The following is a 57,671-nucleotide window of genomic DNA, read 5'->3' as shown; positions in this document are numbered from 1 at the left end:
TAGATCCCCATCCCCCTTTTCCCTTGATAAAGTCGATGTGTCCCATCAGTCCCCAAAAGACGACCTTGGGGTGAATGACGAACGGCTCTGTGATAATGATCCAAATCAGTTTTCTCAGGTCGTTTTTATCTTTGTATCGATTAAAGGCGATTTGTTCATAGAGTACGCTGAAGGAGGAAACCAAGAGCGATAGCAAGTACATCATCAACAATAGGGCTACGAAGTACACCGTACTGAAGTCTCCGATCACCAGCAGAATTGCCGTGTAGACAATACCCGCTGTCTCCAAGATCGGAGCTGATTTTTCGAAAACAGACCAAAACGGATAGGAAAGCATTCCTAATATTCCATATTTAGGATTGAGTCGCAAGGCTTGATGCAACTGCAAAGTTTCAATCGTGCCTCTCATCCATCGGTTGCGCTGACGCGAAAGAACGTCTTCGGTTTCGGGAACTTCTGTCCAACAAAGTGGATCTGGAACAAAGCCGACTTTATACGGGATCTTTTTCTCATCCATGAATCGCCTCATCCTCACGATCAGTTCCATATCCTCACCAACAGTCTTCGGAAAATACCCCCCTACCTCTCTGACAAGATCCTTTCTGAAAAATCCAAATGCCCCTGAAATCAACATCAATCCATTGATTCTAGACCAAGCCATACGACCCATGAGAAATGCCCGGAGATATTCGATCACCTGAAATTTACCCAATGTAGTCTCTGGAACCCTGTATTTCGTCACCGTTCCGTCTTGGACATCGCAGTTGTTGGCAATACCAATTACGCCACCGACCGCAATTACCTTTTTGTTGGTTTCTTCCATAAACGGTCGTACCATTCTGGAGATTGACTCACTCGAAAGGATACAGTCCACATCGATGCAAGCCAAAATTTCCAAGGAAGCAATATTTATTCCCGTGTTGAGCGCATCCGCCTTCCCGCCATTCTCCTTGTCGATCACGGTCAGACGGCGATAGGACATGTTTTTGGATCTATAAATCCCCCTCACCGCTTTGGTTTCAATCTCGGGATGATATGCATAGCTGGTTTTCTCCATCTTAAAAGACTCGATCAATTTCTGCAGTGTATCGTCCTTGGATCCATCATTGATGAGGATCACCTCAAACTTCCCATAGTGGAGAGAAAGCAAGCTCTGCACATTTTGTACGATATTCTGGCCTTCATTGTAAGCCGGAGCAAGGATAGAGACGCCGGGGGCAATGGGAGAAGTAACGATGTCGCCATAGTCAGCAAACCTGTTTTTACGGAGAAAGTCCCGCATCTCAAGAGCGCTCAACGCCATCAGTATCAAATAGATTGCAATCACTGAAAAGCTGAGAATGAGAAATATCAGCCCAAACACCTCCAGAATGGTATAAAACAGAAAACTATACATTTTGCAACATCGGGTCTAAAATGTGATTCCTAAGTTCTAGCATCTCAGGATTGGCATTGTTCAAAGTAACCTCTGCAAATTTATCCTTGTCAACACCATACAAGCTTTTTAGATAGCTATGCTTCTTTCGGAAAACAGTTTCTGCGCCGATCAAATCAACTAAAATATCCGCAGAACCCGAATCTCCAACCACAGCAGCAGCCTTCGCAGCAGCCAACGAAAGGGCTCGATTTGAAGACTTAAGGCAATCATTGATGAACGCAGTTTCCATATAAGCACCCAAGGCGGCGTAGGTTTCCAAGATCTCTTCCTTTTCCTCTTCCGAAACACCCCCCGCAATGCCTGCAAGTTTTTCGATCAAATCTACCCTTCCCAAGATCCTCACCAGCTTGATTCCGAAAATCCGAATACTTTGATTTTTGGAATCAAACAGAATTTCGAGTTTCAAGCCTTTCTGCGAGCCGACAAACCGAATGATTCTCAGATAGTTCATCTGCTGCCAAAGCGAAAGCGGATACGTCTGGTCTCTAAGGAAAATCAAATCTACTTTCTCAGATAGATTGAGCAGCGTCGCTACGGCCATGGAGCGAACATGAAAGTTCGTAGAATTGGTGAATTTTTTCACCTCAGGCAACGCTTCCACCAAGTCCATTTCGTTGATTTGCACCAAAGCCATCGTTGCACGGTCCCATTTTTTGTGATGCAGGGTTTTGATAGAGATCTTATCCAGCCCCAGTTTTTTGTAAAGCGCCTTAAGTTTTTCCTTAAAATCACCCTTCATTTTTTTATTCAGACCGATGATGTTGTCAATTAGGACGTGCTGATACATCGGTCTTGCAAGCAGGTTTTTTGGGAAAAAAGAATGGATTTCTTCTAGTTCCATCTCTTGGATTTCGTGTAGTTCTTTTTCAAAAAGCAATGAAGTCAATGGGGCAATGATTCGCTTTCCATATTCTTTTTGCAGGTTTTCTCTTTTGTTTTTCCCCGCCTTCATACTCAACATGCTGACTATCATGATCGAAGCCACCAGAAAGAAAAAGATGATCATGACAGTCACTACAAACAGCCGATAATCAGAAAGGAACTTCAACTTGAACTGCTTAGTCGGAGAATATGGGGTTTGGGATGCAAGAGACACGAAGTCCTCGGTTGGCTTCAGTTCCCCTCGCTTGATCGGGTAGTCTGCATCTCTGACCAGATCGACCAAATATTCTTGGGCAGCACTGGTTGAAACAACCTCTGACAAAACGATATAATCTAGTCTGTAGCTTACACCCTTGTTGATGAGTGTGTTTTCCAGCTCTTTTGCTTTGGTAAAATCAACGAAGTATCTGGATTCAAAGCCTGAAACAGTCTGGCTAAACTGAAAGAGCGAATCCACGTGCAAAGAGTCCGGAAGCTGCGCCTCAGGAATAAAAAACCGATAGCCAAGCCCGGTCACTTCTTTCTGCAAAATCAAGAAATCCCGAAACTCCACTGAATCCTCAGGAATAAAGTCTTCTTGTGCTTGAATCCACCCAGGCAAAAAAAGTAAAAGACCAACGATTGTCCAGCAAAAAATCCTAATCATTGCACTCTATTTGAGTATTCGCTTGACCCTGATAGCCAGCTCATTGGGATTAAATGGTTTGGGGATAAAATCCGCCACTCCCATATTAAAAGCTTCCAGTACCACCTGCTCTTCTTCACCAAGCGAACTCAGAACTATAATCGGAGTATTGGGCTGAGACTGCTTGGCGTGGTGGATGATTTCAATTCCACTACGAAATGGCATCATCACGTCAGTGATAATCAGATCAGGGTTAAGAGCATCAATCGCAAGAATCCCCTCGTTGCCGTCGCAGACTAGGTGCGTTTCATATCCGTCTTTTTTCAACCTAAATTGAACTAAACTGGAAATAAGCAAATCGTCCTCGATAATGAGAATTTTTTTCATAGAAGCGGCTTAACGCGAACTTAAAGATAGCATCAAAGTATAGATTGCAAACGCACGTAACCGTTCATAAAAGGCGCTTTCCACTACAATTGTATATAGTATGCACTAAAAAGCAGTTTGACTGCGATTCCTGACCATTGATCAAAAAAATAGTTTCTCAAAAATAATACATTCCCAACGGTGGGTCTCCTTTTAGTAGCTTGCTCATTGAAGAATAACCACTAATCGAATGAAAAGACAATTTCTGAAAGCAGGAATGGCCGGTTTGCTCATGACTGGTATTCTCGCGCAGACCGCATGGGCTCAAAGTGACCCAACCGGAAAGCGGAGAGTAACCGAAACCTACGCAATCACCAACGCCACGATTTTCGCATCTCCTGGACAGCAGGCAACCAAAGGCAGTGTGCTGTTCCGGGACGGCGTAATCCTTGGTATAGGAGCCAACGTCCAGCTCCCCAAGGAAGCACAACTTATCCCCGGAGACTCCCTCTATGTCTATCCCGGATTCATCGACGGAGCCGGTCTGACCGGAATCACCAAACCAAAGGACTTGGAGAGACCCAAGGATTTTGTATCATCAGCGCCATCGGATGAGATCGCCGGCATCACGCCCTGGCGGTCAGCGTCTGACCAATTTTCTATCAGCGGCAATCAGGTCGACGACTGGAGAAAGGCAGGATTCACCATTAGCCAAGTCTTGCCTGATGGGGGAATGATCCCAGGCAAGGCCTCCATTATGGTATTGGGCAACGACCGCTCGGTCAATGTGCTACTGGAAAACACCGCCCTGGCTGCAAACTTCAAAGGGTCACGGGGCATGTATCCCGCCACTGCAGTCGGCGTGATGGCCAAGTTCCGAGACGTCTATCAGAACACCACACTGGCACTCGATCACTCCAAGCTGTATGCGTCCACTGCAGGCGTATCCCGACCGGAAATGACTCCTACGCAGACCGGCATGGCCGCAGTAGTACAAAAACAAATCCCGGTCATCTTTACCGTCGAGTCAGATCTGGAAGCGAGAAGAGCCATCTCTCTTCAAAAAGAACTGGGCTTCAAGCTGATTCTCACCGGACTGGAAAACTATGAAACCGTAGTTGACTTGCTCAAAAGCACTGGAGTGCCGGTCTTAATCAAACTGCAAGTACCTGACGACAAGGCAATAAAAAGCCAAAAGGCCGACAGCGCTTCGGTGGCTACCAAGGCCCAATACGATCGGGTGAAGGAAGCCTACGAAAAAGCACTCGCCCAGGCATCTCTTTTGGAAAAAGCGGGAATCTCCTTTGGATTCTCTACCGCAGATACCAAACCGGGTGACGCCTTAAAAGCCGTTCAAGCCATGATCAAAAACGGACTGAGCGAAAAAGCAGCATTGGCTGCTTTGACCACAAATCCTGCTCAAATCCTTGGAATTAGCAGGGTGGCGGGCACAATCGAAAAGGGCAAGATGGCCAATTTCGTAATTAGCACTGACTCTATCTTCAAAGAATCTGCTCAGATCAAGCATGTCGTCGCCGACGGTTATGTATTTGATTACGAGATTAAGAAAAAGACTGCCAAGGAAAATGGCAAGTCCGATAACGGTGCGGTGAAAGTAGATGGCGTCTGGGAATATACTTCCGAAACTCCGGCTGGCTCCTCTGGCGGAGAGATTACTATTACCAAAGAGGGCGATGACTACTCCGGCACTATTTCCTATGACGATCCTTCCGGCGGAGGCAAAATAAGTACTCCCATCAAAAATGTGTCATTGAACGGTAAGACACTCACCTTTGAATTTGAAGTGAATGCAGGCGGAAATACCCTAACTGTCACCATTTCTGGAGAAATCTCCGGAAAGGAGATGGACGGAACCATGTCTGTCGCTCAGTTCGGTTCATTTCCGATGTCTGCCAAACTCACCACTCCAAGCCTAACCTTCTAAAAACATGAAAAAGCTCAAAATTATACTTGCTGCTTTGTTGGGAATGGGGTTGAATTATTCCCAAGCACAGACACCAAAAGGCAGCGTACTGATAAAAAACGCCACGGTACTCACCGTGACCAAGGGCAATCTGGAAAATTCAGATGTCCTGGTCCAGGACGGAATCATCAAGCAGGTAGGACAAAATCTGAAGGCACCATCTGGTGTTGAAACGATCGACGGCACCGGCAAATTTCTGATGCCCGGTATCATTGATGCTCACTCCCACGTCGCACTCGACGTCGTCAACGAAGCCTCCGCTCCTATCGTCGCCGAAGTCAGAATGAAAGACGTGGTCAATCCTTTTGAGATAGGACTCTACCGCGCTCTAGCCGGTGGTGTGACGATCTCACACGCCATGCACGGATCCGCCAACGTAGTTGGTGGACAAAATGCCACGCTAAAACATCGTTGGGGATCTACGGATCCTGCGGACATCATCATGCAGGACGCTCCGCGTACGATCAAGTTTGCTTTGGGAGAAAATCCTACCCGAGTACATGGTCGAGGCAACAACATCCAACCACGCACAAGAATGGGTGTGGAAGCTGTGCTAAGAAACGGATTTAGCGAAGCACTCCAATACAAAAAAGCTTGGGCAGGCTACAACAGTGCCAAAGGGCAAAAAGGCAACACTACCTCGCCGCCAGTTTACAACGACCGGCTGAAAACCCTTGCTGATATCCTAGACGGCAAGATCATCATCCACTGCCACTCGTATCGAGCAGATGAGATCTACATGCTGATCAACGTGGCCAAGGATTTTGGAATCACCAAACTGGTCTTCCAGCATACGAATGAAGGATTCAAAGTAGCTCCGGAAATCGCCGAATACACCATGGGCGCTTCTGTCTTTGCAGATTGGTGGGCATATAAGATGGAGGTATATTACTCTACTGCCTTCAACGCCGCTATCCTTCAGCGCAACGGCGTGATCACTTCGATCAACTCCGACTCGGCTGAATTGATCCGCCACCTCTACCATGAAGCTGCCAAGACGCAGCGCTATGGGGGGTTGACTGATGACGAAGCCTTGTCTATGATTACGATTAACCCAGCCAAACAATTGGGCATCGACGACAAAGTCGGTTCTATTGAAGTTGGCAAGCAGGCGGACTTGGTGATCTTCGAAGGGCATCCACTTTCTTCCTATGCGGTACCTCAGATGACCTTTGTGGATGGTGTGAAGTATTTTGACATTAAAGCCGACCAAGACGATCAGCGCCAGTTTGTCAGCGCGACCGAGATGGTCGAGCCAATATTCCTGCATGCAGAGGATGATCATCAGTGCCTTCAGGATGTAGATGCCTATTTTGAGGCTTTCCAGGGAGCTTTCTTCGAAGAAATACTTTAATCACCCCGAAAATTCAATCCTATCATGAACAGAATTTTAAAAACCTTTTGCGCCTCGCTCCTAGCCCTGCTACCAGTGGCAGTGATGGCACAGATCGACGGGGAATTTGTGAAGCCTCGCACAGGAAAATTTCTTTTACAAAATGCTACCGTGGTGACTGTCACCAAGGGAACCCTGACCAATGCCTCTGTCTTGGTTGAAAACGGAAAAATCTCCCAGGTCGGCACCGACATCAGTGCTGACGGCGCCGAAGTCATCGACTGCACTGGCAAGTTTATCTACCCGGGAATGATCGACGGCGGAACCCGCCTCGGCTTGGTTGAGGTCAGTTCCGTAGCCGAGACAGTCGACTATGCCGAAATCGGCGACGTCACACCAAACATGCAGGCGTTGACTACGGTCAATCCCAACGCGGAAGCCATCGGAGTCACCCGCGTTTCTGGTGTGACTACCGTATTGACGGTCCCTACCGGCGGACTTTTCCCCGGCACAGCAGCGCTGATCAACCTCAACGGGTACACACCCGATCAGATGTACGGCGGCTTCAAGGCCATCGTCATGAACTTCCCGAGTTCCGGGCGAAGAGGTAGATTTGATCGCAGGTCTGACGAAGATGTCAAAAAAGACTCCGAAAAAGCGATCAAAGAGGCAAACGAAGTCTGGGACAATGCCAAAAACTATCTAAGCTTGAAAAAGGCCGGCGCAGAACTCCAGTATTATCCTGAGATGGATCAGCTGTCTAAGGCGGTGTCTGGAGAACTTCCCCTGCTCATCGTTGTGGACGCCGCTTCTGATATCCAAAGTGCAATCAAATGGGTAGCAGACAAAGACATCAAGGTGATCTTCTCCGGTGTCGCCGAAGGATGGAGAGTGGCAGACGAGATCGCCAAAGCCGGAATCCCCGTGATCACCGGTCCGGTGCAGGAACTTCCAACTCGCCAGTCTGACCGCTATGACACTCCATATGCCAACGCCGGTAAGATGGCTAAAGCAGGGGTGAAAGTTGCCATTCGTACAGACGAAGAGGAAAACGTGCGCAACCTGCCTTTCCACGCTGCTTTTGCGGCAGCTTATGGTCTCGGCAAAGAGGAAGCGCTCAAAGCCATCACCATCAACCCTGCCGAGATCTTCGGTATCGCGGACCAGTACGGTTCGGTCGAAGCAGGGAAGCGCGCCAACTTGGTCATCTCGACCGGTGATCCCTTAGAAACCAAGTCGCAAATCATCCACGTCTTTATCGACGGGTACATGATTCCGATGTCCAACAGACACATCCGATTGTATCAGGAGTTCCTCGAACGATCTCCTGGTCTGAACGCCAATTAATTTAAAAAAAAGGCCATGAAAAAGATTTCGTGGCCTTTTTAGTTTGAAATTCAACGTTCGATATTTATGATTTCGAACGCTATAATTCGATTGTCTCCGATAACTTTTTCGCCCTGAAAATGGGGTGCTGAGCTTGTCGAGCATCCTACTTTCCAACCGCCTTAAAATGAAAAAACACCTACTCTCTCTCACCGCTGCTTCCCTCTTTTCGATCGGAGCATTTGCGCAGCAGGACGGCTTTCTCCCCTCTCAGTTTGCTGAGGAAAAAATCTTTGAGCAAAATTTCCTGAACTCCGACAAGTTCAGCCGATTCAAAGGCCACCTCTCCGAACTCACCAAAAACCCTCACATCGCTGGTACGCCGGAAAATGAGTTGGTCAAAGACTATATGGTCAAGATTATGTCTGATGCTGGAATGGAAGTAAAAGTCTGGCCTTACGATGTCTATCTGCCCAATCACCCCGGCAAATCGGAGCTTCAGATCATCTCTCCCGTTCAGATGACGCTTTCTCAAAAAGAAGGAGTAATCGACGAAGACCCTTTTTCTAACGACCCCAGACTCCATCTCGGTTTCAATGCCTTCTCCGGCAGCGGAGACGTGACCGCTGAGGTCGTGTATGTCAATTACGGCACACGAGAAGACTTCGAAAAACTTGCCGAAATGGGTGTAGATCTGAAAGGCAAAGTGGCCGTGGCTCGCTACGGCGGCAACTTCCGAGGCTACAAAGCCAAATATGCCGAGCAATACGGCATGGTTGGCTTGGTGGTCTATACGGATCCAAAGGACTCCGGCTATACCAAAGGCGAGGTGTATCCGAAAGGCCCCTATTTCAATGAAACCACCATCCAGCGAGGATCCATGCTGACCTTAGACTTCACCGGAGATCCATTGACTCCCGGCAGACCCGCACTTCCCCTAGACGGAAAGAAGAAGGTCAAGCGCGACGACCCTGCTGACGTGGCGTTCCACACGATCCCCGTGACCCCGATTGGCTACGGTTCTGCCAAAGAAATTCTTAGCCGAATGACAGGTTCGGAAGTTCCTGAGGCTTGGCAAGGCGGATTCGATTTCAAATACCGTGTCACTGGAGGCTCTGAGCTTAAAGTCCGCGTAATGGTGGACCAGAAGCCGGAATTTATTCGGGCAAACAATGTCGTTGGGACTTTTGTGGGCAAAGACCATCCCGATGAGTGGGTTATCCTTGGCTCGCACTACGATGCCTGGAGCTTTGGTGCGACCGACCCCAACTCGGGCACTGCGATGTTGCTGACCTTTGCGGAAGCATTGGGTGATCTTTACAAAAGTGGCCAAAAGCCTTCCAGGTCTATCCTCATCGGACATTGGGATGCCGAAGAGCAAGGCGTGATCGGTTCCACTGAATGGGTAGAACATCTGAAAAAAGAATTGGGAGCCAAAGCAATCTCTTACATGAACTTTGACGGTGGGGCTTCCGGCCGCAACTTCGGCGCTTCTGCTGCTCCGACATTGAAAAAGCTGATCATCGATGCCTCCAAAGAAGTGACCTATCCCGATTCTGCAAAGACTGTCTTTGAAATCTGGGCAGGGAAAAACGAAGAGCCAAGAATCGGCAACCTCGGTGGCGGATCGGATCACATCGCCTTCTACATGCACGCCGGCATTCCTTCTCTGAGCGGAGGCTCCGGCGGACCGACGGCCTACCACTCCAACTCTGATAATTTCCACTACTATTCTAAGTTTTCTGATCCAAGCTTCAAGATGGGCGGTGCTGTAGCCCAGGTTTTTGGATTGGTTGCGATCCGTCAGGCCAATGCCGCAGTAATCCCCTACGACGTGCCGAGGTATTCGCAGGATCTAAAGGGACACTTTGAACAGGCTGTGAAAAATGTGAAAGAGCTAGACCCCAATTTTGCAGGTTTTGATCAGGTCGAAGCGGCTTTGGCTACCCTGGCTGCAAGCTCCGAAAGCTATCAAAAGACGCTTCATCAGTCAATTTCCGAGGAAACCATCCATCCAAGCCATCTTAAGAAAATCAATGCTGGGCTGATCGGTTTGGAGAAAAGCTGGATCGATCCCAAAGGCATGTATTATGGTGAGTGGTACAAGTCCCTCTATGTCTGCAACGATCCTTTCTCGGGCTATGCCTCTTGGATCCTTCCCGGCATCCAATATGAGGTCGCCATCAGGAGCACCGCAAGACTCGAAGAGTGGGACAGCAGATATGCCAAGGCTATCTCAGATCTTAGCAAAAAGATTGATGCATTGACAAAGCTCCTTCAACCGAAGCGGTATTAAATCGGAGTGTTGTGCACCTCCGCCCCGTTTCGTCGCGAACGTCCCGATTTTTCATCGGAACTTGAAACAATCTGTTACTAGGTAGTGAGAATGTAGGACATCTTTCAAAAACCTGTGATTAAAGATAGTCACAGGTTTTTATGTTTTCAACCAAGTAAATGCAACTCTCTGTTTCCGGTAGGAGACCACCTTTGAGTTTTTTTCAGAACCTCGAAGGGTTAAACTGAAGTGTTGCTGAATCTTTTCAGCGTCAACGCGAAGATCCCGATTTTCTCTTCAAGACTGGAATCGATCTGTTCATTGGCAGTGGGAATCTATCCATTGCAAGAAAACCCAAAAATCAGTTCTTTGAAACCGTGAATCCTGCTATCTTGAGATTAGTCTGGACATTTTAGTAGCGATTGGAAAGTCCACGACAAGTTTTAGATTTAAATCAAGGCGCGGCTTTCTGCCTGCGGAAAAATTAGTGCTTTTTAAACCCACTCATCTAACTGGTCGTTCGCTCAGTTTTTCTAAATCTAGTAGGTAAATACACTTTATATCTCGATCAATAGAAAATTACAATGGCAAAACAGTTCCTTTTGACGCCCTTTTTTATTCTCTCGGTATTACAAATCGGCTATGCACAAACTATTGAAAAAATAAAAGACATCGTAATCTATGAGGATTCGATGTTTTATTCCGCTTTTCCTTCCGTAATCAAAAGGCCCAATAACGAATTATTCGTCGCTTTCCGCAGGGCACCCGATCGGAAAATGTTTGGTGAAAAAGGATCTGACCACACCGACCCGACTAGCCAATTGGTGATGGTACGCTCTAAGGATGGGGAAAATTGGACAAAAACTCCTGAGTTAATTTATGCCAATCCCCTCGGTGGCTCTCAGGATCCATGCCTAATCCAATTGAAAGATAAAACGATTCTATGCGCGAGTTATGGATGGGCATTTGTAAATCCAGCAGGCTTAGACAACCTCAAAACGCCCTACTTTCATGCAGGAGAAGGTGCCGTGTTTTTGGGGGGATATATCTTACGATCAATCAATGGAGGAAAGACCTGGTCAGCCCCTATTTATCCTCCCCATGTCGCGCAAGAAATTAATTTCAACGCGATTGGAGCTCCGGTTCCGGCATACAACCGCGGTGCGATGTATGAAGCAAAAAATGAAGATATCTATTGGATCGTTGCGGTCACTGACGCTCCCAAAAAGACCTCCAACCATTTGTTGATCTCTAAAGATAAAGGACTGACATGGGAGCAATCAGGAGTAGTAGCCACCGACGAAAAAATATCCTTTAATGAAGCATCTATCTATGTAACGCCCAAAGGGGATTTGGTTGGCTTCTTAAGAACAGCAGGCATAGACGATCAAGCTTTTATCTCTCGCTCTCAAGACGGAGGAAAGACTTTTAACTGGGAAAGTATGGGATTTCAGGGACATCCATTAAATGCATTGCAACTTCCCGATGGACGGGTATTGCTCACGTATGGCTATCGTCACAAACCGTTTGGGATACGAGCCCGAATTTTAAATGCTGAATGTACAGATTTTAAGACAGCACCCGAGTTTATATTGAGGGATGATGGTGGTACTTCAGATCTTGGTTATTCTTGGCCAGTGCAATTAACCAAAGATCGGGTGTTAGTCATCTATTATTTCAACCTCGCAAATGGTACACGCCATATTGCGGGTACTATTTTGGAAATCAAACCGACTAAGTGATGGATTGAGCGATAGTCAATTTATGTTGCGTGCGCTCGCAAAGGGTACGCAACCATCATTACGTAGCCAAAAAATTTATGCATTTACGAGAGATAAAAATCCCATTTAATCCTACAGCCTATTTTGCGGACAGGGCAACGGATGTCTGGATAGACTCGATGAAGCCATAGAAAGAACACGATGTTTCTATTTCGTTTCTACCAGAAAGTGCTTAAAACAACCACACACTAAACCGCGCTAATGAGATGAGTAAAGAAGAAATCGCTGTTTCATTTTCAAATGGGGAATTTGATAAAATCATCGAACATCTGTCAGACGAGGCAGATTGGGAGATTGTAGGAGACATTAAATTTATAGGCAAACCAGCGATAGTTGAAAACTGCACTCAGGTATCCGCGTATTTCAGATCGGTCAATACAACATTTACAACCTTGAATGTAATCGTCCAGGATAACAAAGTTGTCGTGAACGGAACGGGCAAATTTACCCGAGACAGCCAAGTTCTTTCTTTCGTTGCTGCCTGCGACCTGTACGAGTTTGACAACAATGGAAAAATCCTGAACATTACCTCTTACTGTATTCCGACGGAGGAAACCTGAATTCCCACGCACCAATGCCCCGATCTGAATCAGTAGCTTTGCGATGAAAACCCAAGTGACCACATGGAAAAAATACTTTTTTACTTCAACCGAATTCGAGAGCAATTGTGGTTTAGGCCATTTATACTTTGTTTGCTCTCAGTCGGGGGCGCACTGATAGCCCACCAAGCAGATAGGTTCGAGATAGCGAAGCATGTCCCTGAAATAGACGCCGAGTCACTAGGCAGCCTGTTGGACACGATTTCAGCAAGCATGTTGGTCATTGCAATATTTGCGGTAGCCTCGATGCTTTCAGCCTTTGCCTCAGCAAGCACTACGGCCACGCCTCGATCTTTCAAAATTGTGGTCACTGACGACGTCTCTCAGAATGCGCTTTCTATCTTCATCGGGGCATTTATCTTTAGCATTGTTGCGACAATAGCGCTTGACCACGGCTATTACGAAAAAGCAGGGAAATTCATTCTGTTTTTATTGACACTGATCTTATTCTCGACAGTCATCCTGACTTTTTTAAAATGGGTAAACAGAATCTCTCGACTTGGACGTATGGATCACACCATCAGCCAGATTGAAGCGGTCGTCAGCAAATCCCTATCCTCCTATATCAAACATCCGCATCACAAAGGCCAACCTGCAAAGGGCGAAAAGCCTGGCGAAATTGCCGTGCTTGCTACCGCTGTCGGCTACGTCCAATATTTGCAAATGGAGTCCTTGCAAACCCTCGCTGAGGAAAATGGCCTGACAATCAGAGTCACTTGTCTTCCCGGTAAGTTTGTCCATAAAAATTATACAGTCGCCTACATTTCACCAAACAATAATGTGGACTTGGCTCCCATTATGGAGAAGCTAAACGAAGCGATCACGATTGGGAACACGAGACTTTTTGACGACGATCCAAGGTTTGGGTTGATTGCTTTGTCTGAGATAGCTAGTCGGGCCCTATCTCCGGGAGTCAATGACCCTGGCACGGCGATTCAAATCATCGGAAGCCACGAACGACTGTTCTTTCTATGGAATCAAAAGCAAAGCCCTGCTGAAGGTAAGGTGGAATTTGATCGGATAGAGGTTCCCGATATCGTCATGGAGGATTTCTTCGACGACGCGTTCCGCCCGATAGCAAGAGACGGAGCCGACAATGTCGAGGTGATGCTAAGAATGCAGAAAGCCTTTGCCGCATTGGCCACCATCGACAAGCCCGAGCTAAAAGAATGGGCTATCAAAAATTCAAAACTCGCCTTCCAAAGAGCGGAACAAGCGATCACCTTCAAACCTGATCTAGAGCTATTGGAACGGAACTGCTTGTTCAAAAACCTAGGCCGATAGTCAGATCAACAACAGCTTTGGAATTCATTCCCGCCAACAGGATCGCTGGTTGCTCCCGGCGAGTTGCCTTAAGGTGTGGTCACAAAAGCTTTACCAACACCATTGCCCTACCCAATCTAGAAGTGCATGACTACTTCCCTACATCTTGGAATTCCATCTAGCCCTATTTAAGTCCATTGGCACATTTTTTTGTTCTAGGAGATGAAATCCCTCTATTTTCAGGATATGAATAGATACGCGATTTGGGTCACGGCCTTGCTGCTTTGCGCTTGTGTAAGTACCAAGAAGAAGGGTGGCATTACCCGGCAAGAAGTCAAGACCGCTCAGCGCTTGATAGGTCTGGAATTTGAGCGTCCTGCCATTGACACCATGCGTAGCTATTTGGAAAGAAATAGATCCGGTTACCTGAAAATGCGGGAATTTGAACTTCCCAACGAAACTGCGCCCGCTCTTTATTTCGACCCTTTTCCGGTTGATTTCACTTTCTCTGCAGAAAGTCCCGTGCAATCTTGGGCGATCCCTGATAACGTTGCCCTTCCGAGTGACCCCGAGTCTATCGCCTTTCTACCCATCTTGGACCTCGCTTCTCTAATCAAACACAGAAAGATCAGCGCCATTCAACTGACCGAACTCTATCTGGATCGCATCAGGGCCCATGACTCCAAGCTGATGTCCTTCATCACTGTGACGGAAGATTTAGCTTTGGCTCAGGCCAAAAAGGCCGATCAAGAAATTGCCAGCGGCCATTATCGCGGGCCATTGCATGGAATACCCTATGGCGTAAAAGATCTGGCGTCTGTCCCGGGATATCCCACGACTTGGGGTGCAGCTCCCTATCAAGACCAAGTCATTGATGAGACTGCTTCGGTAGTCAAAAAATTAGAAGAAGCAGGCGCTGTACTGCTGGGAAAACTCGTCTCCGGCAGCTTGGCCAGAGGAGACGTTTGGTTTGGTGGCAAGACAAAAAACCCCTGGGATCTCAGTCAAGGTGCAACCGGTTCATCCGCTGGATCTGGCTCGGCAACTTCCGCCGGACTGGTGGCTTTTGCCATCGGCACGGAGACTTTGGGGTCGATCATCTCTCCTTCGCATCGCTGTGGCGTCACCGGCTTGAGGCCGACTTTCGGAACAGTAAGCCGCCATGGCTTTATGACGCTGTCCTGGTCTATGGACAAAGTCGGACCGATCGGACGATCAGCTGTCGATTGCGCGGTCGTCTACGACTACATCCGGGGAAAAGACGGACTGGACAAAACAGTCAAGCCTTCGGGATTTGACTATTCCTCCAAAATCGGCATCGAGGGACTGAAGATCGGCTATTTCCAAAAACTCTTCGAACCGGATTCCGGCAACGTCTCCCCTGATCTCACCAAAACTATCGAGGAATTCAAGCAAATGGGAATCGAACTCCATCCGCTGGAGTTGCCCAAGGAATTTCCTTTTTCAGTTTTTGACATCATCCTCAGAGCCGAAGCTGGAGCGTTCTTTGACGAGCTGGTCAGAAGTGGCGGCGTGGATGAGATGGTCGAGCAGCATGGTGGATCCCGAGCCAACTCACTGAGACAGGCCCGTTTTATTCCCGCTGTAGAATACCTACAGGCCAATCGGCATCGCGCGGAGTTGATCGAGCAGTTTACCGCGATGATCCAGGAGTATGACGTAATCCTCTCCCCGACCTCCGGCTTCAATCAGTCGCTAATCACCAACCTCACCGGCCATCCGGCTCTGAGTTTGCCGACAGGATTCGATGAGAAAAACAGGCCTACCGGAATCACCTTGCTTGCCAACTATTTTGACGAAGCAAAGCTTCTGCAAGTGGCGGAGGCTTTTCAGCAGGCCTATTCCTATCATGGATTGGTACCGACCGGTGTCAAAGCAGGTCCGACTACTGAAGATCGAAGAGTCATGGAAGCGGTCGAAAACGACGGTCTAAACTAAACCACACTCTGCCACGCCCGCCAGAGTTGCTGCAGCTTGATCTCGATCTTGCTATCACGTCAACATATGCTGGCCAATGCGCTGCACCTGTTTCTCCGGGCGCTACCCTACTTCAGCTCCACCACAGTCACCCGATAAAATGCCTCACCGTCTAGTGTCATTCCGTCCACCCGCAAGTTGATACGATCCATGCCATAGGGCACTTTGATTCTTGCTTTATAGGCCCCACTACTCGTCCTAGCTGCGGGATCCCAATACACCGTGGGCTTTCTTTTCAAATATTGATCTGAGGGAGGATTTCTGGGAAATTCTGGAAAGCTCGAAAATCCTCGGACGTGAAAAATCTGAAATCCTTCGGAGTTAAATTTCCGATCGTTTTCTGCGCCGGTTCGCTCCCCATTTTTGGTCTCAATCATGATTACTCCTGCATACCCTGCCATCCCAAAAATGCTTTTGCTGATATTGTCCGAATAGACTTTGATCGACTTAAGCTGTGAGGGCTCATAAGAATCCAATATCTCCCCAAAGTCAAACGCACTCAAAAAGGGCATACTCCGTCCGTCTATGATCAACAGTGGAGTGCCGACCTTTTCTCCGTAAGTATAGTTCCCAAACTTTCCCCCTCTAAATCGCAGCTTACCCCAAATTTCAGGCATGGTCATCTTTTCAAGCTCCTCTGGCCCCACCTGCTGCGTAGGTTCGCCATAACCATAGTTTCGATCTGCCATCGTTTCCCGTTCCTTCGCTTCTTCTTTCACAAACTCTTCCAGCAAAATGTAATCGCCCGAGTTGTCCAAAAAACGTTCCCCAGGTACTGGCAGCGGTCTAACTTCGTAATCCAGCTTAGGAAAAGATCCCCGGAATCCCGGTCTTTGGAACTGCAGCAATTCTACACTGCCAAACGGTCGTAGCTTATCATCCAATGCGGCCACTGCTATTTGCGCTGTATCTTGGAAACTGAGCCCTGTGGCCCAAAATCTGCCCAAAGAATCTGAAAAGACGGTTCCAAAATCCTCAAGATCGCCTTTGACCACGGAGATATTAGTGGCGGCTGAAGCCTTCTTTTTGTCCGGAAAAAATCGTCCCTCAACCGAGATCCCATACTCAATCTGTTGCGACAAGTCGCTGTCGAAGGTCTCGGGTAGTGCCACATCGATCCAGTCAAGTGCGTGTTCCAAGCGGCTTTTATCATCCAAATCGGGCGAAATACTTCCTTCCAGGGCAGAGAAGACAATTTCCGCATCGACAGGATTCTCAAACTCATCGCTAAATGCCAGTTCCAAGTCCAGCATTCGGTAATTCAACGAATCCTGTACCTCGACGTGGTGGTGGATCGCAATCTCACCATATAGCGATTCCTCTTCTTTCGCCGGCAACGCAGGATAGAATCCCTCAGCAAGTATTGGAACCGAAAGCTGAAAAATATCAGTTTCGGGAAAATTCAGATTCCATCGGGTATAGGCACGCAATAGGTAATCTCCCGGAGCAATCGACTTGTCAAGTACCATTCCTCCGGAAATCTTCCCCTGCTCTATTTTAAATACCTCTTCCTTTACCTTTTGAAACTTAGAATCGATAAGATCGACATAGAGAACCCTGCTCAAACTATCTGAATTGCTGGCATTTTGATAGGTCATTTTGCCGCCAAACCACAGCGTCTCACCTGGATAAAAAAATGGTTTATTGGTCGTGAGCCACGCTTTTTCCCGCAGGGTATTCAACTTTTGATACCGAGACTGAAAGGTTACCAATTGCTCCGAAAACCCACCGGAGAAACTAGAATCCGGCACAAAGTCCAAAGGCAGCGAGCGGGCGAGCCGTTGCCTTCCTATATATCCGGACAAAATCAGCTGGGTAGGATTGATCAATGTGCCATTGCGATCCACATCAAAATAGCCCGTAGGAGCATCCATCCAGGAGATCGCGTGATAAATATTGGTGTAGTAGTCACTGGGCCAAGGCTTGTCCATGTGATGAATTTCGATCCTGCCCGGCAGATATATGCGGTAGACTCCATTGCCCTGCGGCTTGTTGTACAGGGCATTCACTGTCAGGAGCTCAATGGATTTGTTGAGCTCCTCGGTAAAATCATTGGTACGATTTCTCAGAGAAGACTCCGGCACTACATGGTAAAGTTCAAATCCCTGCGCGCCGCTATTTCTCAGCAAAAGCGACAAGGCAAGGAAGCGGATCGAATTGCTGTAGTCGAACTCTCTGGCGTTTTTCCATTGCACTTCGGCCAAGGAATCGACCGAATCCATTTCCTTGTAAAACGCCTGCCCGTAAAATCTCGACGCATTTCGTAGCATTCGAAAATCCTGCAGGTAAAAATCTGTTTCGTAGCCCAAAGCCTTGTTGACTATTTTCAACGGAAGCTGTGCGGTCGCTTTGGTATAGTTGAAACCTTTGGGTGGTTTTACGTTTTCAAAATCCAAAACCCAAGGATTGAGGATCTCGATGTCACGACCATAAGGATCATCGGGCACCGCTAAAAAAACCTCCTTAAACATTCTATATTTCCGCTCCCAGCTTTTGTCCCGCTTGGCTTTCAGCTGAACTTCCGAGAGATTGTCTTCTAAAAACTCCAGTTCGAACGCTTGAAAAACAGCCTCACGTCCCTTTCTCTGGATGATTTTGGAGACGGTCTTGTACCCAACAAAAGACGCGACCAGATCAAACTCTTCCGGGATTTTGCCTCGGATGATAAACTTCCCGTCGGCATCGGTTGCTCCGCCCAGCGTGGAGTTATTGATGAAAACGTTGGCAAACGGCAGAGGAAGTCCGGAGCCCTTTTCGGTCACTACACCGGTGATGGTCTGGGCAGTCGCCAAATGCGTAAGCAAAAAAAGAAACGCAATTAAAATTTTGCGCATTGAGGACAGTTTTGGGTTCTGGGTGGTATGGATCATTAAACTAATGAATTTCTCTAAACTTTCCCCGAAACTGAAAAACCAGATCGCGAATGTTCAAAAACATTTCTCAACTGTTCGATTTCAGAACAGGTGCTTACATGTGACCGCCTAGATTTCACACAAAAGCACTTTTCTCCACTTGGAACGTCTTTTGAGTTCTGGTACCCAAACCTCAATTTCAATGTTGACTTTCCTTCTTTGGTGCATTCTATTTATTCTTTGCTGGCCCATTGCCATCATCGCACTATTCCTCTACCCCATCGTTTGGCTTTTGCTGCTTCCCTTTCGATTGTTAGGCTTTGCCGTGGAGCTGAGTTTCGATCTGATCAGAAATATTTTTATGCTGCCGTTTCGGATTTTGGGGGTAAAATGAAAAAAGTATCTAGTATCAAGACGTTAGACATGGAGCTGCTCCCGTAGTTCCTGGCAAAGTTAGAAGGCAAAGCCTCGAAAGTCAGAGTGCCTCGTCTGACTTTCGAAGCATCGTAAATCGAAGTTCATAAATCGTGCTTTGCGCTAATATACCCCAACCGCCGCAGCTGCATCCATATTTCCAAAGCCATACTGGGAGTTCCTGCTGGGATACAGATCCGATGTTGTCCGTAATCTGTCCAAGACCTGAGTTCTCGTCCAACCGGGATTTGCTGCCCAAACCAAAGCGGCAATTCCAGACGCCGTCGAAGTCGCGACAGAAGAGCCGCCGACAGTCGAGGGGATATTACCGCTACTCGCCAAGGTGATTGGTTTGGTGTTTGTTCCGGATCTTTCCATCACCACCGTAAATTCCACTTTGGAGCCAGAGTGACACGTATCGCATCGCTGATAGCCACTCCCCTCTTTGACTCCCGTCACAGCCACCGTCTCAGCCATCGTAGCAGGGAAAATCACACCAAACCAATTGGTAAAGGAGGTCGAAGTGCCAGCAGCCGCAAAGATCAGTTTGCCGCGATTGTAGGCATAACGGATCGCATCAGCCACTTTTGAATTGGAGAAAACATCCCCGATAGACAGGCTGATGATCTTCACGTCAGACCTATTTCCCAGTAAAACCAAAGCTTCTGCCACCCCATTCTTTTCATCTGTAGTATTAAAAATCACATCGCTTGTACCTCGGACTGAGATCAAATTCGAGTTGTAAGCAACGCCGACAGCAGCGCCCGAGGTATTGCGCGGAGAAGCCACAATCCCGGACATCGCTGTTCCGTGACCACATTGGTCGTTGGGCCCGTCGTAGCTTTTCCACCACAGAAACCCGGTCTTGTACGTTCCAAATTTTTGGACTGTTCGTCCTGAAGATTGCCCTGAGTTAAAGGCAGTACCGAAGAGCGCTTGATCCGGAGACAACCCGGTGTCAATCACTCCCACCGTTATCCCCGCTCCGGTGCTCATAGTCCAAGCTTGACTGATGCCCATTTGGGGATAGTTCCAGGAAGCTTTGGCTCCCGGACTGACGATGGAATAGTCAGAAGCGGAAAGGTTTGATTGCGGGTCATTTTCGCATCCAGAGTCACTGGTGATCCTGCCGTAAGGATTATCACCGTTGAGTAAGTCATAATTGAATTGATATCCAATCGGTTCAAAATAGCGAACCTCTGGCATTTTTCGCAGGTTTAGCAGCACGCTAAACTCGGAGATTTTCACCTCCAGATAAGGTAGCGATTCGTGAATGGTCGCTTCCGGATCTTTCAGCCGAGCGGCAGAATTTCCGTTGGTCTCCAAGGTCTCCGAGATCATACTGAGAATCAGCGACGCGGACGCCTTCCAAGACTCGTCGGTCACATCGTCTAGCCCAATCCTCGCGTTGGCTTGAGATTGCCCGGCAGGTTGATATCCGATCGTCAGAATCGAATCCCCCTGCAACAGCGCGCTGTACAGTAGCAGGTCGCTCTGATCCATCCAGACAAAGTCGCCGGTTTCCTGAATTGATTTGAGAATGATTTTGTCAATCTCCGAGCTGGCAATGAGCTCAACACTAGCTTCATTTTGCTCCAAAAGGGAGCTTGTCGGTATCTCTTCCTGGGTACAGGAAAAAACGAAAAGAATTCCCAAGACAGGAATCAGGTTGAATTTTACTTTTAAAAACATGTCTAAAAAGAGTTAGATGAATTGATCATCAATAAGTTAACGCTTTATCGCTGGGCGGAAAAAAAAGATGCAAGGAAAAACTGTATTCCAGTGTGCTTCGGAGCCGTCCACCTTGTCCTAGCCTGATAAAAATCATAAAATCTACTAAAGACATTGGATAGCTTGCAGAGAGACAAAACTGATATTTAATCCATAAAATATGACACCGAACAACCAAGAATCCCCAGCAATCAGTCCGGAAGAGTGGGAAAAATCCTGGGAACAACACTGGAAAAAAGCCCAGATGAACTATGAGCTTCCCAGCGAAGTCGAAGCGGTTGTATCACCCGAGCGTGACTTTCTGCAGCATTCCAGATCTTATGAAAAAGAGATGGAGCGACTGGATAAAGTCAAGGCGGAGTTTGAGGGAGCGATCAAACAAATGCAACACATCGGCCCCGCCGTGACCATCTTCGGATCCGCGAGATTTAAACCCGGTGAGCCCTTTTACGAATCTTCGAGAGAAACCGGAAAAGCGTTTGCGGAAGCTGGATTCTCCGTGCTGACGGGCGGTGGCCCGGGCGCGATGGAGGCTGCAAACAAAGGAGCTTTCGAAGCAGGCGGAAAATCCTACGGGCTCAATATCATCCTTCCTCACGAGCAAGCACCTAATCCATTCGTGGACGACACGATCAATTTCGATTACTTTTTCGTGAGGAAAACCATGCTCGTAAAGTACAGCTGTGCTTACGTCGTAATGCCGGGCGGGTTGGGAACGCTGGATGAGCTCTTCGAAGCCGCCACCCTGATACAATGCAAAAAAATCGGTCGTTTCCCCTTGATCCTGGTCGGCAAGGAATTCTGGTCTGGTCTAAGAAACTACATCAGCTACCTTGCCGACAACGGGGTCTTTACCCCCGAGGAAATCGGCTTCTCCAAAATTGTGGATACGCCGGAAGAAGCGGTGGAATTGGTATTGAAAAGCCTACCAAAAGACATGAAACTGATCCTCGATCAAGAAAAGTCCCTGTTGAAACCTAGACAATCTTAAACCCAAAATTCGATGAAAATCAAACTTTTTGGTGCCGCCGGTGGCGAAGTCACCGGTTCGTGCTACCTGGTCAAAACTGAAAAATCTGCCATTCTGATTGATTGCGGGATGTTTCAGGGAAGCAGGGATTCCGAAGAAAAAAATCTTCTGCCCAAAGGCGCAAGACCCGGCGAGGTTCAAGCGGTTCTTTTGACCCATGGTCACCTAGACCACACGGGACGGGTTCCGCTCCTGATCAAGCACGGATTTTCCGGGCCAATCTATAGCACCGCCCAGACGCTCGAGCTGAGCCGAATCATTCTCGAAGATTCTGCCAGGCTGCAAGATGCCGATGCCGAGCGTCAAAACCGAAAACATTGGGTACCCGGCGAACCGCTGGTGGAACCACTCTATACACCGGAGCATGTGGAAGCGATGAAGGTATTGAATCACGCAGTGGCATTGGATGAACTCATCACGATCACCGAGGACATTTCGGCAAGGTGGATCGAAGCTGGACACATGCTCGGATCTGGCAGCATAGAGCTGATCGTGACAGAGGACGGCAAGAAAAAGGTCATTGCTTTCTCCGGAGATCTCGGCCCCTTGAATCTGCCATTGCTTCGGCCTTTTGAGCATTTTCAACAGGCGGACATGGTATTCATGGAGTCCACCTATGGCGACCGGGATCACAAGTCCTATGAGCAGACCTTGATTGATTTCTTTCAGATCGTAACAGAAATCAGCGAACAAGGCGGCAAAATCCTCATTCCGACATTTGCGATCGGTCGTGCTCAGACGCTAATGTATCACATGGCAGAACTCTATAATGAGGGAAAGGTCAAACCCTTCCCGATCTACCTTGACAGCCCTATGGCGATCAAAGCGACCGAAGTCTATCGAAATCACCAGGACATACTTGACGAGGAATTTCAGCTCTTAAAGAAAAAAGGTGCTTTCCCCGTCGATGAGCAGTATTTTATCCCAACTCCAAGTGCTGAAAACTCAAAAAGTCTAAACGAACTCAAAGGCCCTTGCATGATCTTGGCAGGTGCAGGGATGTGCAACGGCGGACGAATTCTCCACCACCTCCGACATGGACTCAGGGATCCCAACACACACGTGGTGATTGTCGGCTTTCAGGCACATGGATCTTTGGGAAGAAAACTTGTCGACAAACATCCCGTTGTACGGATATTCGGAGAGGAGATTCCCGTGAATGCAAAAGTGCATACGCTAAACGGATTCAGCGCGCATGCGGGGCAATCGGAATTGCTTGAATGGTTTTCCTATCTGGCTCCTTCCAAACCACGCGTTGCGCTGGTTCACGGGGAAGACCAGGCACGAAGCGCATTGGCCGTATTGATGGAGGAGAAATTCGGAATCCGACCGGAGATACCGGAAATCGGAGATGAAATTGAAATTTAAATTTGACAAAATGGATAAACAACTCACGACCAAGCATCAACTTGGGATTGATAAAAAGGTAAAACTCAAGATGGCTATTTCAGCCATTCTCTTCCTACTTGCATTTACAGTCAGCTATGCACAGGCAAATTGGCCGAAAGATGCTTTTGCGAAAAATGGCGCAAAAATCACCGTTTACCAGCCCCAGCCCGAAAGTCTGACAGGAAACGACATCGAGGGACGCGCTGCATTTTCTGTCGAAGAAACAACAGGAAGCGAATTGATTTTCGGAGTATTTTGGTATTCAGCGATCATCCATACTGATCGGGACACCAGAAAAGTCACTTTGGAAAGCATAAAAATCACAGACGTCAAGCTACCTGGCGTGGACGATCAAACTAAAATCACCAATTTGAAAACGTTATTGGAAACGGAAATTCCACTTTGGGGGATTGAGTCTACCATTGACGAAATCAATGCAACTATCGAGATCGAACAGCAGATCAATATGAGTGAGGGACTCAACAATGAAGCGCCGGAGATTTTCTATGCGGAAGAGCCTACCCTCCTTCTTCTTTTCGACGGGGAGCCAAAAACCCAACAGGATAAAGACCTGAAGATGGATCGGGTGATCAACACCCCCTTCCTGATCATTCAAGCCACTGAAAACAAAAACTATTACCTGTATGCAGGTCAAGGCTGGTATGTGTCTTCCAGTGTCAAAGAAGGCTATGAACTCACCAGCAAGCTTCCCAAGTCCATCACTGCGGTGGACAAGCAGATCAAAGAACAGCAAACTGAAAAGCCAAACAAGGAGGCAAAAGCTCCGAAAAAGGTTATTTCGAGCACCACTCCCGCAGAGATCATCCAATCGGATGGCAAGGCTGACTTTGCAAACGTCGATGGAACAGACTTGCTTTACATGTCCAACTCCGATGACAACATTTTCCGATACATCGCTGATCAAAAATACTACTTGCTCCTGTCCGGGAGATGGTATTTTTCCGCCAGTTTAGAAGGGCCTTGGAAGTATCTCCCTGCTGACACCCTTCCGGCGGAATTTGCAAAAATCCCCGAGACTTCACCAAAAGGCGGAGTGCTGGCTAGTGTACCTGGAACCAAGGCGAGCACAGACGCAATTCATGACGCTCAAGTTCCTCAGACCGCCAAGGTGGATAGAGCCAAAGCCAAGCTGGAAGTGACTTACGACGGCGAACCTAAATTTGAGCAAATTGAAGGAACCAAGCTGGATTTGGCGATGAATACGAAAACAACCGTACTGAAATCCGGCAAGAACTATTACGCAGTTGACAACGGAGTCTGGTTTGTCTCTGATGATGCCAAGGGCCCTTGGAAAGTCAGTGACGAGCGACCAAAGGATGTCGAAGACATCCCTGCCAGCTCCCCGGCTTACAACGTCAAATATGTGTACGTCTATGAAAGCACGCCGGAAGTAGTCTATGTAGGCTACACTCCAGGCTATATGGGAAGCTATGTCTATGGTCCGACGGTCGTCTATGGCACGGGATATTATTACAATCCATGGTACGGCCCCTACTACTATCCTCGTCCGGTGACATTTGGATTCAGCATGCACTACAATCCGTGGACGGGTTGGAGCATGGGCTTCAGCATGAGCTACGGTTTCTTCACCTTCGGATTCTACGGCGGTGGTGGTGGCTATTGGGGGCCTGGACATTACAGACCTCCGTATTATGGGCACCACGGCGGCTATGGCACCAATGTCTTCATCAACAATGGTGACATCAACATTGACCGCTCCAACAATATCTACAACAAGAGGAATGATGTCTCTACCCGGGACGTTCAGCGTGGCGATCGTGGAAATGGAACCGCATCTAATAGACCGACCGCCGGTCAAAGACCGGCCAACCAACCCGGTGTATCAACCAACGAGAGAAATCGCGCGAATACCACTCCAAGTGCGCGACCTTCCACTTCCCAGCAGCCCGCTAATCGCGGCAGTATGGCTGGCGCAGGTACGCGGGATGTGTATTCTGACCGAAATGGTAATGTTTACAACCGGGATGCCAGCGGCAACTGGAGCCAACGCCAGGGAAACTCTTGGCAGCAAACCAACAATCAGCCCTCGCAAATGAACCGTGACTATCAAAATCGCCAGCGAAGTGCCACCCAGAACAACAGCTTCCAGCAATCCAATCGCGGAGGAAATCTCGGCGGGTCTTATCGTGGAGGAGGTGGCGGCGCTCGCATGGGCGGAGGGGGACGCAGGAGGTAAAAGCTTCTTCCCACACCAGTCCATTTTTCTTAAAACCTCAAAGCCCAGTGTCATCCACCGACTCTGGGCTTTTTTGTTGTTTTCATCCTTTTGCCATACGCTAATTGATTTTTAGTGAAGATATGTCGGAAGCAGACAAGGTGGGCGATGTCCAAACTACTGTTTTCTCACCAGATAAACTCAAGTCTTTCAATACAATAGGATAATTTTTTTTAGCAGGATTTAGATTTATTGGAATTTCTCCAGCACAATACCAAGTTCAAAATTCAAAAATGACGTCATCAATAAACTACCACATCTTTTGTCGTCATTTTGCTTTCTTAGAAAATGAAAAATAAATGGAAAAAAAATGATTTTCGGAATTTCTAATAAAATGAACGGGTTGACTATAATTTTCTAAAATATCAACCTAGAAATTTCAGATTTTGCTTATAAAAGCGCTCTGCTTCCGTTTCTAGGCAATTTCCCAGGAAATCTCTTTCCCCAAATTTCAAAGATTAAACCTTGTCAATTGGGTTTTTAACATAAATTTCGATCAGGAAAACGGCTAGTCACCCTATTAGCCAGTCATACTAATTATCCATTATAGCCTATGAGAAATTTTACAAAAAAATTCTGTGGGGCAGTAGTTACACTGATGATTTTGGCCTCAATAGGAGCCAGCACAGTACATGCCCAAATCGCCATCTCCGGCACTGTAACTGACAAAGAAACCAAAGAGACTTTGGTTGGGGTAAACATCCTGGTGAAGGGAAAGGTGATCGGTACCATCACCGACCTTTCAGGAAATTTTACGCTGAATGTCAGTCAGGATCCCCCTTTCACACTGGTGTTCTCGATGGTTGGCTTCACCACCACTGAGGTAGAGGTTACCGGTGGTATTTCCAACTTCAAAGTGGAACTGGAGGAAAGCTCCATCATGGGACAGGAAGTCGTGATCTCGGCTTCGAGAGTTGAGGAAAGTATCATGAAGTCTCCGGTCTCGGTGGAAAAGATGGATATCATCGCTATCCGAGAAGTGCCGCAGGCTAGTTTCTTCGACGCGCTAAACAATCTCAAAGGTGTGGAGATGAGCACGCAGTCGCTAACGTTCAAATCTTTCAACACGCGTGGATTCAATTCCAACGGCAACGTACGTACGGTCCAGGTGATCGACGGAATGGATAATCAGGCGCCTGGATTGAACTTCTCGGTCGGAAACATTGCCGGTATTTCTGAGCTGGATCTAGAAAGCGTCGAACTGCTTCCCGGTGCGTCTTCAGCACTCTACGGACCGAATGCTATCAACGGAATTTTGCTGATGAACTCCAAGAATCCCTTTCAGTATCAGGGGCTATCCGCCAGCGTGAAAACCGGGATTATGAATGAAGACTCAAGAACTAGTCCAAACACAGGTTTCTACGACTTCAGCGCCAGATACGCAAAAGCAATCAATGACAAATTTGCTTTCAAAGTGAATCTAAGCTACCTCGCTGCTGATGATTGGCAGGCAAATGACTTCAGAGATCAATCTCTTCTCAATGGATCAACCATCGAGAGCGGCAACAGAATTAACAATCCGGCATACAATGGCGTCAATATCTACGGGGACGAAACCAACGTAAACATGTCCAGTGTTGCCAGTCAAATGGTAGCTGCGGGTGTTCTGCCTTCCGCAGCTTTGGGATTGGTGCCCAGCGAATTTGTTTCCAGAACGGGCTATGCAGAAAACGAGCTGGCAGACTACAATACCAAATCTCTGAAACTAAACGCAGCGCTTCATTATAGATTAAACGACCGTGTTGAGGCAATTTTGCAGGGAAACTATGGATTCGGAACTACTGTCTACACGGGAGCTGACCGGTATTCGATTGCCAACTTTAGTTTGGGTCAATACAAGGCAGAACTCAGAGGTTCAAACTGGTTTTTGAGAGCCTATACGACCCAGGAAAGATCCGGAGATGCATTTGCTGTCGGAATCGCTGCTCAGGGAATCAACGAAGAATGGAAAGCAAGCACGCAATGGTTTCCAGAGTATGTGGGGGCATTTGTTCAGGCCAAATTGCAAGGTGCCGACGATGCCACTGCTCATACTGCAGGTAGAGGATTTGCAGACCAAGGCCGTTTTATGCCTGGTACTGCAGAGTTTGAAGCGGCAAAAGCAAAAGTCACTTCCAAGCCAATTCCAGGAGATGCGACCGGCGTAGGAGCTCAGTTTGTGGACAAAACCAACCTGTACCACTTTGAGGGTTCCTATCAGTTCAAGGACATTACCTGGGCTGATTTCGTTGTGGGTGCTAACTATAGGATCTATGCCTTGAACTCTGAGAAGACGCTTTTTGCGACAGATGAAAATGGTGAAGAATTCAAAATCAACGAATACGGCGGCTATCTCCAGGGCTCCAAACTGCTTTTAAACGACAAGTTTAAATTAACGGCGTCTCTTCGGTATGACAAAAATGAAAATTTCGAAGGGCAATGGTCTCCAAGAGTCTCCGGAGTCTACTCAGTTGGGAATCATAATTTCAGAGCCTCCTATCAGACAGGCTTTAGAATTCCTACAACCCAGGACCAATACATCGATTTAAGGACACCTCAGGCGAGACTCTTGGGCGGTCTTCCCTTTTTCAGAGATCGGTATAACTTCAATTCAAATCCTGTCTATAGCCTTGCAACCGTCACCAATTTTGGAGCAGGCGTGCAGGCTGACACCCAACCAAGCTCACCGGTCTATCAGCAAAGCATTCAACAAGCGACTCAACTCGCCATCGCTCAAGCGACCATTATCGTGACTCAACAAGTCCAGGCGGGCCAAATCCCACCTGAGCAAGCGCCTGCTGCAATTGCAGCTTTGGCTCCTCAGTTGGTTCCTCAGATTGCAGCGCAGCTTGTGCCGGTGAATGCCTCTAACGCAAACCTGGATAAGTTGACTCCGTATGAATCCACCGACTTCAAGCCAGAAGTGGTCAAATCTTTTGAAGTGGGGTATAAAGGTCTGTTTGCTAATAGACTCCTGGTTGATGCCTATGCTTACTTCAACCGATTTGAAAACTTCAATGGAAGCCAAGTCTTGGTTCAGGACGGTAACGCAACTACGGGCGCACAGGGACCAAACCCTATCACCGGACTTAATCTAATCGGAGTAGGTCCAGGGGGGCGAAATGTTTATTCAGTTCCAGTAAACCGGGCTGAGATCATCAAATCTTGGGGCTGGGCTTTAGGCATGGACTACAAACTTCCAAAAGGATATTCTTTGGGAGGAAATGTCTCCTACAATACACTTTCTAATCTGGATGAACTTGCAGAGACAGGTTTCCAGCCATCATTCAACACTCCCGAGTACCGCTATGTCCTTAGCTTCGCTAACCGAGAAGTGTTTGACAACCTTGGATTTGGGATTTCCTACAGATGGCAGGGTGATTTTGTTTGGCAATCCTCCTTTGTAAGTCCAGCAGTATCATCTCAGCAACTCTCTGTGATGCCGTCATTTAGCACATTCGATGCGCAGGTGAGCTACAAGCTAAAAAGCATCAAGTCCATCCTGAAGATCGGAGGATCCAATCTGTTCAGTTCAAGCGGATACCGTCAGGCTTGGGGTAACCCGACTGTCGGAACGATGTACTATGTGAGCTTGACATTTGACGAATTTCTCAATTAAACGACCCGGAATCAGCCGATCAAAGCCATCTCGAAAGGGATGGCTTTTTTCATTTCTGAAAGTTTTATGCTGGGTAAGATCCTGGAAATTTTGCGATTATCCGGTTGTCTTGCCTCCAGGTTTGCTGGACTTTACGTTTCTTCCCTTCTGATTTCCTGTTGAAAAATTGAAAATCCTTGAAGGTCTATTCCGCGGCCAATACCCACCTCTTTTTCCAAAGGATAAAATGGAAAGAGCCTCTGAATCAAATCGATTCAGAGGCTCCTTGGAAATTTCTCAGGCAAGTGCCTTAGTGGACATCACCCATCATCTTCCGGAGTACCGGTTTGAGCAGGAACAGTACCAGAGCCGACCCGATCACCGTGTACACGATCATCAGAAACTGATCAGGCATTGCGGCCAATCCTTCTTCGGTTCCCCCGCTCGCTTCGCCTGCAATGATGCCTGCGAAAAGGTTACCCAATGCAATTGACAAGAACCAGATACCCATCATTTGACCTGCATAGCCATTTGGTGCCAGTTTGGTAACCAAAGATAGTCCAACCGGAGAAAGACTCAACTCACCAAACGTATGCAACATGTAGGTGATAATCAGCCAGCTTGGCGCGGCCAACTCTCCGGAAGCGGCGATCTTGGTTGCGAAGTACATCACGAAGAAGCCGATGCCCAGCAATAAGAGTCCAAAGGTGAATTTCAGCGGGGAGCTCGGCTCCAGGTGAATTCTCCCCAGCCAGATCCAAAGCGCTGCAAACACCGGAGCGAAAATGATGATAAACAACGAGTTGATCGATTGAAAATAGCCGGTAGGAATCTCCCAACCCAAAATCGTCCGATCTGTAAATCGCTCTGCAAACAGATTCAAAGTAGAACCCGCCTGCTCAAAACCAGACCAAAACATCGCCGAGAAAACAAACAGGATCGCAATGGCTCCCACCTTGTTTTTGTCGGACTTGACCAATCCTCCAAAAAGGATCACATAGCCCAAATAGCCAAATGCTACAATCGCAATGACCGTTCCCGATGCCCCTGCTATCGCCGGAGCATCGATCGGAATCACACCCGTAAACAAAATACCGATGATTGCTACACCAACTAAGCCGATCATGGAAGTGATAGATCTCAGTTTCTTTTTAGAAGCGATCTCTTGAGGAGTGACTACCACAGGTGCTTCACCGTAGCCATCAAGTGTGCTGCTTGTCAGTCGATATTGGATCAAGCCCAAAACCATTCCCAGGCCGGCGAGTCCAAAACCCATGTGCATGTCAAATTCCGCGACGGTGCTACAGGCGATCGGCGCGATAAATCCGCCGAGGTTGATGCCCATATAGAAAATCGAAAAACCGGCATCTCTTTTTGAACTGCCCGCCGGATACAGCTGCCCTACGATGGAGCTGATGTTTGGCTTCAGCAATCCAGTCCCCATCACAATCAGAATCAATCCCAAGAAAAAGGAAGTGGTATCCAGCGTGCTCAGCGCAACTTTCGAACTCTGGGCACCATATATCCAAGTCTCAATACCCGGCATAGCCATCATGAAGTGGCCCAAGGCGATGATAATCCCACCGTACCATACCGACTTTTTCAGTCCAATAAGACGATCCGCGAGCCATCCGCCCGGTAAGGCTAAGAGGTACACGCCCATGGTATAAAGTCCATAGACCGCGCCGGCTGTTTGGTCGTCAAATCCAAGACCTCCATCCACAATGGCTTTGGTCATAAACAGGATCAGCAAAGCTCTCATGCCGTAGTAGCTGAATCGTTCCCACATTTCTGTAAAGAACAAAGTCATCAGCCCCTTAGGATGTCCAAAAGCAGTCGGCCCCGAAAATTCTGAGTTAAGTAGTTTTTCCAAGAATCAATTATTTTTTTAATGAAACAGAACTGCAATGATAAACTTTTTTGGCTCTTGTTTAAAAAATTTTACCCGTACGGCGGCTGAGAGACAAGGTTACAGAATGAAAAAAAACCAGTGTTTTAAAAGGCAGCTCGGGAAACCTGACGAAAGTCAAATAATATTCTGATTTTTCTTCGTAATCGATTGTATCGCTAAATTTCGATGATTTTTTTATGTTGAATTTGAATATTCTCCCTAATTTTGATCAGACTATTTTCAGTTTGTAAACCCAAATATCTATGCAGGACTTAGTTCTGACCCCCAAGAATTCTTCTTATCCACAGCCTGATGTGGACACGAGAGGGAAAGTTTTCTCCAACCTTACTCCGGCCGAATTGGTGGAGCATTCGCTACGCAGAAAGGAAGGTTTTCTGTCTTCCACCGGAGCATTGATGGTCGACACGGGCACGTTTACCGGACGCTCGCCCAAAGACCGCTACATCGTCTCGGATGACAAGACACGTGACGCTGTCTGGTGGGGAGAGGTCAATATTCCTTTTGACACAGAGAAATTTGATGACCTGTTCACCAAGATGAAAGCACACCTCGCAGACAAAGATCTCTTTGTCCGAAATGCACTCGCCGGTGCCGATCCCAATCATCAGCTGAAGCTGAAGATTATCAATACCCTGGCTTGGCACAATCTGTTTTGCTACAACATGTTTCTGCGCCCGGCCAAGGAAGAATTGAAATCTTTCCAGTCCGATTTCACGATTATTTGTGCGCCGGACTTTCAGGCAGATCCAACAGTTGATGGCACCAAAAATCCAAATTTTGCCATCTTGGATCTGAGCAGACGAATGATCCTTATCGGTGGGACTGCCTACGCCGGAGAGATGAAAAAGGGGATTTTCTCGGTTCTCAATTTCATCCTTCCTCATGAAAAAGGAGTCCTCTCAATGCACTGCTCGGCTAACAGAGGCGAGGATGGTGATACGGCTATTTTCTTCGGACTTTCCGGAACCGGGAAAACTACGCTATCCGCAGATCCAGATCGACAGCTGATCGGTGATGACGAGCACGGCTGGACCGAAGACACCGTATTTAATTTCGAAGGTGGATGTTACGCAAAAGTAATTGACCTCAGCCACGAAAAAGAGCCCGAAATTTTTGATGCCATTAAATTCGGTACCATCGTCGAAAACACCCGCTTCAAATCAGGAAGCCGAGAAATAGACTATTTCAATCGATCAATTACCGAAAATACACGTACCGCCTACCCCATACATTTCATCCCAAATGCGGTTCAGCCCTCTATCGGCGGCATTCCAAAAAACATCTTCTTTCTCACGGCAGATGCTTTTGGGGTCATTCCTCCGATCTCCAAACTAAACAAGAGCCAGGCGATGTACCATTTCATCTCCGGTTACACGGCCAAAGTCGCCGGAACTGAGATGGGTGTCACCGAGCCTAAATTGACCTTTTCTGCTTGTTTCGGAGCAGCCTTTCTTCCGCTACATCCCACCGAATACGCCAAGTTATTTGGTGAGAAAATGGAAAAGCACGAAGTGAATGTCTGGCTGATCAACACCGGATGGACGGGTGGCTCCTACGGCGTTGGATCGCGTATGAAACTGGCCCATACCCGGGCGATGATAAAGTCTGCCTTGGAAGGAAAGCTCGAGTATGCGCCGTTCAGAAAGGATCCTGTTTTCGGATTTATGGTGCCAGAAATATGCGCAGACGTTCCTTGTCCTGTACTCAATCCGAGAAACACTTGGGAAAATCCGGAGCACTACGATAAGACAGCAAATGATCTGGCTAATGCATTCATCGACAATTTCAAGAAGTTCGAAGAATTTGCCGATGCAGACATACTCAAGGGAGCACCCTTGAGCTGATCTATCTGAAGAAAAGGAGCGGGTACATTGCCACTGGTAACGATCGGTCAACTGACTGTGACAACTAGTCGAATAATTCTGTCTCCTTTTCTTTTTGGAATTTCATTCCAATCTTCTAGGTGTGAGAGGCGGCGTGCCCATTCACGATGTTAGAACTTGCTCGGTTCTTTGCAAAAGAAAAAAAGGCCTGTCAGATGTTAGAAACTGACAGGCCTTTTTATTAAAATAGTTTTCGCTTACTCCTGGTCAAACAGCTCTTTCATCTCCTTCAGCATCGGCTCCACTTCGGACTTTTTCAGCTCCACGCTTCCTTCGTCTTCGGGATTATGCAGGTAGTGATTCCAGTGCTTTTCAGCTTTTCGGATGGTGCGAGGAGTAATGTCAAATTCAACCTCATCTAGATAAACCTTTGCCAGTGTGGACGCCTTATAGTTTCCGAAAAGATACACTTTGAATACATCCACAAATCTGTGGCTGAGGTCAAACTCCTCCAGAATCTGCGTGAATGCGCCCTGAACCGATTTATTCTTTTTGTCAAAAATCGTCTCAAAAATCACGTCGAGGGATTCCTCCTGAAATTTCGTTTTCGAAAGCGCTCTACATGCCAGGTAGGCTACCTCCCAAGCGTCACCCTTCACAAGCTGAACAAGTTTATCTTTTGCCTCCTCGTCTGCCACCCCGCCAAGTTTATCCGCAAAAAAATAGGCTTCGGATTCTTTGGGATCGCACATTCTGTCAAAAAGGGTCTGGATATTTTCCTGCATGATTTTTTTATTTCTTTGTACAAAGATATAGAATTGTTTTGCCCCCAAATGAATATTCCACAAGCAAAGCTCGTCAGTAAGCAATCGGTCGAGAACTTGCTCGCGACCGCAACGAATGGAAAGTTTTCCCTCAGCTACCTCGCGAAAAAACATCAAATGCAAATCGAGAAGGACGGGGTCTGGCTGGCAAAGATCTACTTGCCCTGGATGCTGGATTGGAATGAATCGCTTGGTTTGAGAGAAAAGCCTGACTCACATTATTCTATGATTCTAATCCGAGCGGGTCAGGCCGTTGCGGGTTATTTTCACTTGGGAAAATTGATCGACCACAAGGTATTTCGCGCTTATATGGTTCGTCAAAAACAAGGCGTATCACAGATTAAGCATCTCAAAACCAAGGGGAAATCACGTGCTGGTTCGCGCGTCAGATTAGCAGAATCGGAGCGATTTTTCGAAGAGATTAATGAAAGGCTAACTTCTTACGCTAATCGGTTTCCCATGGATTTCTGGGGAATTAGCTGCGCAAAGACTATGTGGCCATTTTACTTTTCTTCCGAGGTCTCTCCTCCTTTTTCCCAAAAAGAAGAAAATCTGATTGAGCTTCCGGTTCATATCTCTCAGGCTTCTTTTGAAGAACTGGTGCAAGTCGGCGAATTGGTTCAAAGATTTCATTTGATTTTTTCAGAGCGGGGAAAAGAGATTTTCGGAGAATTGACACTTGGCGAATCGGAAACAACCAACGACGATAATTGGTGACGCCTCAACTAGTCAAACATCCATTTCGAAGGGATTTAGTCGGCGATATCCTTCTTCTCTATAAACTGGATTTGACTTATTCCTTCAACCTAACTCGTCCTATTCCTAATCTTAGTGACACAGACAGGTTGAAGGAGAAAAAAATACGCTTTAACCAGAGAGCTCATTGCTTTTTGCCTTCAGATCCCTTTGGCTCGTCTATCGAAAAAAAAACCCCGATTTCTCGGGGCCGGTCGTGTTAAGTGGTTGTTTTAAATCAGGTTGTTGTTCCTCCCATATTTGGGAAATGACTAGAGATCATGGCCATTGTTTCGTGTGCCATCTTTACGTTGTATTCATAAGCCAAGCTCTTGTAATTGACCAAATCGACAATTGTACCGATAAAACAAAGCCCTACCGTCAGGATATACAGGATCCCAAGACCTACCTGTCCTAGGATAAACCGATGTAAACCCGCAAATCCGAAAAACCCAATCAAAGTCAAAATCAATATCATCTGCGCGTCCTTTCGTCTAGCACGGTAAACCTGCGCAAAAAGTGACGCTTGGTCTTCATCCATACTTTTCATCAATCCCTGGATGTAGCCCAGTTCCATTCCTTCTAGTTCCGGAAGGTGTCTCAATACATTAGCCATAATTGTGTGTGGTTTTTAAGTTTCTAATAAGGTTCCAAATACGATGGAAGATCACTGCATAAGCCAAAATGGCAAATGGGTGTATCGACCAAGAAGCGCTGAAATCTCCGTACGCGAGGAGATTCATTGATCTGCCCAATCCGCAACCCGGACACCAATCGAAACCAAGCTGACTGAGCGGACAAAGACTCAGGTGGCTTTCGGAATAAGGCTCCAGCATCAGGATAGCAATGATGCTCCCGACCCAAAAGACCAACTCCAGCGGTAAGCGGTGTAGATATGCTGCAAATTGCTTCATGACACTCAAAGTACGAAAAAGGTGCCAGCTACCAAATGTGGTCTAAATTCGCCGCATTGGGACTATGCGTAAAAAGTCTGGGTGAATAACGTACAAAAATGTGTCCGCATGTGGACAGGGTTTTTCGCAGGTAAATTGGCACTACGCAGGATTTGTCACCGGGCATTGGTCATTTCACAACCCGGCAATTACTCCTCCCACTACGCTAATTTTCTGTGCCACTGTTTACAATAAACACCGATCCCCCACTCCATTCTTCCGGTCATTTCGTATTTTGGACGCCTTAGAACCTGATTTCATGTATAGATTCCTTTTATCGCTTGTCCTTTCCATGTTTTTAATCCCACAAATGACTGTAGCTCAGGGAGGTTTCGATCTTCTGGTTATGGACACTGAGGGTAAGGGCAAGAAGCTGAAGCTCCTTCCTGAAACGGCAAAAACCCTGACCGACCGTCCGGAATACGACAATCAGCCCAATTTCATCAACGATTCTGAATTGGTCTTTTCCGCAGCGGATGAAAAGGGAAACCACGACATTATCCTTTACAGCTTTCGCACGGGCAACTTTAGCAATCTTTCCAAAACCGCCGACCGAAGCGAGTTTTCCCCTACCCTGACGGACTGTAAGCAATACATCTCTGCGGTGGTGATGGAACCGGACAGCACACAGCGCCTTTGGCTTTATCCCATCAATCTGGGCGAACCCGAATTGCTCTACGACGATATTGCCCCGGTCGGCTATTACGACTGGTATGATAACAAAGCAGCGATGTTTGTCCTCGGAGAGCCAAACAAATTGGTCTATGCAAGGGGAAAAGGAAACATCCTCCAAATCGATGATCACATCGGCAGGTCGGTCAAGCGCAGACCCAAAACATCTCAAATCGGCTATTTATCCATGAAATCTCCGAAGGAAACCTTGGCGGGGCTAGAGCTTCCAATCCGCACTTTTGATATCGAAAGTGGAAAATCAGAGGTTTTGGGATTTGGATTGGCCGGTTCTCTTGATTTCATCTGGCTAGACCAAAACTACCTGATTATGGCGCAGGGAAACGGCATTTATCGCAAAAAAACAACAGACTCCGAATGGGAATTTCTCGGAAAAATTGAATCTTCCACCCACCAAAACATAACTCGCATGGCCTACAGCCCTGATTTAAACAAGCTTGTAGTCACCATGCAACGCAAATAACCTCAAAACCGATGAACAAGAATTTCAAAAACGCGCTGGCTTTTTCCATACTTCTGCTGACTTCCGTCACCCTTTTCGCACAGATCGAAGACAAAAAAGGAATCACTGCCAAAGGCGCCGAAGTCGTGAAGGTCAAAGATGGATTCAGCTTTACCGAAGGACCCGCGATCAACCGACAAGGGGACGTCTTTTTTACCGACCAGCCTAATGACAAAATCTACAAATGGAACGCCAACTCCAACGAGATTGTGCTGTTTCGCGAAGGGGCTGGGCGATCAAATGGGCTATACTTCCAGCTCGATGGGAAGATGATAGCGGCCGCAGACCTGAACAATGAGCTTTGGGAGATCGATCAGTATTCAGGGGAAGAGACCGTGCTCGTCACCTCGTTTCGAGGGAAAAAGCTGAACGGCCCAAATGACGTCTGGGTACGACCAAAGGGCGGGATATATTTTACCGATCCCCTTTACCCGAGAGCATATTGGGAGGGAATCCGGAGCAAGGAAATGGAACAGGACGGAAAGCACGTCTACTTCCTCTCTGCTGACCGAACAGAGCTTTTCCGCGTAGCGGAGGATCTGACTCAACCCAACGGTCTCGTTGGAACGCCTGACGGAAAGACCCTGTACGTCGCCGACATTGGAGCCAAGAAAACCTGGAAATACGACGTTCAAGAGGACGGCTACTTGACCAATAAGACGCTTTTCTGCGAAATGGGGTCCGACGGGATGACTATTGACGAACGCGGAAACGTCTACCTGACGGGCAACGGAGTGACAGTTTTCGACAAAAAAGGGGAGCAAATCGCTCATATCCCTGTTCCGGAAAAATGGACTGCCAATGTTTGTTTTGGCGCGTTGGATCGCAAAACCCTTTTCATTACCGCTTCGGGCGCAGTCTATACCGTAAAGATGAAAACCCGGGGAGTTTGGTAAGCGTGTTGTGACGTGAATAATGCGATTAAACAGTAGTTAGCAGATCGCCAATAGTAAGACAATCACAAACCCCTTAGAAAAAGTAAGCCAGCGGTGCTCCATTCCTATAAAACAGAAACTCCCGGTAAGCAGCACCTACCGGGAGTTTTTTTATCGAACCTATTTTTAAAAGTTTCCGAACACCGATTTAGAAAATCCCAATGTAGTGGTTGCCTGGCTGGTTGACAAGTTTGGCACCTTTGCTTGCAAGGCCGGTCTTTGAGTCGATGATGTAGATGTTGCCATCTTTGCCGGTTGGTGTTACAGCAACATAGACATCGTCTCCGTCAACGACAAAGCCTTGATATTGTCCAAAATCCAAATCGGCGTCATAAGGGATATCAACTTTGGTAGCAGTTTTAGTCGCAAGATCCACATAGGCGATGTAGCCCTGCTCTACCCCATCATGGGTGTACAACACGATCGCCTTATTGTCTCCCGCATATCTCCAAGAGTCAACATAGACACCTTCTACCCCCAATGCAGCGTCTAAGCTGAACACATAGGAGTCGTCATATACATTGTTTGACAAGATCTTGAGGATGTGAGAACCATTCGGATCTCGCTGGGTTGCCTGGTAGATAGAACCGTCCTCGGCAAGAAAACTGTTGAAGCTTCTGTATCCGCTGCAGTCCCCGTGAGCAACGGAAGAGGTGATGATGGTAGGGTTTTCCAAAGAAGGGTAATCTACTACGACCGATTTGGTACCTAGTCTTTCAAAATCACTTTCGACGGTTCCCGTAGCGACGTCATACTTACGCATCCACGTTCCAATGATCAGCTTGTTTCCGGCCTTATTCAAAACAGAACCATCCAATCTGAAGATCGTGTGTCCAGCAGCTTCTTCCTCTTCAGTAAGTGGAAGCTCATATTGCTTGAATGCAGAGATTAGCGTGTTTTGCAGATCTAGTGACAGCACCGTGGCCACCCCTCTATAGTAAGCAAACGGTGCATCTGGATTAGCTGTTCCAGGAGCATTGTTGGCTTGGATATTCGCGACATTTACCGCGATTCCGGTTTTGTCGCCGTCAAACAGCTTCATCCATCTAGGTGAAGTACTGGCGTACTGAGAGATATTCACAGACACGTCAGACTGGGTGAAAACTTCACCGCCGTTCACGTCATACTTTGAAAACTCTCCTCCGTTGTCACCGGTGTAAGCAATGTTGAAAAGTGTATTGCCATCCTCAGAAGACTGAAGACGGGCAGTTCTGTTGGATTTGACACCATACCCGTTTTCGTAAACATTGATACTCACTTCTGGATTTTTTGCATCTTCCTTGGTTACTGAAAACACCTGAGTCCCCCCGTTGCCATCTCCGGGATTGGTTCCCATGAGTGCTCCCGCCACCGTGATCCATCGGTCTTCGGTTTCCTCGGGCGGAGTCACTGGATCTCCACCGCTCTCCGTACACGAGACAAAAGCGAATGCACTGAGCATTGCAACAAGAAATCCTAAGTTTAAAAACTGCTTTTTCATGCTTAATATTATAATAGTTAGAAATTGTTGAGTGTATAATTGATTTTTAAGTAGAATCCTCTGCCCGGCTTTTGCACCGCAAAGTTGTCGTAGGCCTGCTGGTCGAAGATGTTGCGAATGTCTCCACTGACGACAAATCGCTTGTTTGGAAATACATAGTTCACGCCGATATCCTGGATAAACTGACGGGGAGTTCTGAAGTCTTCGATCTCCAGCCAGGTGGTGTAAAACCGATCTACGAATCCAAATCCATAGTATAAGTTCACTACCGACTTGTCCTGAATGAGATTATTGAGCGCATATTGAACAGTAGTGTTTACCGTAAAAAAGGGCTCGTTCGGAAGTTGTTGATTGTAATAGGTGTATTCATTCCCGTTGGGATCATGCTGCATGTTGAACACGGTATTGAACTTGGAAACATTGAGGGAAACATTCAGATTACCTTTAAACGTGTAGCCTACTTCGCCCTCAAAGCCGATTGATTTGGTCTTGCCAAGGTTTTCAAAAGGATCGGTCTGCACCGCGTCGTTCATCCTTGGGTTAATTCGCTGGACAATCTTATCCTTGGTGTCACGTACAAATCCAGAGACATAAAGGGACAGTTTGTGCTGGCTCAGATCTACTGGCAATGCCCTAAATCCCAAGTTTAGGTTATTGCTGATCTCCGGACGGATTCCGATGTTTTCCACGATGTTGTCTCCGGGGCTTCCGAAAATCTCATTTTCGGAAGGCATTCTTACTGCCTTTTCCGCGGAGGTCAGGATAGTGAATTTTGGTTTCACTGCGAAAGAAAGTGCCCAGCCACAGCCTGTTGTGTGTCGGTTACTAGCGACCCGATCCTCGACCTTTACCATCTCCCCGTTTTGATTTTCCAGTTTGGGATCCATTCGATCGATCTTTTGCTGGTAGAATTTTCCGAAAAGATTCGACTTCAACCGTGAGTCAAAGCCATTGAATTCATACGCCAGGGCGGTGACGTTCTTTACCAAATCTCTTGTTCCGATAAACTCCCGCTCGATCGCCGGACGCATATCATCTCGCTCTTCCCGGTCGATTTGGTAGTACATGTGACTGAGTACCACGCGGTGATTTTCTGCCAAATCGTAATTAAATCCACCACGAAAGGTTGACACATCCCGGAAGATATGATTGATCGTAGGCGCGCCCTGCTGAGCACCCGAGGGGCGTAGGATCGGTTGCCCGTTGAGCCCATAGCTCATGTTGCCGAACCAATCGTAGTTCCAACGCACCGTATCGTTGACGACCTGATTTCTTTTGCTCAGCATGCCGCTGAAGGTCAACTCGAGTCCTTTGGTGACAAAGTCTGACTTTCGGTAATTCAGACTCAGTACCTGGGAGGAAGATTCGGAAAAACGACCTTTGTACGGAATGGTCATGTAGGTACCATGCTGGATTTCTTTGTATTCGTCCGATCCATTGTACCCGATTAGAAACTGATCGGCCCATTTGACTCCAGTGAATCCAACTTCCACCAAACCACCGACCGACTGATAGCCGTCGTTGAAACGCTTGGCGCGCACGTAGTCGTAACGGCCGTTTGGCAGGATGTTCCGCACAAACTTGCCCCAAACTTCGTAGTCGTTGTCTGAGTAGTTGTAAAAGCCCGAAGCCTTCACGGTAAATCCGGACTTGGGAGCTCGATAGCTTCCGCTGAAGTTTGCCTGCTGGGTGTTGAAAGACCCGTAGGATAGCGAAGCAGTCAAGTTGGTGCCGACGCTTTTCTTTAGAATTACGTTGATCGCTCCTCCCAGCGCATCATCCGCTAGGTGGGCTGGGATGACACCTTTGTAAATCTCGATTCTATCGATCAAGGCCGGAGGTATACTGTTTAAGCTGAAAGAATTGCCATACGTAGCAAGCGGAATTCCATCGATAAATACCCGCACAGAATTGCCCGACATGCCGTTGAGGTTATAAGATACCGCAGCGCCCAAACCACCATTTTGTCGGACCTTCACGCCCACGGAGCGGTTAAGGAGATCATTCGTTTGCAGCGATTGCAAGGAGGCCTTTTTGGTTTCGATGACGTTTACCGCAAAACCGGTTTCCTCAATTTCCTCCTTCACAGACTCGCCCTGCACCAAGACTTCTTCGAGCAAGCGCTCTCCTGCTCTTTTGATCACGAAAACCTGTTCATTCTTAGCCTTATCAATCTGAATATTGTGGGCTCCTTTCTCTATTTCCAGACTCCCGATCTCCAGCTGATAACTTCCAAAGGGAATGGAGGACAACTCATAGTTCCCCTTTTCGTCTGACAGTGTATGCTTTTTCAAATTTGGAATGAGAAGCGTCGCAAATGCTATCGGGGTACCATCCTCAAAGGTCAATTTGCCGGAAAGAGAGCCTGTTTGGGAATAACTTAAATAAGAACTTAGTATTCCTACGAGGAAAAATGCAAGTGCGCAAATATGCTTTTTCATTACTAATGAATTGTTGCGCAAATTTAATTATTATCTGTAATTAGTCTAAATAAATTTCAAAAGTTTCTAAAAAATTCTCTCGGGACCTGTATTGGCACCAGCTGCCCATCTTTGCGTTTCTAGGCAGTTTCTTTCTCCTAGACAATAAAAAAGCCAACCGAGCAGATCCGTTGGCTTGTATTTAACAAATTGTACACTTGGACAAATCAGCAATTCCCGTCCACTTCACAGCTTTCTCCGTCAGAACCTTCCATGATCAACGTAGGATTCTCTTTCGCATATGCTGCCCAAGCCTTCGCTAAAGTCTGGTCAAAAACCGAATCGTCCTGAGCGCCCGAGATACCAAATTTTCGATCCAACACAAAGAAAGGAACTCCTCTCACGCCGATCTGTCTCGATTCATAAATATCCTGATCTACAGCTTGTTCAAATTTGTCTGATTCAAGCATTGCCGCAATTTCAACTTCAACTAATCCTATCTCCGCTCCTATTGAAATCAAGGTTGCAAAGTCGTCCACATTCTTTCCTTCGGAAAAGTATGCGCGGAGCAGTCGCTCCTTCATTTCTCCATCCTTGCCTGATTCTTTTGCCATATGAATCAGGCGATGGGCATTTCTGGTATTTGCAACGACCGCTTTGTCAAAGTCAAATTCTAGGCCTTGAGCTGCGGCCATATTCACCACATTTGAAGTGATCTCACGCGTCTGTTCCATCGACCAACCTTTGGACTGGGCCAGATGCTCCAGGGTACTGATAGCTGGGTTCGTCTGTTGGTCTGGATTCAGTTGGAAGCTTTTCCATTCGATCTCTACCTGATCTTTGTTTGGAAACTTATCCAGGGCTTTTTCAATCTTTCTTTTACCGATGTAGCAAAAAGGACATACAACGTCTGACCAAATCTCGATTTTCATAGCATTTTTGATTTACTTAAATGGCAAATCCTATTTTATCACAAAGAGTTCAAGCCACTACCGTGAAAACGAAAGAATGCCCTTCCTGTGCCATGGAAATCGATGCCCAATCAGCGACTTGTCCGATCTGCAAATTCGAATTTCCAAAGCGAGCCCCTTGGATTACAGGAATGGCTATCTTTTTATTGCTCATTTGGCTACTTTTCTACCTGCTCTAACCACTACCTGACATGAACAAACGATCATTTCTCAAATCATTGGCCGTAGTTGGTCTGGGAACATCACTCGCCCCTCAGCAATCCAAGGCATTCTCACTAGACAACCTCGATTTTTCTGCAGAAGACATCTGGGATCAACTTCGCAAAGGATACCGACTGAACCCTGACTACATCAATTTGGAAAACGGCAATTATTGTTTCCTGCCTGAGGAGACGCTTGAAAAATACATGAACCATATCCGGGACATCAATTATCAGGCGGCCTACTACATGCGCACGGTTCAGTTTGACAACAAGGCAAAGTCGGCGGCTGCGGTAGCGGAACTAGTAGGAGCATCTGCAGAGGAAGTGATTTTGACCCGAAACACGACTGAATCGCTGGATTTGATCATTTCCGGCTATCCCTGGACAGCGGGAGATGAAGCCATCTATGCAAATCAGGACTATGGCACTATGCAGACCATGTTTGAATTGGCGTCAAAAAGGTGGGGAATTAAGACTGTCAAGATCGACATTCCAACCCATCCAAAAAATGACGAAGAGGTCGTCGAGGTGTACAGAAAAGCGATCACCCCGAAGACCAAGCTGATCATGGTGCCACATATCGTAAACATTACCGGACACATCCTTCCCGTCCGAAAGATCGCTGACATGGCGCATAAGCGGGGTGTTGAGGTGATGCTCGACGGAGCTCACGCTGTGGGGCAGTTCACCTTTGACTTACACGAGCTGGATTGCGACTACTATGGCAGCAGCCTTCATAAATGGCTGAGCGTGCCGTTGGGCTGTGGAATGCTGTACGTCAAGAAGGACAAAATCAACAAAATTCAACCCCTCCTCGCTCCCGGCAACTTGGAGTTGAAGACGATTCTATACCTCAATCAAATAGGAACACATCCCGTTGCCACGGATTTGACGGTCTTGGATGCTATTGACTTTCACAACAGAATCGGAGGAAAAAAGAAAGAAGAACGCCTGAGATTTTTGCAAAAGTATTGGTCAGATCAAGTACGGAACTTTCCCGGTATCACGGTCAATACACCGACGGACGTCGAGCGCTGCTGCGGGATTGGCAATGCCTGGGTAGAGAAAATGACACCTGCAGACATGGGAAAGGTGCTTTTTGAAAAATATAAGATCTATTCTGCACCTATCGACGGCGCCGGGATCAAGGGATGCCGCATCTGTCCAAACGTCTTCACCACGACTGCAGAACTGGATCAGTTGGTGGCTGCGCTAAAGGAAATGGCGGGTTGATAAACACTTGCAAATCAATTTTTGAGAAGCAAAACTCGAAAAGATAAAATTCGGATAATCATTTCCCAATGGGAAATTCGTGGCCATCATGTAATTTTTTGGTATTTTTCTTGCAATTAGTTTTTCAACAAACAACATTTGCACCCTCAAAAGCATGATTTACTCCAAAGACATAGCATCTTATTCTGCTCCGGCTCCTTGCCCGGCGATGACGGCTATTGCTATGCCTAATTTTTCTCCATTGAGGAGGAACAGGTTTACTTTTAGGGTTTGACCCTATGATTTATTTTGTTTTCCACACGTGGAAAACTCCTTTCGCCTAAATCCATAAAAAAAGTAATTCAACCTTACACTGAGCCCATCCGGCAAGGTTAATTCATGCAATATCCATGGAAGAAATCTCTTTCAAAATCATAGTCGCTGACTCTTCGCACAAGGCTTACGCCACTCAAATCACTGAGGAGATGGAAAGTTCTGCCAAAGCTCGGGGAACCGGGATCGCGAAGCGAAGCCCTGCTTACATCGAAACCAAGATGGAGGAAGGAAAAGCGGTGATCGCGTTGACCACCGATGGTCGATGGGCAGGTTTCTGCTATATCGAGGCGTGGGGACATGGAAAATACGTCGCCAACTCGGGCTTGATCGTCTCTCCTGAATTCAGAAAGTACGGTTTGGCACGAAAGATCAAGCAGGAAATCTTCAAACTCAGCCGAAAGAAATATCCGGAATCGAAGATTTTCGGTCTAACGACCGGCGCCGCCGTGATGAAAATCAACTCCGAACTTGGTTACATTCCTGTGGGATATAGCGACCTTACCGACGACGAAAGCTTCTGGAAAGGCTGTCAAAGCTGTGTGAATTACGAGATTTTGATGTCAAAAAACCGACAGAACTGTATCTGCACCGCCATGCTTTACGATCCTCAGGCTAAAAAGAATCACACCGAGGAACTAGCCTTACGAGTGGATTTCAAGAAAGACCTGAAATTGTTTGACCGATGGGTCAGACTTAAAAAATATGTCATGCTCAAATTGACCAAGTCAAAGGATTCGGTCAAAAGCATTTTCCTTTAACCAGATTCCTTCGGGAACTCAACCTGTTTAGACACTATGAAGAAAGTTGTTTTAGCCTACAGTGGAGGCCTGGATACCACCTATTGCGCGTTGCACCTGACCAAAGATCTCGGCTACGAGGTCCATGCGGTGATTGTGAATACCGGAGGTTTTTCGAAGGAGGAACTTGCCGCCGTTGAAGCCCGCGCCAATACGCTTGGGGTAGCTTCATTTCATATTTTGGAGGTTTTGGACACGTATTACAGAGAGGTGATCAAGTATCTGGTTTTTGGCAATGTGCTGAAAAACGCCACCTATCCCCTATCTGTCTCCGCTGAGCGGATTCTCCAAGCAAAGTCTTTGGCAGAATATGCCAAATCAATCGGCGCAAAAGCCGTAGCACACGGCTCGACTGGCGCTGGAAATGATCAGGTTCGTTTTGACATGATCTTCCAAACCATCGTCCCGGATATCGAAATCATCACGCCAATCCGCGATCTGAAGCTTTCCCGTCAGGAAGAAATCGACTACCTGAAAAAGCATGGTGTCGAAATGAATTTCGAGAAAGCTGCTTACTCCATCAATAAAGGAATCTGGGGAACCTCAGTCGGAGGAAAAGAAACACTTACTTCATCTGACTTTTTACCGGAATCAGCCTGGCCGACTCAGATGACTGAAACCGAGCCAAAGGAAATCAAATTGACTTTTGTTCAGGGTGAATTAAAAGGTGTGAACGGAGAGACTTTTGACAATCCTGTGAATGCAATTCAAGCCGTTCAGGCTTTGGCAGCTCCTTACGGGATCGGGCGAGATATCCACGTCGGCGATACGATCATCGGGATCAAAGGTCGTGTCGGCTTTGAAGCCGCGGCGCCGATTGTCATCATCAAAGCCCACCAATTGCTGGAGAAGCACACGCTGACCAAGTGGCAGATGTTCTGGAAAAACCAGCAGGCCGAATTCTACGGTAACCATCTGCACGAGGGTCACTACCTCGATCCTGTGATGCGCAATATGGAAGCATTTCTGGCCAGCACGCAGGAGTTTGTGAGCGGGGATGTGCGTGTTTTGCTTCAGCCTTATCGATTCACGCTCTTGGGAATCATCTCTGACCACGACCTGATGTCTTCTAAGTTTGGAAGCTATGGCGAAATGAACAAAGGCTACACTGGTGAGGATGTGAAAGGTTTTACGCGAATTCTAGGCAACCAAACAGCGATCTTCCATAAAGTAAATGGCCATGACTAAGATCAAAACAGCGGTCATCGGCGCGGCAGGATATACCGGAGGTGAATTACTTCGCCTCTTGGTCCACCACCCAAACTGTGACCTCGTTTGCGTACATTCCAATAGCCAAAAAGGCAAAAAAGTAAGTGAAGTTCATCCGGATCTCATCGGAGATTGTGACTTGGTCTTTACCGACGAAGTCCCGACAGATGGAGTTGATGCGGTTTTTTTGGGCCTTCCACATGGAGAAACCAAGGGTTTTTTGGAAGCTCATCCGTTTTCTCCTGAGACTGTTATCATTGACCTTTCCACAGATTTCCGGGACGAGTCCAACGGCTTTGTCTATGGACTTCCTGAGGTGAATAAAGCCAAAATCAAGACGGCAAAGAAGATCGCCAATCCGGGTTGCTTCGCCACTGGCATTCAGCTGGCGTTGGCTCCGGCTATAGCAAATGGCTGGACAAAAGGATCGGTCCATATTACGGGAATTACGGGTTCTACCGGTGCCGGAAAAAAGCTTGGTGAGACTTCGCACTTCAGCTATCGAAGCAGCAACATGTCTGTTTACAAGCTTTTCACCCATCAGCACCTAAACGAGATCAAGCAGACTTTCACTCAACTGAATGCTGACTTTGATTCAGAATTGCTCTTTGTTCCTTACCGGGGAAATTTCCCCCGGGGCATTTGGGTGACTGCTTATTTCCCTTTTGAGGGAACTGAAGCCGAAGCTTTGACAGCCTATCAAGAGTTCTACAAAGACGCTGCCTTCACCCATATAGCTACCCAAGATATCGACATGAAGCAGGCGGTGAACACTAATAAGTGCATTGTTCATGTGCAAAAAGAAGCTGGACAATTGGTGATCTATTCCGCGATTGACAACCTGTTGAAAGGCGCATCCGGACAGGCCGTGCAAAACTACAACCTGGCTTTTGGACTGGAAGAGAGGATTGGGCTGAATCTCAAAAGCATTGCTTTTTGATCTAAGATTCAGCCAAACAATTCGTGTTTTTCAAATCTTCTCACCAGAATTGACAGTTCGAAAGTCCTTCGGCTGTCTTTCCCATATCGCAACTCATCATGAATTTATTCAACGTATATCCACTCATCCCAGTCACCATTGCCAAAGGCGAAGGCTGCAAACTTTGGGATGAACAAGGAACAGAATATTTAGATCTCTACGGAGGTCACGCCGTGATTTCCATCGGCCACACACATCCGCACTATGTCAAGCAACTGAAAGAGCAGCTGGACCAAATTGCTTTCTATTCCAATTCTATTCAGATCCCGATCCAGAAGGACTTCGCTACCAAGCTGGGTGAACTTTCCGGTTTGCCGGACTACAGTCTCTTTCTGGTTAATTCCGGAGCTGAGGCCAATGAAAACGCCATCAAAGTCGCTTCATTTGCGACCGGAAAATCGGGATTTATCGCTTTCAGCGGTGGTTTTCACGGCAGAACTTCCGGGTCGGTTGCTTTGACCGACAATCCCAAGATAGTTGCGCCATGCAATGCTCGGGAAGATTTTCATATCCTTCCTTTCGGGGATTTGGACGCTGTGGAGGAAGTTATGAAAACCAATTCCATCGCCGGAATTATCGTCGAAGGGATCCAGGGCGTTGGCGGAATCCAGGTTCCTTCAGCTGCCTTTCTCCAGGGACTTTCTTCCCTTAGCAAAAAATACGAAGCCAAATTGATCCTCGACGAAGTCCAGTCCGGCTATGGTCGAACCGGAAAATTCTTCGCCTTTCAGTGGGCAGGCATCCAGCCCGACCTCATCAGCATGGCTAAAGGAATGGGCAACGGATTTCCAATCGGAGGCTTACTGATCTCCCCGGAATTCAAAGCATCCTATGGTTTGCTAGGCACTACTTTCGGAGGCAATCATCTCGCCTGTGCCGCAGGATTAGCCGTTTTAGAGGTGCTGGAAACCGAAAAGCTTCAAGCGAATGCCCTCGAACTCGGCGAAAAGCTGAAAGCGGAACTTGCCCAAATATCGGGCATCATAGACGTTCGTGGAAAAGGGCTGATGATCGGATTTGACCTAGATCGCGATGCCGCTCCGGTTCGATCCGAACTCGTTAACAAGTACCATATGTTTTGCGGCTCGGCTGGCAAAAAGGAAACTATCCGCCTGCTCCCACCTTTGTCCGTCGAATGGAATCAGCTAAATTCGTTTCTAGTCGCTCTTAAGGAAATTCTGAGCAGCAATTGATTTTAACTTCCCATTGATAGATGAAGCATTTCACTCAATTTGAATCCAAAGAGCTAGGTCAGCAACTGATTGACCTGGCTCTTTCCTATAAATCCAATCCCCGTCTCGATCTCGCCAAAGGTCAAGGCAAACGGATCGGCTGTATTTTTCTGAATCCGTCGCTTAGAACTCGTGTCAGTACACAAATTGCCGCACAAAATCTCGGAATGGAGGCAATCGTCCTCAACATGGACAAGGAAGGCTGGGCGCTTGAAATGCAAGAAGGTGCAATTATGAACAGAGGAACCGTCGAGCACATCAAGGACGCCGCTGGTGTGTTGGGTTCGTATTTCGACATCCTTGCGATCCGAGCATTCCCTTCCCTGACCAACCGGGAGGAAGATATCAATGACTTTGTCTTTGGGCAGTTTGTAAAATACTGTGGCGTGCCGGTCGTGAGCTTGGAATCGGCGATTCGCCATCCGCTTCAGAGTCTCGCAGACCAGATCACGATCAATGAATTTTCCAAAGGAAAAAGAAAGCCCAAAGTCGTGCTAACCTGGGGTCCGCACATCAAAGCGATTCCTCATGCGGTAGCCAATAGCTTTGCCGAGTGGACCCTCGGCATGGGACACGATCTGACGATCACTCATCCCGAAGGCTATGAACTTGATGAAGGTTTCACCAAAGGTGCCACTATCGAATTTGATCAAAGTAAAGCGCTTGAAGATGCTGACTTTGTGTACGTTAAAAACTGGTCTTCTTTCAATGACTATGGAAAAATCCACTCCACAGATCCAAGCTGGATGCTTACCGAAAAGCACCTAAAGCAGGCCGAAAATGCGAAGGTGATGCATTGTCTTCCTGTCCGAAGAAATCTCGAACTATCCGATGAAATCCTAGACGGGGCACGTTCTTTGGTACAGAAGCAGGCAGAAAACAGAATATATGCCGCCCAGGCTGTGATCAGCACCATCTTGGGTTAATACCTTTTTAAGCCACCAAACCTATGAAGATTTCAATCATCAAGATCGGCGGGAACGTCATCGACTTCCCCGAGAAGTTGGATGAATTTTTGGCCCTTTTTGCCAAATTTCCAGGCAACAAAATCCTCGTGCATGGCGGTGGAGTGATGGCGTCCCGCTTTGGAGAGTCCCTTGGAGTCATGCCGGAGATGGTCGATGGTCGCCGGATCACAGATAAAGACACTCTGGACGTCGTCACGATGGTCTACGCCGGACTGATCAACAAAAATTTGGTGGCCAAACTTCAGGCGTTGAAAGTCAATGCCATCGGCATGACCGGAGCCGACGGCAACTTGATCCGCTCCATCAAACGCCCGGTTAAGGGAATCGACTATGGCTTTGTCGGCGACATTCAGGCAGTCAATATTTCGCTGATCGATGCGTTGCTTTCGGCAGGGTTGCAGCCGGTGGTCAACGCAATCACCCATGACAAAAAAGGTCAATTGCTCAACACCAATGCGGATTCTATCGCCTCCGCACTGGCAACAAGTCTAGCTGCCGAACACCAAGTCAACCTTTATTTTTGCTTTAATAAGAGTGGGGTTTTGGTGGATGAAAAGAATGACAGTTCGATCATTCCACTGATCAACGAAGATATCTATGCTGAACTTCGCAAAGAAAATGTGATCCATTCAGGCATGATTCCCAAACTTGACAATGCCTTTGCAGCCCTGGAAAAAGGCGTGAACCATGTCTGGATCGGGAAAGCCGAGAATCTCCTGTTGGCGGCAAAAGGAAAACTGTCGGGGACAACTATTGAGCGTAACCGATTCGATCTGTATTGATGGAAAACGTAGACCGCCTTTTTGAAGAAGCCGTGGAGTTCTTGAAGGAGCTGATTGCAGTCCCCTCCTTCTCCAAAGAAGAAAACATCACCGCAGACCTGATCGAAGCTTTTTTGCTTGACAAGAATCTCTCAGTCAATCGCGCGGGAAACAATGTCTGGGCTTTTGCGAACGAATATAATCCTGCCTTGCCGACCGTGTGGCTCAACTCCCATCACGACACTGTGAAACCAAACAATGGTTACACCCTCAATCCATTCACGCCAATAGTAAAGGATGGAAAGCTTTTCGGCTTGGGAAGCAACGACGCCGGCGGGCCTCTGGTAAGTTTGATCGCAACCTTTTGCCATTTTATCGGCAAACCCCTCCCCTTCAATCTGTTAATGATAGCCTCGGCGGAGGAAGAGATATCCGGGGCAAAAGGTATTTCCTCGATCATTTCAAAACTTCCCGAGGCGGAGATTGCCATCGTTGGCGAACCCACCCAGATGCGCCTGGCTGTTGCTGAAAAAGGACTTTTGGTCATTGACGCAAAAATCCACGGCAAAGCCGGTCATGCGGCTAGAGAGGAGGGCGTCAATGCAATTTACCTTGCGATGGATGACTTGGACGAAATCAGGAATTTTTCATTTTTCAAATCTTCGCCCTTCCTTGGCAGAACAAAGGTCACAGCTACCGTAATCAAAGCTGGACACCAACACAATGTAGTGCCGGATCTTTGTGAATACACCTTGGATGTCAGAGTGACGGATGCATATACTTTGGAGGAAGCTTTTCAGGAATTAAAATCAAACCTGAAGGCGGAACTTACGCCTCGATCTATGCGATTGCAATCCTCTCACCTTCCGGATGGGCACCTGATGTATCGGGTCGCTGCCAAACTGAAACTTGAGAAATTCGGTAGCCCTACCCTCTCTGACCAAGCACTGATTCCTTGGCCCTCTGTCAAAATCGGCCCCGGTGACTCCGCTCGATCTCATTCCGCAGATGAGTTCATCTTCGTGGAAGAAATCAAAGCCGGAATCCAAGGCTATATCAAAATCATCAACACCTACGCTGAACTCAGCTAAAGCATATCCCTATGAAACTCTGGCAAAAAGATACTGGCAGCAAAAAAGAAGTAGAACAGTTCACAATCGGTAGAGACCCTGAGTTTGACATTATTCTGGCGCCGTTTGATGTCCTGGGATCGATGGCTCATGCACACATGTTGGAGAAAATCGGCCTGCTCACGCCAGAGGACAACGCGACCTTGCAGAAGGGGTTGAAGGAAATCTATTCCGAAATCAGTGAAGGGAAATTCAGCATTGCGTCAGGTGTCGAGGACGTTCATTCACAGGTGGAGTTTCTGCTGACAGAGCGCTTTGGTGAGGTGGGTAAAAAATTACACAGCGGACGTAGTCGAAACGATCAGGTCCTGGTGGATTTGAAGCTGTTCTACAGAGCTGCGATCAAAGAACTTGTCGAGGAAACAGTCGAGCTTTTTGAACTACTGATCGAGCTTTCTGAAAAACACAAAAATGACCTGATGCCAGGCTATACCCATACCCAACTGGCGATGCCGTCGTCCTTTGGGCTTTGGTTTGGCTCTTTTGCCGAAGGCTTGACGGAAGATCTCGGTTTGCTCAAAGCTGCATTTGACTTGAGTAACAAGAATCCGTTAGGTTCTGCCGCAGGATATGGCTCCAGCTTCCCATTGGATCGCACCCTGACCACATCGCTACTGGGCTTTGCCGATATGCACCACAACGTGGTCAATGCCCAAAACAGCCGTGGAAAGACCGAACGAACTTTGGCTTTTGCGATGGCAGGAATCGCAGGAACGCTGAATAGGATGGCAGCGGATGTCTGTCTGTTTATGAATCAGCATTTCGCTTTTATTTCCTTTCCAGATGATTTGACAACCGGCAGCAGCATCATGCCACACAAAAAAAACCCGGATGTATTCGAGCTGATCCGAGCGAAAACCAATCAGATTCAGGGCGTTCCGACTACGGTAAGTTTTCTGTTGACAAATATGAGCACAGGATATCACCGGGATATGCAGCTGCTGAAAGAGGAGATTTTCCCTGCTTTTGACAAGCTGAAGTCATGCATTGGCATGAGCACATTTATGCTAAAGTCCATCAAAATACGCCAAAATATCCTGCAGGACTCATTTTACAAGCATGTGTTTTCCGTCGAGGTCGTCAACGACCTGGTCTTGAAAGGTGTCCCTTTCCGTGATGCCTACAAGCAAGTGGGCTATGAAATCGAAGCAGATCAGTTTGCTCCCGATCAGAATCATCTCAACCATACGCATGAAGGCAGTATCGGAAATCTGTGCTCCACTGCTATCCAAGCCAAGATGAGAGCGGCCACCCAGTCATTTGATTTCTCCAAAATTGACAGCGCCTATGAGCGTTTGATCGGGTAATTTTTTTCTCCCACTCATCCAAAAGTTTAGAAACATTCCTCGCAAAAATTTATTTTTAGAGACTATTGCTTTTATTCAAGCTGTACTATTCTTATTTTCTGCACTATGAATGGTCTTTTTGGGGAGAATTTAAAATACGATCTCAAATCCAGCCTGGTGGTTTTTTTGGTAGCTCTACCACTTTGCTTAGGGATCGCCGTCGCCAGCGGTGCACCGCCGATGGCAGGCTTGATCGCGGGAATTATCGGAGGCATCGTGGCCGGTTCTATCTCCGGATCCCATGTGGCGGTCAGTGGCCCTGCTGCTGGTCTCACTGTGATCGTGTTGGATTCGATCTCCAGTCTTGGCGGTTTTCAATTGTTTCTCGGAGCGGTCGTTGCTGCAGGACTAATCCAACTACTTTTGGGAGTTTTGCGGGCCGGGGTGCTGGGTTACTATTTCCCGCACTCGGTGATTAAAGGGATGCTGACGGCAATCGGCTTGATTCTGATTCTGAAACAGATCCCTCATGCGCTTGGCTATGATAAAGACCATATCGGGGACATGGCATTTGAGCAGTTGGACGATCACAATACATTCACAGAAATCTACTACGCCTTCATTTACAATAGCCCGGGTGCGATACCCATCGTCTTGATCGGGCTGCTAATCTTGATTCTCTTTGAGAAGCCCAGGATAAAAAGCCACAAAATCTTCGGAGTGATTCCCGGTCCACTGTGGGCGGTGATTGCGGGGATTGTGATCAATGAGACGTATCGGTTTTGGAATCCTGACTGGCAACTCGGAGGGGATCATTTGGTGTCGATCCCTGTGCTTTCGAATCTCTCGGAACTTCCTTCGCTGTTAACCTTTCCCGATTTCAGCCTGATCGGTGACTACAGTTTTTGGCTGGTTGCATTCACAGTGGCAATCATCGCCAGCATCGAAACACTGTTGAGTGTCGAAGCAGGTGACAAACTGGATCCTCAGAAAAGAAATACTCCTGCGAGCAGGGAACTAGTAGCCCAAGGAACGGGAAATTTCCTTTCCGGTCTAATAGGCGGGCTACCGCTTACCGTGGTGATCGTTCGGACAACAGCCAATATCTCCTCAGGTTCGAGAACAAAGATGTCGGCAATTTTTCATGGATTTTTGCTCCTGATCTTGGTTTTGACTATCCCAAACGTATTAAACAAAATCCCTTTGAGCTGCCTGGCAGCGGTACTTTTTCTTGTCGGATATAAGCTTGCAAACCCAGCAATTTTTATCAACGAATACAAAAAAGGCTTCGATCAATTTCTTCCGTTTATCTTAACTGTGATTGCTATTCTGTTTACAGACTTGCTGATAGGGATAGGGATTGGAATGATCGTAGGCTTATTCTTCGTAATAAAAACCAACTTCCAGCGCTCGCTTGTAGTTACTGAAATGAACGGAAACTATCTTCTCAAACTCCAAAAAGATGTCTCGTTCCTCAATAAAGCCCCGTTGATGAAACAACTTTCCACGATCCCAGCGGGAAGTTTTGTCATCCTCAATGCAACCAAAGCAAGATTCATTGACCACGATATCCAGGAACTTTTGCACGATTTTATTGAAACTGCTCCCTCAAGGGATATCGAAATAGTGATAGAAGGATTCTCCAAAAATGTGAAGCAAAAAGTATGAACCCCTACGAAAAACTTTTATTGCAAAACAAGGCTTGGTCTGAAGAAAAAATTCAAATTGACAAGGACTTCTTCAATCGCCTAGCGGGACAGCAAAAACCAAAGTTCCTATGGATCGGATGCTCCGACAGCCGCGTACCTGCAAATGAAATCACAGGAACCGACCCCGGCGAGATCTTCGTGCACAGAAATATCGCCAACATGGTGGTACATACGGATCTCAACATGCTATCCGTCCTACAATATGCGGTCGATATCTTAAAAGTAGACCATGTAATCGTCTGCGGCCATTACGGCTGTGGCGGGATAGAAGCTGCACTCAGCAATAAGAGCTATGGGCTGATCAACAAATGGCTGCGCAACATCAAGGAGGTCTACAAGATATACCAACCTGAAATCGACTCCATCAACAATCATGTGGACAAGGTCAATCGTTTGGTGGAGGTAAACGTAATGGAGCAATGCGAGGATCTGATCAAAACTTCCATCATCCAAAAAGCCTGGAAAGAGCGCCGCGCACCTGAAATCCACGGTTGGGTATACGGACTCAACAACGGACGAGTAAAAGAACTGACGACGATCAAGGCTGATCCGAATACTGTCAACCCTATCTTCCGCTACAATCTGGATGATTTATAATTAAAATATTCTCCGGAACCTGAGCAACTATTTTGATTTCTCAGTTTCCGGGTTTTTCTTTGCACATCCTTTCACTTTTAGTGCGGGGATTTATACAGAAGAGGCGAGAGACAGGCTCGACGACCCTCTGGCAACCTTCCGAAGCGGAAAGGTGCCAATTCCTGCCGACTGAGGTATTCTCTTTCGGAACTATAAATTCCTTGCAAGATGCACGAGCGATTTATTCCCAGTTTTTCTTTTGGCCGCTGGCCAAATTCTCTTTCCAACTTTGGATTTATTATGTTCGGATCATACGTTTCTATGTCTGATTCAACCTATACTGATCTCGATTCCCGGGATCTTTCCTGTCTTTTCTAACCCAAAAAAACTCAATTTTATGTCTACTAACTATCGATTTGAAACACTCCAGCTTCACGCCGGACAAGCTCCAGACTCCGCCACCAATGCCAGAGCGGTCCCCATTTACCAAACGACCTCCTACGTCTTTAACAGCGCAGAGCATGGCGCTAATCTCTTTGGATTGAAAGAATTTGGAAACATCTACACACGGATCATGAATCCGACGACGGATGTTTTTGAAAACAGAATTGCTGCATTGGAGGGCGGAGTAGCCGCTGTAGCTACCAGCTCAGGACAGGCCGCTCAGTTTTTGGCCCTGAACAACATCATGGAGGCTGGCGACAATTTTGTTTCGACAAACTTCCTGTATGGCGGCACTTACAACCAATTTAAAGTCGCCTTTAAGCGACTGGGGATTGAAGCTCGATTCGCAAAAGGCAATGGAGCCGACGCTTTTGAAAAACTCATCGACTCCAAAACCAAGGCACTTTACCTGGAGACCATCGGCAACCCAGAATTCAACGTGCCTGACTTCGAAGCCATAGCCGCTGTCGCGAAAAAACATGACCTTCCACTCGTCGTAGACAATACTTTTGGCGCAGGAGGCTACCTATGCCAACCCATCGCCCATGGAGCAAATATCGTCGTTTCTTCCGCTACCAAATGGATCGGAGGTCACGGCACGTCCATTGGTGGAGTGATTGTAGATGCAGGAAATTACAACTGGGGCAATGGAAAATATCCGCAATTCTCCGAGCCATCCGAGGGCTATCATGGATTGAATTTCTGGGAGGTTTTCGGCGAAAACAATCCGTTGGGACTTCCCAACGTTGCTTTTGCAATCCGAGCCAGAGTCGAAGGATTGAGAGACTTTGGCCCAGCGATCAGCCCTTTCAATTCATTCCTTTTGCTTCAGGGAATTGAAACACTTTCGCTCCGCGTACAAAGAACCGTAGACAATGCACTGGAAATCGCCAAATGGCTGGATGCCCACGAGCAGGTTTCCAAGGTGAACTACCCTGGTCTCGCCTCCTCTCCTTATCATGCTTTAGGTAAAAAATACCTAAGAAATGGCTTTGGTGGAGTGTTGAGTTTTGAGATCAAAGGAAGCAAAGAACAAACCTCTGCTTTCATCAACAACTTAAATCTCATCTCTCATCTCGCCAATGTTGGCGATGCGAAAACATTGATCATCCAACCTTCTGCGACTACCCATCAGCAGCTTTCCGATGAAGAGCAGCTGGCGGCGGGCGTCACTCCTACCATGCTCCGAATATCGCTTGGCATCGAACACATCGACGACATTAAAGCTGATTTGCAGCAAGCATTTGAAAAAATCTAATTACCCCAATGAATTTGACAAGCCAATACGCTGAACCAACTATGACTCAGGAAGTTTACCATTCGACAGACCCATTGCATCTGGAATCCGGCGAAGTCCTGAGAGAATTTGATCTTGCCTACACGACGTATGGGCAACTGAATTCTGAAAAATCGAATGTAATCTGGGTCATTCACGCCCTCACCGGTGACGCAAATGCGGCAGAATGGTGGAATGGACTGATCGGCGAAGACAAGTTCTTCGATCCAGCCAACCACTTTATCATCTGCGCCAACCTGCTTGGCAGCTGCTACGGATCTACCAATCCTTTTAGCGAAAATCCGGCAAACGGCGAACCCTATTTCTATAATTTCCCGCAAGTCACCACACGGGATTTGGCGGCTAGTCTGGAGAGACTTCGGATTGAATTGGCAATCGATCAAATCCACACCCTGATAGGCGGTTCCCTTGGTGGTCAGGTCGGCTTGGAGTGGGCTGTGACTTTGGGTCAAAAATTGAAAAATGCGGTGATCTTGGCTTCTACGTCTAAGAGTTCACCATGGGTGATCGGATTCAATGAGACGCAACGCATGGCCATAGAATCAGATTCGACCTGGGGCGAATGCCATGAACTTGCCGGAATCAAGGGGCTGGAAACTGCGCGCGCAATTGCAATGCTCACTTATCGTCATCCTGATGACTTACTGATTAAGCAAAGTGAAAATGACGAAAAACTGGACGGATTTCGAGCGGCTTCGTATCTGAGATATCAAGGAAAGAAACTCGCCAATCGCTTTAATGCGCTCTCCTATTGGACACTTTCCAAGGCGATGGATAGTCATGATCTTGGCAGAAATCGGGGGGGAATCGCCGCAGCTATCGGATCAATTGAGGCGAGAGTCCTCGCTATTGGAGTGAATTCCGATTTGCTATTTCTTCCTAAGGAAGCCCAATACATCAGCCAAAAAGCTAAACGCGGAACCTACAAAGAAATCAACTCGACCGCAGGCCATGATGCGTTTTTGATTGAGTTTGAACAACTCGCTTACCTCCTTAAGTCTTATTACCTGGAGAATTGAAACCAAAATGGCAGGTATCAACCCGCCATTTTGGTTTCAATGTTAAATGGATTTGAACTATGCTTCGGGATAGTTCATTAAACTGTGTCTAGGGTTTAAACTTTGTATCAACCCATTCCCTTAGTTGGCCTAGGCCAACTAAGGGAAT

At 47.2% G+C, this 57,671-nt stretch carries 42 protein-coding genes and 1 riboswitch (1 of these 43 running past the window's edge); of the genes, 30 read left to right on the top strand and 12 right to left on the bottom strand.

Going from position 1 to position 57,671, the window contains the following annotated elements; translation table 11 throughout:
* The 3 genes in view from ABD031_RS00210 to ABD031_RS00200 are tightly spaced (at most 6 nt apart) and all read right to left on the bottom strand, a layout consistent with a single transcriptional unit that may run on beyond the window.
* A protein-coding gene (locus tag ABD031_RS00210; RefSeq protein ID WP_343847762.1) for a glycosyltransferase family 2 protein crosses the window boundary here: on the bottom strand, positions 1-1,396 show its 5' portion. Its footprint begins 65 nt before the window's first position; 1,396 of the gene's 1,461 nt are visible here — the first part of the coding sequence; the start codon lies at positions 1,394-1,396; the stop codon falls past the left edge of the window.
* A complete protein-coding gene (locus tag ABD031_RS00205; RefSeq protein ID WP_343847761.1) occupies positions 1,389-2,966 on the bottom strand; it encodes a hypothetical protein in 1,578 nt (525 codons plus the stop codon). Before ABD031_RS00205 ends, ABD031_RS00210 begins: the two co-directional genes overlap by 8 nt.
* Before the next feature lie 6 nt (positions 2,967-2,972).
* Positions 2,973-3,332, bottom strand: a complete 360-nt coding sequence (locus ABD031_RS00200) for a response regulator transcription factor (RefSeq protein ID WP_343847760.1) — start codon at positions 3,330-3,332, stop codon at positions 2,973-2,975.
* Positions 3,333-3,561: 229 nt separating this feature from the next.
* Between ABD031_RS00200 and ABD031_RS00195 the strand changes: the two genes are divergently transcribed.
* From ABD031_RS00195 to ABD031_RS00160, 8 genes are all read left to right on the top strand, one after another.
* The gene (locus ABD031_RS00195) at positions 3,562-5,256 is read left to right on the top strand and encodes an amidohydrolase family protein (RefSeq protein ID WP_343847759.1); all 1,695 of its coding nucleotides are present in this window, start codon (positions 3,562-3,564) and stop codon (positions 5,254-5,256) included.
* 4 nt (positions 5,257-5,260) lie between these two features.
* Positions 5,261-6,649, top strand: coding sequence for an amidohydrolase family protein (locus ABD031_RS00190; RefSeq protein ID WP_343847758.1), 1,389 nt, complete (start codon positions 5,261-5,263; stop codon positions 6,647-6,649).
* Positions 6,650-6,673: 24 nt separating this feature from the next.
* Positions 6,674-7,975 carry an amidohydrolase family protein gene (locus ABD031_RS00185; RefSeq protein WP_343847757.1) on the top strand — a complete coding sequence of 434 codons (1,302 nt, stop codon included), beginning with the start codon at positions 6,674-6,676 and terminating at the stop codon, positions 7,973-7,975.
* 166 nt (positions 7,976-8,141) lie between these two features.
* Positions 8,142-10,250, top strand: coding sequence for a M28 family peptidase (locus ABD031_RS00180; RefSeq protein ID WP_343847756.1), 2,109 nt, complete (start codon positions 8,142-8,144; stop codon positions 10,248-10,250).
* A gap of 563 nt (positions 10,251-10,813) precedes the next feature.
* Entirely contained in the window at positions 10,814-11,971 is a 1,158-nt protein-coding gene (locus ABD031_RS00175; RefSeq protein ID WP_343847755.1) for a sialidase family protein, read from the top strand.
* A gap of 245 nt (positions 11,972-12,216) precedes the next feature.
* Positions 12,217-12,570 (top strand): nuclear transport factor 2 family protein, encoded by a 354-nt coding sequence (locus ABD031_RS00170; protein WP_343847754.1) that lies wholly within the window; start codon positions 12,217-12,219, stop codon positions 12,568-12,570.
* A gap of 63 nt (positions 12,571-12,633) precedes the next feature.
* Positions 12,634-13,893 carry a DUF2254 domain-containing protein gene (locus ABD031_RS00165; RefSeq protein ID WP_343847753.1) on the top strand — a complete coding sequence of 420 codons (1,260 nt, stop codon included), beginning with the start codon at positions 12,634-12,636 and terminating at the stop codon, positions 13,891-13,893.
* 225 nt (positions 13,894-14,118) lie between these two features.
* Positions 14,119-15,831, top strand: a complete 1,713-nt coding sequence (locus ABD031_RS00160) for an amidase (RefSeq protein WP_343847752.1) — start codon at positions 14,119-14,121, stop codon at positions 15,829-15,831.
* 107 nt (positions 15,832-15,938) lie between these two features.
* Here ABD031_RS00160 and ABD031_RS00155 read toward each other — a convergent pair whose 3' ends face one another.
* A complete protein-coding gene (locus tag ABD031_RS00155; RefSeq protein WP_343847751.1) occupies positions 15,939-18,704 on the bottom strand; it encodes a carboxypeptidase-like regulatory domain-containing protein in 2,766 nt (921 codons plus the stop codon).
* 220 nt (positions 18,705-18,924) lie between these two features.
* On the opposite strand from ABD031_RS00155, the gene ABD031_RS00150 reads away from it, so the two are divergent.
* Complete coding sequence (locus tag ABD031_RS00150; protein WP_343847750.1) at positions 18,925-19,116, top strand: hypothetical protein; 192 nt, start codon at positions 18,925-18,927, stop codon at positions 19,114-19,116.
* A gap of 143 nt (positions 19,117-19,259) precedes the next feature.
* On the opposite strand, the gene ABD031_RS00145 is transcribed toward ABD031_RS00150, so the two are convergent.
* A complete protein-coding gene (locus ABD031_RS00145; protein ID WP_343847749.1) occupies positions 19,260-20,828 on the bottom strand; it encodes a S8 family serine peptidase in 1,569 nt (522 codons plus the stop codon).
* 199 nt (positions 20,829-21,027) lie between these two features.
* Between ABD031_RS00145 and ABD031_RS00140 the strand changes: the two genes are divergently transcribed.
* From ABD031_RS00140 to ABD031_RS00125, 4 genes are all read left to right on the top strand, one after another.
* Positions 21,028-21,858 (top strand): LOG family protein, encoded by an 831-nt coding sequence (locus tag ABD031_RS00140; RefSeq protein ID WP_343847748.1) that lies wholly within the window; start codon positions 21,028-21,030, stop codon positions 21,856-21,858.
* Positions 21,859-21,870: 12 nt separating this feature from the next.
* Entirely contained in the window at positions 21,871-23,265 is a 1,395-nt protein-coding gene (locus tag ABD031_RS00135) for an MBL fold metallo-hydrolase RNA specificity domain-containing protein (protein WP_343847747.1), read from the top strand.
* A 10-nt stretch (positions 23,266-23,275) separates the two neighbouring features.
* Positions 23,276-25,504 (top strand): hypothetical protein, encoded by a 2,229-nt coding sequence (locus ABD031_RS00130; protein WP_343847746.1) that lies wholly within the window; start codon positions 23,276-23,278, stop codon positions 25,502-25,504.
* A 592-nt stretch (positions 25,505-26,096) separates the two neighbouring features.
* Positions 26,097-29,141: a carboxypeptidase-like regulatory domain-containing protein gene (locus ABD031_RS00125; RefSeq protein WP_343847745.1), complete on the top strand. Its 3,045-nt coding sequence runs from the start codon at positions 26,097-26,099 to the stop codon at positions 29,139-29,141.
* A 289-nt stretch (positions 29,142-29,430) separates the two neighbouring features.
* On the opposite strand, the gene ABD031_RS00120 is transcribed toward ABD031_RS00125, so the two are convergent.
* Positions 29,431-30,930: a peptide MFS transporter gene (locus tag ABD031_RS00120; protein ID WP_425542697.1), complete on the bottom strand. Its 1,500-nt coding sequence runs from the start codon at positions 30,928-30,930 to the stop codon at positions 29,431-29,433.
* A 344-nt stretch (positions 30,931-31,274) separates the two neighbouring features.
* On the opposite strand from ABD031_RS00120, the gene pckA reads away from it, so the two are divergent.
* Positions 31,275-32,876, top strand: coding sequence for a phosphoenolpyruvate carboxykinase (ATP) (gene pckA / locus ABD031_RS00115; RefSeq protein ID WP_343847743.1), 1,602 nt, complete (start codon positions 31,275-31,277; stop codon positions 32,874-32,876).
* A 236-nt stretch (positions 32,877-33,112) separates the two neighbouring features.
* On the opposite strand, the gene ABD031_RS00110 is transcribed toward pckA, so the two are convergent.
* Positions 33,113-33,640: a HEAT repeat domain-containing protein gene (locus ABD031_RS00110; RefSeq protein WP_343847742.1), complete on the bottom strand. Its 528-nt coding sequence runs from the start codon at positions 33,638-33,640 to the stop codon at positions 33,113-33,115.
* Between the two features lie 48 nt (positions 33,641-33,688).
* On the opposite strand from ABD031_RS00110, the gene ABD031_RS00105 reads away from it, so the two are divergent.
* Positions 33,689-34,396: a hypothetical protein gene (locus ABD031_RS00105; RefSeq protein WP_343847741.1), complete on the top strand. Its 708-nt coding sequence runs from the start codon at positions 33,689-33,691 to the stop codon at positions 34,394-34,396.
* A gap of 256 nt (positions 34,397-34,652) precedes the next feature.
* Here the strand turns inward: ABD031_RS00105 and ABD031_RS00100 are convergent, their stop codons facing one another.
* On the bottom strand, positions 34,653-35,030 hold the full coding sequence (locus ABD031_RS00100; protein ID WP_343847740.1) for a TM2 domain-containing protein: 378 nt from the start codon (positions 35,028-35,030) through the stop codon (positions 34,653-34,655).
* Positions 35,023-35,328 carry a DUF2752 domain-containing protein gene (locus tag ABD031_RS00095; RefSeq protein WP_343847739.1) on the bottom strand — a complete coding sequence of 102 codons (306 nt, stop codon included), beginning with the start codon at positions 35,326-35,328 and terminating at the stop codon, positions 35,023-35,025. Before ABD031_RS00095 ends, ABD031_RS00100 begins: the two co-directional genes overlap by 8 nt.
* Positions 35,329-35,677: 349 nt before the next feature.
* Between ABD031_RS00095 and ABD031_RS00090 the strand changes: the two genes are divergently transcribed.
* Positions 35,678-36,520 carry a TolB-like translocation protein gene (locus ABD031_RS00090; protein WP_343847737.1) on the top strand — a complete coding sequence of 281 codons (843 nt, stop codon included), beginning with the start codon at positions 35,678-35,680 and terminating at the stop codon, positions 36,518-36,520.
* Between the two features lie 11 nt (positions 36,521-36,531).
* Entirely contained in the window at positions 36,532-37,455 is a 924-nt protein-coding gene (locus ABD031_RS00085; protein ID WP_343847736.1) for an SMP-30/gluconolactonase/LRE family protein, read from the top strand.
* A gap of 187 nt (positions 37,456-37,642) precedes the next feature.
* Here the strand turns inward: ABD031_RS00085 and ABD031_RS00080 are convergent, their stop codons facing one another.
* The 3 genes from ABD031_RS00080 to ABD031_RS00070 all read right to left on the bottom strand — a co-directional run bounded on the left by ABD031_RS00080 (position 37,643) and on the right by ABD031_RS00070 (position 42,326).
* The gene (locus tag ABD031_RS00080) at positions 37,643-38,974 is read right to left on the bottom strand and encodes a hypothetical protein (protein ID WP_343847734.1); all 1,332 of its coding nucleotides are present in this window, start codon (positions 38,972-38,974) and stop codon (positions 37,643-37,645) included.
* 17 nt (positions 38,975-38,991) lie between these two features.
* Positions 38,992-41,415, bottom strand: coding sequence for a TonB-dependent receptor (locus ABD031_RS00075; protein ID WP_343847733.1), 2,424 nt, complete (start codon positions 41,413-41,415; stop codon positions 38,992-38,994).
* A 206-nt stretch (positions 41,416-41,621) separates the two neighbouring features.
* Positions 41,622-42,326 (bottom strand): DsbA family oxidoreductase, encoded by a 705-nt coding sequence (locus ABD031_RS00070; protein ID WP_343847732.1) that lies wholly within the window; start codon positions 42,324-42,326, stop codon positions 41,622-41,624.
* Between the two features lie 230 nt (positions 42,327-42,556).
* Between ABD031_RS00070 and ABD031_RS00065 the strand changes: the two genes are divergently transcribed.
* The 13 genes from ABD031_RS00065 to ABD031_RS00005 all read left to right on the top strand — a co-directional run bounded on the left by ABD031_RS00065 (position 42,557) and on the right by ABD031_RS00005 (position 57,523).
* Entirely contained in the window at positions 42,557-43,801 is a 1,245-nt protein-coding gene (locus ABD031_RS00065; protein WP_343847731.1) for an aminotransferase class V-fold PLP-dependent enzyme, read from the top strand.
* Between the two features lie 389 nt (positions 43,802-44,190).
* Entirely contained in the window at positions 44,191-44,874 is a 684-nt protein-coding gene (locus ABD031_RS00060) for a GNAT family N-acetyltransferase (RefSeq protein WP_343847730.1), read from the top strand.
* A 36-nt stretch (positions 44,875-44,910) separates the two neighbouring features.
* Entirely contained in the window at positions 44,911-46,101 is a 1,191-nt protein-coding gene (locus ABD031_RS00055; protein ID WP_343847729.1) for an argininosuccinate synthase, read from the top strand.
* Complete coding sequence (gene argC / locus ABD031_RS00050; RefSeq protein WP_343847727.1) at positions 46,094-47,062, top strand: N-acetyl-gamma-glutamyl-phosphate reductase; 969 nt, start codon at positions 46,094-46,096, stop codon at positions 47,060-47,062. The genes ABD031_RS00055 and argC overlap by 8 nt, the downstream gene beginning before the upstream one ends.
* Before the next feature lie 98 nt (positions 47,063-47,160).
* Entirely contained in the window at positions 47,161-48,294 is a 1,134-nt protein-coding gene (locus ABD031_RS00045) for an aspartate aminotransferase family protein (protein ID WP_343847725.1), read from the top strand.
* Between the two features lie 20 nt (positions 48,295-48,314).
* A complete protein-coding gene (locus tag ABD031_RS00040) occupies positions 48,315-49,259 on the top strand; it encodes a Rossmann-fold NAD(P)-binding domain-containing protein (protein ID WP_343847724.1) in 945 nt (314 codons plus the stop codon).
* A gap of 23 nt (positions 49,260-49,282) precedes the next feature.
* A complete protein-coding gene (gene argB, locus ABD031_RS00035; RefSeq protein ID WP_343847723.1) occupies positions 49,283-50,083 on the top strand; it encodes an acetylglutamate kinase in 801 nt (266 codons plus the stop codon).
* Positions 50,083-51,153 carry a M20 family metallo-hydrolase gene (locus tag ABD031_RS00030; RefSeq protein WP_343847722.1) on the top strand — a complete coding sequence of 357 codons (1,071 nt, stop codon included), beginning with the start codon at positions 50,083-50,085 and terminating at the stop codon, positions 51,151-51,153. Before argB ends, ABD031_RS00030 begins: the two co-directional genes overlap by 1 nt.
* Before the next feature lie 11 nt (positions 51,154-51,164).
* Positions 51,165-52,499 (top strand): argininosuccinate lyase, encoded by a 1,335-nt coding sequence (gene argH / locus ABD031_RS00025; RefSeq protein ID WP_343847721.1) that lies wholly within the window; start codon positions 51,165-51,167, stop codon positions 52,497-52,499.
* Positions 52,500-52,604: 105 nt separating this feature from the next.
* Positions 52,605-54,146: a SulP family inorganic anion transporter gene (locus tag ABD031_RS00020; protein WP_343847720.1), complete on the top strand. Its 1,542-nt coding sequence runs from the start codon at positions 52,605-52,607 to the stop codon at positions 54,144-54,146.
* Positions 54,143-54,784, top strand: coding sequence for a carbonic anhydrase (locus ABD031_RS00015; protein WP_343847719.1), 642 nt, complete (start codon positions 54,143-54,145; stop codon positions 54,782-54,784). The genes ABD031_RS00020 and ABD031_RS00015 overlap by 4 nt, the downstream gene beginning before the upstream one ends.
* Before the next feature lie 87 nt (positions 54,785-54,871).
* Positions 54,872-54,982: riboswitch (SAM riboswitch) on the top strand.
* Between the two features lie 178 nt (positions 54,983-55,160).
* Positions 55,161-56,465 (top strand): O-acetylhomoserine aminocarboxypropyltransferase/cysteine synthase family protein, encoded by a 1,305-nt coding sequence (locus ABD031_RS00010; RefSeq protein ID WP_343847718.1) that lies wholly within the window; start codon positions 55,161-55,163, stop codon positions 56,463-56,465.
* A gap of 8 nt (positions 56,466-56,473) precedes the next feature.
* The gene (locus ABD031_RS00005; protein ID WP_343847717.1) at positions 56,474-57,523 is read left to right on the top strand and encodes a homoserine O-acetyltransferase family protein; all 1,050 of its coding nucleotides are present in this window, start codon (positions 56,474-56,476) and stop codon (positions 57,521-57,523) included.
* The last annotated feature ends 148 nt before the right edge of the window (positions 57,524-57,671 follow it).

It is taken from the genome of Algoriphagus jejuensis (assembly GCF_039523455.1).
GTDB lineage: Bacteria > Bacteroidota > Bacteroidia > Cytophagales > Cyclobacteriaceae > Algoriphagus > Algoriphagus jejuensis.
The sequence above is the reverse complement of the archived record's forward strand: the minus strand, read 5'-3'. Positions and strand labels throughout refer to the sequence as shown.

Bases quoted from the DNA above. Each gene is read 5' to 3' on its own strand.
- ABD031_RS00005 (WP_343847717.1), top strand. From the start codon at position 56,474: ATGAATTTGACAAGCCAATACGCTGAACCAACTATGACTCAGGAAGTT.
- ABD031_RS00095 (WP_343847739.1), bottom strand. From the start codon at position 35,328: ATGAAGCAATTTGCAGCATATCTACACCGCTTACCGCTGGAGTTGGTC.
- ABD031_RS00165 (WP_343847753.1), top strand. From the start codon at position 12,634: ATGGAAAAAATACTTTTTTACTTCAACCGAATTCGAGAGCAATTGTGG.
- ABD031_RS00075 (WP_343847733.1), bottom strand. From the start codon at position 41,415: ATGAAAAAGCATATTTGCGCACTTGCATTTTTCCTCGTAGGAATACTA.
- ABD031_RS00090 (WP_343847737.1), top strand. From the start codon at position 35,678: ATGACTGTAGCTCAGGGAGGTTTCGATCTTCTGGTTATGGACACTGAG.
- ABD031_RS00010 (WP_343847718.1), top strand. From the start codon at position 55,161: ATGTCTACTAACTATCGATTTGAAACACTCCAGCTTCACGCCGGACAA.
- ABD031_RS00175 (WP_343847755.1), top strand. From the start codon at position 10,814: ATGGCAAAACAGTTCCTTTTGACGCCCTTTTTTATTCTCTCGGTATTA.
- ABD031_RS00100 (WP_343847740.1), bottom strand. From the start codon at position 35,030: ATGGCTAATGTATTGAGACACCTTCCGGAACTAGAAGGAATGGAACTG.
- ABD031_RS00200 (WP_343847760.1), bottom strand. From the start codon at position 3,332: ATGAAAAAAATTCTCATTATCGAGGACGATTTGCTTATTTCCAGTTTA.
- argC (WP_343847727.1), top strand. From the start codon at position 46,094: ATGACTAAGATCAAAACAGCGGTCATCGGCGCGGCAGGATATACCGGA.
- ABD031_RS00185 (WP_343847757.1), top strand. From the start codon at position 6,674: ATGAACAGAATTTTAAAAACCTTTTGCGCCTCGCTCCTAGCCCTGCTA.
- ABD031_RS00170 (WP_343847754.1), top strand. From the start codon at position 12,217: ATGAGTAAAGAAGAAATCGCTGTTTCATTTTCAAATGGGGAATTTGAT.
- pckA (WP_343847743.1), top strand. From the start codon at position 31,275: ATGCAGGACTTAGTTCTGACCCCCAAGAATTCTTCTTATCCACAGCCT.
- ABD031_RS00160 (WP_343847752.1), top strand. From the start codon at position 14,119: ATGAATAGATACGCGATTTGGGTCACGGCCTTGCTGCTTTGCGCTTGT.
- ABD031_RS00150 (WP_343847750.1), top strand. From the start codon at position 18,925: ATGTTGACTTTCCTTCTTTGGTGCATTCTATTTATTCTTTGCTGGCCC.
- ABD031_RS00125 (WP_343847745.1), top strand. From the start codon at position 26,097: ATGAGAAATTTTACAAAAAAATTCTGTGGGGCAGTAGTTACACTGATG.
- ABD031_RS00045 (WP_343847725.1), top strand. From the start codon at position 47,161: ATGAATTTATTCAACGTATATCCACTCATCCCAGTCACCATTGCCAAA.
- ABD031_RS00030 (WP_343847722.1), top strand. From the start codon at position 50,083: ATGGAAAACGTAGACCGCCTTTTTGAAGAAGCCGTGGAGTTCTTGAAG.
- ABD031_RS00040 (WP_343847724.1), top strand. From the start codon at position 48,315: ATGAAGCATTTCACTCAATTTGAATCCAAAGAGCTAGGTCAGCAACTG.
- argH (WP_343847721.1), top strand. From the start codon at position 51,165: ATGAAACTCTGGCAAAAAGATACTGGCAGCAAAAAAGAAGTAGAACAG.
- ABD031_RS00065 (WP_343847731.1), top strand. From the start codon at position 42,557: ATGAACAAACGATCATTTCTCAAATCATTGGCCGTAGTTGGTCTGGGA.
- ABD031_RS00195 (WP_343847759.1), top strand. From the start codon at position 3,562: ATGAAAAGACAATTTCTGAAAGCAGGAATGGCCGGTTTGCTCATGACT.
- ABD031_RS00120 (WP_425542697.1), bottom strand. From the start codon at position 30,930: ATGACTTTGTTCTTTACAGAAATGTGGGAACGATTCAGCTACTACGGC.
- ABD031_RS00085 (WP_343847736.1), top strand. From the start codon at position 36,532: ATGAACAAGAATTTCAAAAACGCGCTGGCTTTTTCCATACTTCTGCTG.
- ABD031_RS00145 (WP_343847749.1), bottom strand. From the start codon at position 20,828: ATGTTTTTAAAAGTAAAATTCAACCTGATTCCTGTCTTGGGAATTCTT.
- ABD031_RS00140 (WP_343847748.1), top strand. From the start codon at position 21,028: ATGACACCGAACAACCAAGAATCCCCAGCAATCAGTCCGGAAGAGTGG.
- ABD031_RS00060 (WP_343847730.1), top strand. From the start codon at position 44,191: ATGGAAGAAATCTCTTTCAAAATCATAGTCGCTGACTCTTCGCACAAG.
- ABD031_RS00080 (WP_343847734.1), bottom strand. From the start codon at position 38,974: ATGAAAAAGCAGTTTTTAAACTTAGGATTTCTTGTTGCAATGCTCAGT.
- ABD031_RS00055 (WP_343847729.1), top strand. From the start codon at position 44,911: ATGAAGAAAGTTGTTTTAGCCTACAGTGGAGGCCTGGATACCACCTAT.
- argB (WP_343847723.1), top strand. From the start codon at position 49,283: ATGAAGATTTCAATCATCAAGATCGGCGGGAACGTCATCGACTTCCCC.
- ABD031_RS00155 (WP_343847751.1), bottom strand. From the start codon at position 18,704: ATGCGCAAAATTTTAATTGCGTTTCTTTTTTTGCTTACGCATTTGGCG.
- ABD031_RS00105 (WP_343847741.1), top strand. From the start codon at position 33,689: ATGAATATTCCACAAGCAAAGCTCGTCAGTAAGCAATCGGTCGAGAAC.
- ABD031_RS00015 (WP_343847719.1), top strand. From the start codon at position 54,143: ATGAACCCCTACGAAAAACTTTTATTGCAAAACAAGGCTTGGTCTGAA.
- ABD031_RS00135 (WP_343847747.1), top strand. From the start codon at position 21,871: ATGAAAATCAAACTTTTTGGTGCCGCCGGTGGCGAAGTCACCGGTTCG.
- ABD031_RS00180 (WP_343847756.1), top strand. From the start codon at position 8,142: ATGAAAAAACACCTACTCTCTCTCACCGCTGCTTCCCTCTTTTCGATC.
- ABD031_RS00190 (WP_343847758.1), top strand. From the start codon at position 5,261: ATGAAAAAGCTCAAAATTATACTTGCTGCTTTGTTGGGAATGGGGTTG.
- ABD031_RS00130 (WP_343847746.1), top strand. From the start codon at position 23,276: ATGGATAAACAACTCACGACCAAGCATCAACTTGGGATTGATAAAAAG.
- ABD031_RS00110 (WP_343847742.1), bottom strand. From the start codon at position 33,640: ATGCAGGAAAATATCCAGACCCTTTTTGACAGAATGTGCGATCCCAAA.
- ABD031_RS00070 (WP_343847732.1), bottom strand. From the start codon at position 42,326: ATGAAAATCGAGATTTGGTCAGACGTTGTATGTCCTTTTTGCTACATC.
- ABD031_RS00205 (WP_343847761.1), bottom strand. From the start codon at position 2,966: ATGATTAGGATTTTTTGCTGGACAATCGTTGGTCTTTTACTTTTTTTG.
- ABD031_RS00020 (WP_343847720.1), top strand. From the start codon at position 52,605: ATGAATGGTCTTTTTGGGGAGAATTTAAAATACGATCTCAAATCCAGC.